The sequence below is a fragment of the Streptomyces sp. NBC_00158 genome (assembly GCF_045160885.1).
Lineage (GTDB): Bacteria > Actinomycetota > Actinomycetes > Streptomycetales > Streptomycetaceae > Streptomyces.
Map to the genome: position 1 here is coordinate 4,909,813 of NZ_CP108161.1, position 56,843 is coordinate 4,966,655.

Here is a 56,843-nt window from a genome sequence, read left to right on the forward strand (position 1 = left end):
ACGCCCAGGTGCTGGCCGCCGCCGAGGGGAGCAAGGTCACCGCCGTCCCCGCCACCGACGAGGACTGGGCCGCCGAGTACCTGTCGTACGACATCGCCGCCGGCGTCGTGGACTCCCTCGACGACGCCGTCGCCCACATCCGCCGCTGGACCTCCGGCCACACCGAGGCGATCGTCACCACCTCGCAGGCCGCCGCCCGCCGCTTCACCCAGCTGGTCGACTCGACCACAGTCGCCGTGAACGCGTCCACCCGGTTCACGGACGGTGGCCAGTTCGGCTTCGGTGCCGAGATCGGCATCTCCACCCAGAAGCTGCACGCCCGGGGCCCGATGGGCCTTCCCGAGCTCACCTCCACCAAGTACATCGTCACCGGCGACGGTCACATTCGGTAACCATCGCGCGGACACGGTGTGGCCGGAATCAGGCTTACACCCTGCCCAAAGCGGCCCCCCAGGTCTACGCTGGTCCCGTGCCGGACGACGTGGGGGGCAAGCCGTTCCCGGACGACGGGGAGCCCGACGACGACCGCGGAGGCGCGGATTTCGACTTCGCCTCCGTGGTGCTCGACGAGGACTTCGTCCGGAACGCCGAGATCCATGAACCGAGCGCGGCCGAGCGCCAGCGCGCCGCCGACCGGGCGCGCGCCGAGGCCGAGGCCGCCCGCGTCGCCGGTGGCTGGGCCGCCGACGAGGACTACGGCCACCCGGACGGGTACGGCCTCGACGACCCCGGATGGGAGCCCGGCCAGTACGGCCACGGCTACGCCGAAGGCCCGTACGGCGCCTACGGCGGAGCCATGCGCCCCTACCGCGGCCGGGCCGCCTGGCTGCGGCCCGTCGCGTGGGTGCTCGCCGTCGTGATGGGGCTCGGCATGGTCGCGCTCGCCTTCAGCGCCGTCTACCGCAGCGCGGCCGGCGACCAGGACCCCGCACCCGCCCCGGCCAGTACTCCGCTCAGGGAAGTCACGGGCGTCGGCGCGTTTACGTACCCCGTCGGCCGCCAACCCTGAAGGTACGACCCCACTCGTTCGCTCCGGAGCTGGGGGCTTCTCTGAAGCGGGGACAGCGGGAGAAGCGATGGCCGTACCAGGAGATCCGCCCAACGGCACCCCCGAAGGCATCGGCGGGGGTGACGAAGAACCACGCCCGGACGAATACCGCTCGGTGGTGTTCGACGAGGACTTCGTCCGCGCTGCCCGGCTCCAGGAGTTCTCCGCCCAGGAACGCATGGGCGAGCACGCCCGGGCCGTGCGCAGCCGTTCCATCTGGTCCGGCGCAGGCTCCGTCGGCCCCCGCACCGGCAGCCCGGGACGGGGCGCCCGTCAGGGCATGCTGCTCGTGCTGCTCATCGCGTCGGCCTTCGCGATCGCCGTGTACATGGGCCTGCGCAACCCGTACGTACCCGCGCCCGGCGGCAACGCCGAGCCGCTGAGCAGCACCGTCGTGCCCCTGGCGCCGGCCGTCCCGGTGCCCGGCGGCCGCCCGGCCGACCTCTACGCGAACAGTCCGGCGGCCGAGTACCGGGTCGGGGCGGCCGGCATCACCCTCCCGGCCGTGCGCCGCACGCACCACTTCACCGAAAGCCAGGTCGTCGCCGCGCTGTCCATCGCCAAGGACTACCTGGTGCAGTCCTCCCTGGACCCGGACGTCCTCTCCGGCAGCGCCTCCCGGCCCGTCCGGGTGCTCCTGGACCCCGGGCAGCTGGCGCAGTTCGACGAGAGCGTGGTCTCGCCCTCCGGCGACGGCCGGCACGCCGCCACCGGCTGGCTGGTCCGCTTCGACCCCGCCACCGCCGTCGTCGCCGACAGCCGCGTCCGGGTGAGCGGGACCCTCGCCTTCCAGGAGCTCGACCCCGAGGTGCTGGAGGTGAGCACCGACCACACTTTCGTGTACGCCGTCCGGCCGGCGGCCGGCCCGCCCGCCGCCGCCGACGGGGCCTCGCTGTTCACCGTCCGCCGCGAGCTGCGCCTGCGCTTCGACCGGGAGGACCTCACGGCCCGCCGGGCGGAGATCTCCTCGGCCTACGTGATGGCCGGGCCGCAGGACTGCGCCAACGAGCCCGCCGAGGGCTTCCGCCCCCTCCTGGCCGGCGCCGGGCCCACCACCGTGGGGCCGCCCGCGAGCGACCCGTACGCCGGCGGCCACCCCCGGCGCACGGCCGGGCTGTGCGGCGTACTGGCACCGGCCGGGGCGCCGACCGGCCCGCCGGCGCAGCCCCAGCCCCAGGTCCAGTCCCAGCCGCCCGCTCCGGCCTCCGTCAGTCCCGTCCGCCCGAGTCCGAGCCCGTAGCACCGGCGGGGCCCGGGGAGTCCGGGGAGCCCTTGGCGCCGCCGGACTCCCGGCCCGCGCCGCCGCCCGAACCGGTGAACCTGTCGCGCAGCTTCCCGCCCAGGTCGCCCGCACCGCCCGCGATGTCGCCGACCAGCTTCATCAACGGATCCTTGCTCGTGCGCACGGAATCCGCGTAGTGCGAGGCGGACTGGCGGAAGGAGCCGGTCACCGAGGTGTCCTTGTCCTCGTCCCGGCTCGGGTAGTGCCCGTCCATGATCCGCTGGTACTCCCGGCTCAGGGACCACTTCTTCAGCTCGGCCGCCCGCACCGTGGTGAAGGGGTGGGTGCGCGGCAGCACGTTGAGGATCTTCAGGACGGAGTCCCGCAGGTCGCCGCTCTCCTCGTACTCCTCGGCCTGGGCGAGGAAGGCGTCGACGTTCATCTCGTGGAGGTGGTTGCCGCCCGCGATCTTCATCAGGCCGCGCATCGAGGCGTTCACGTCCTGCCCGACCAGCAGTCCCGCCCGGTCCGCCGACAGCTCCGACTTGCGGAACCACTCGCGCAGCGCGGTGACGATCGCCATGATCGCCACATTGCCCAGCGGGATCCACGCCACCTTCAGCGCCAGGTTCGTCAGGAACAGCAGCACCGTGCGGTACACGGCGTGACCGGACAGCGCGTGGCCCACCTCGTGGCCCACGACCGCCCGCATCTCCTCCTCGTCGAGCAGCTCGACCAGCGCCGTGGTCACCACGATGATCGGCTCGTCCAGCCCGATGCACATCGCGTTGGGCTTCGGGTCCTGCTGCACGTACATCTGGGGGACCTTCTCCAGGTCCAGGACGTAACAGGCGTCGCGCAGCATTCCGTGCAGGTGGGGGAACTGGGTCTCGCCCACCCGTACCGAGTCCGACAGGAACAGCAGCCGCAGGCTGCGCTCCGGGAGCAGCCCGCTGAGGGCCTTGAACACCGTGTCGAAACCGGCGAGTTTGCGCAGCGCGACCAGAGCGGAGCGGTCCGCCGGGTGCTCGTAGGCCCGCGAGGAAATCCCCTGGAACCTCCTGCGACTGCGTGCCGGTGACGTCTCGGAACCGGTGTCCGTCATGGCGCCCTCCCCCTGGATCGGCTGTGGTGACGTGCGTCCATCCTCTCCAACGCCTGAGTCGGCGTGAGCGTGCCCAGGGCCCCCGCATACGATGTGAGGGAAGTCTCCGCTCGCTCCCCGACTCGATAGGTACCTGCCTGATGAGCCTCTCCACCACCGCCCACGACCTGGTCCTCCTCGCCGCGGAGGAAGCCGGTGGGCACGGCGGCAACCACGACAGCCTGAACCCGTACCTGACCGGTGGCGGTGCGTTCGTCATCCTGCTGCTCATGCTCTGGGTGACCACCCGCCTGAACCGCGACCGCTAGGCCGGGCTCCCCGTACGGACCGGGCCGCCGCGCGCGTGCCACCGGGCCAGTAGGCTCTGCGCTCATGGGAGAGCAGGAAATGCCTACGGGCCCGGTCAAGCGCCGGCTCGGAGTGATGGGCGGGACGTTCGACCCGATCCACCACGGACACCTGGTGGCCGCCAGTGAGGTGGCCGCCCTTTTCCACCTCGACGAGGTGGTCTTCGTACCCACGGGCGAACCGTGGCAGAAGTCGCAGCGGGCCGTGTCCCCCGCGGAGGACCGCTACCTCATGACGGTCATCGCGACCGCCTCCAACCCGCAGTTCTCCGTCAGCCGCATCGACATCGACCGCGGCGGCCCGACGTACACCATCGACACCCTGCGGGACCTGAGCGCGCTCAACGCCGACGCCGACCTGTTCTTCATCACCGGTGCCGACGCCCTCGCCCAGATCCTGACCTGGCGCAACGCGGACGAGCTGTTCTCCCTCGCCCACTTCATCGGAGTGACCCGGCCCGGCCACGTCCTCACCGACGACGGACTGCCCGAGGGCGGCGTCTCGCTGGTCGAGGTCCCCGCGCTCGCCATCTCCTCCACGGACTGCCGCACGCGGGTCGCCCAGGGCGACCCGGTCTGGTATCTCGTTCCCGACGGTGTGGTGCGCTACATCGACAAGCGCGAGCTGTACCGGGGAGCCTGAGCTTCCGGAGAGAGGGGCCCCGCGGTGAACGACCCACAGGATCCGTACGGACCGTACGACCCGTACGCCGCCCAGCAGCAGCTCATCGGCTACGACGCCTACGGCAGACCCGTGTACGGCCGGGTGGCCGCGCAGCCCGTACAGCCCGCCCCGCCCCCGTACGAGCAGCAGTACGCGCAGTACCCGCAGTACCCCCAGTACGAGCAGCCGTACCCGGAGCCGCAGGTCCACGATCCGTACCCGGTGCAGCAGGACCCCCCGCAGTGGATCCCGCAGCAGGCCGCCGCTCCCCACCAGCAGCCGGCCCAGGCTCCGGCCCCCGCGCCCGCCCAGGTGCCGGAGCCGCGCCGGGAGGCGCCCGCGGAGCCCCCTGCCGGGATCACGGACGCCCCCGGCGGCCGTGACTACCGCACCGAGCAGTTCTCCTTCATCGACCAGCCGGACGAGGACTCCGAGGACGTCATCGACTGGCTCGCCTTCACCGAGAGCCGCACCGAACGCCGCGAGGAGGCCCGCCGCCGCGGCCGGAACCGGATCGTCGCGCTGGTCGTCGTCCTCGCCCTGACCGCCGTCGGCACGCTGGGCTGGCTCTGGTACACGGACCGGCTGCCGTTCCTCGACGGCCCCGGGCAGGAGAAGGGCGCCGCGGCCGCCGCGGGCGCGCAGAAGCGCGACATGATCGTCGTCCACCTGCTCGACACCAAGCGGGGCGGCAGCTCCACCGCCCTCCTCGTGGACAACGTCACGACGAAGCAGGGCGCCACCGTCCTGATCCCCAACACCCTGGGCGTCCCCAAGCAGGACGGCACCGGCACCTCCCTCGGCAAGGCCGTCGAGGAGGGCGGCCTCGGCGCCCGCGAGTCCCTCGACACCGTCCTCGGTACCCGCATCGGCGGCACCTGGCGCCTGGACACGCCCTTCCTGGAGCGCCTCGTCGAGCTGGTCGGCGGCATCGAGGTCGACACCGACACCGCCGTCCCGGCCGACGAGCAGGCCAAGACCCCGGCCGTGGCGCAGGGGCCGAAGCAGAGCCTGACCGGGGCGATGGCCGTCGCCTACGCCACCCACCGCGGCCGGGGCGAACCGGAGGCGAGGCAGCTGGAGCGCACCGGCAAGGTGCTCTACGCCGTCCTCCGCAAGATCCCGGGCGACCCCGGGGCGGCGGCCACCACCGTCGAGAGCATGGGCCAGATCCTCGACCCGGGGCTCGACGCGCGGAACCTCGGCGGGCTGCTGTCGCGGATCGGCGAGCACGCCAAGGTGGCGGCGTACCGCACCGAGGTGCTCACCGTGAAGCCGGACGGCGGCCTGACCGACGAGGCCAACCGGAAGGTCGTCAAGGAGGTCCTCGGCGGCTCCTCCGGCGCCACCCAGCCCGGCGCCGCCCCGCGGGTGGGCCTCAAGGACGCCACCGGGAGCGAGAAGGCGCAGGTCGCGGCGAAGGCGGCGCTGCTCAACGGCGGCTACGGCTTCGTGGACGGAGGCCGGGCCGACCGGACGGAGGCCGCCACGCGGATCACGTACCAGGACGACGCCCAGCGGGACCGGGCGGTCGACGTGGCCAAGACGCTGGGGCTGCCGGAGACGGCCGTGAAGAAGGCCGAGAGCCCGGTGAACGCGGACGTCGTGGTGGTGCTGGGCAAGGACTACAAGGCGTCCTGACGGGGCGGGCCGGGCCGGCGGGTTCCCGTTCCGGCACGGCTCCGACCTGCGGCCGTGCCCGCGCCGGACGTTCCGCGCGGGCGACGTCGGCGGTACGTGAGACCCTTGTGGGTATCTGTCCGCCAACCCGAAAGCATGGCCAGTGACCGCCACGGACCGCTCCATCGAGCTCATCACCACCGCCGCCCAGGCGGCGGCCGACCGGCTCGCGCACGACATCATCGCGTACGACGTCAGCGACGTGCTGTCGATCACCGACGCCTTCCTGCTCGCCTCGGCGCCCAACGACCGCCAGGTCAAGTCGATCGTCGACGAGATCGAGGAGCGCCTCCTCAAGGAGCTCGGCGCCAAGCCGGTGCGCCGCGAGGGCGACCGCGACGCCCGCTGGATCCTGCTCGACTACGTCGACATCGTCGTCCACGTCCAGCACAGCGAGGAGCGTGTCTTCTACGCGCTGGAGCGCCTGTGGAAGGACTGCCCCGAGATCGAGCTCCCCGAGGACGCCAAGCTCACCATCGGCAAGGCCGAGGAGCACGCCAAGCTGCGCGAGGCGCAGGGCGACGACGAGATGGACGGTGATCTGTTCTGAGCACGACCACGAGGCCTGCCGGCAAGCCCGGCAGGAAGATCGTCCTCTGGCGGCACGGCCAGACCTCGTGGAACCTTGAGCGCCGCTTCCAGGGTTCGACGGACATCGAGCTGACCGAGACGGGCGTGGCGCAGGCGCGCCGCTCCGCCCGGCTGCTCGCCTCGCTGAAGCCGGACGCCATCGTGGCCTCCGACCTGCGGCGGGCCGCTGACACGGCGGCCGAGCTGGCCGGCGTCACGGGCCTGTCCGTGGTGCACGACGAGGCGCTGCGCGAGACGTACGCGGGCGAGTGGCAGGGCCTCACCCACGAGGAGATCCTCGACAAGTACGGCGAGCAGTACGCGGCGTGGAAGCGCGGCGAGCCGGTGCGCCGCGGTGGCGGCGAGCTGGAGACCGAGGTCGCCGACCGGGCGGCTCCGGTGGTGCTCGACCACGCGGACCGGCTGCCCGAGGGCGGCACGCTCGTCGTCGTCAGCCACGGCGGCACCATCCGTACGACCATCGGCCGGCTGCTGGGTCTGGAGCCGCGCCACTGGGAGGGCCTGGGCGGGCTCTCCAACTGCTGCTGGTCCGTCCTCGGCGAGGGCGCGCGCGGCTGGCGCCTGCTGGAGCACAACGCCGGCACGCTGCCGGAGCCGGTGCTCGGCGACGACGACTGAGGTCGGCCGGGGCTTCCGCCGGGGCCCTCCGCGCGGCCCGGAGGGCCGCTCGGGCCCGGATTTCACTTTCCGGCTGGTCACAGGCTAGAGTTCTTCTTGTTCGCAGCGAAGAACACCGGAAACGGGGGGAACGCGGCGGAGAGCGGGGCTATAGCTCAGTTGGTAGAGCGCCTGCATGGCATGCAGGAGGTCAGGAGTTCAATTCTCCTTAGCTCCACAATCAGGATCCCGTCCCCAACAGGGGGCGGGATCCTTGCGTTTGTTCCCCTTTGTGTGCTTGCTGACCCGTCCGCTGCCGACGTGGCAGAATCGGACGGCCGGAGGGGGACACGACGGCCCGACGCGGGAGGGAGTCGCTGACGGATGGGTGCACACCGGCGGCGGTGCGACTGGTGCAACAACGGCACGCCGATCGTGCGGGACATGGACCCGGTCAATCCCGACTACCAGTACTGGTGCGAGGAATGCGCACGGGCGCTGATCATAAAAGGCGACCCGATCGAAACGTATCGGGAGCTGGAGGGCGAGCCGATCTACGGCCGCCTGCTCGACGAGCACTGCACGCTGAAGCGCTTCTACCAGTTCGCCCGCGCGTGAGCGGGTGGCCGGGACGGGGCGCTCGACGGTCACGGGCGGCCGGTGCAACGGCGGCCGAATCGGGCATAACGGGCCACCGGAAACCGATTTTTGGTCTGGGGCCATGACCGTGTAATGTTCTCGATGTCGCCAGGGGGAACCGGCAAGGGAAACCGAGAAGGGGCCCGGCGGCAGAGAGAAACAAGGGGCTATAGCTCAGTTGGTAGAGCGCCTGCATGGCATGCAGGAGGTCAGGAGTTCAATTCTCCTTAGCTCCACAGTGAAGAAGCGGGCCACCCGGATCGGGTGGCCCGCTTCTCGTTGTGCCCGACCGGTGGAACGTCCGAGCGCCCGTGGGGGCCGCTGCGGTACCCTGACGCCATGCGTGCCGTACGCCTTCTGCTTACCGAGCCGCGCTGATCAGTACCGACCCTTCGAGAAGGTCGGCATCGGCGCGGCGTCCCCTCCTGTGCGAGGGGCTTTTTCGTTTGGGCGGGCAGAGACGGCAGAGACGATCGATGGAGCTTCAGAAATCATGAGCGAGACGAACACCCCGGCCCCCGAGGCGGCCGAGGGGCACCGTTACACGGCTGCCATGGCCGCCGACATCGAGGCACGCTGGCAGGACGTATGGGACGCGGAGGGCACCTACGAGGCGCCGAACCCGACCGGTGACCTGGCCGGCGACCCGGCGGTCGTCGCCCGGCCCAAGAAGTTCATCATGGACATGTTCCCGTACCCCTCCGGTGCGGGCCTGCACGTCGGCCACCCGCTGGGCTACATCGCCACCGACGTCTTCGCGCGCCACCAGAGGATGTCCGGCCACAACGTCCTGCACACCCTGGGCTTCGACGCCTTCGGCCTGCCGGCGGAGCAGTACGCCGTGCAGACCGGCACGCACCCGCGCGTGTCGACCGAGGCGAACATCGAGAACATGAAGGTCCAGCTGCGCCGCCTGGGCCTGGGCCACGACAAGCGCCGGTCCTTCGCGACGATCGACCCCGAGTACTACAAGTGGACGCAGTGGATCTTCCTGCAGATCTACAACTCCTGGTACGACGCCGACGCGAAGAAGGCCCGCCCGGTCTCCGAGCTGGTCGCCGCCTTCGAGAACGGCACCCGTGAGGTCCCCGGGGGCCGCGCCTGGGCGGACCTGACCGCCGGCGAGCGCGCCGACGTGCTGAACGGCTTCCGCCTGGCCTACGCCTCCGACGCGCCCGTGAACTGGTGTCCCGGGCTGGGCACCGTACTGGCCAACGAGGAGGTCACCGCCGACGGCCGGTCCGAGCGCGGCAACTTCCCCGTCTTCAAGTCCCGCCTGAGCCAGTGGAACATGCGGATCACCGCCTACGCGGACCGCCTGATCGACGACCTGGACGCGCTGGACTGGCCCGAGGCCATCAAGCTGCAGCAGCGCAACTGGATCGGCCGCAGCGAGGGCGCCCGCGTCGACTTCGCGCTGGGCGACGAGGCCATCACCGTCTTCACCACCCGTCCGGACACGCTGTTCGGCGCCACCTACATGGTCCTGGCGCCCGAGCACCCGCTGGTCGAGAAGTTCGTCCCGGCCGCGTGGCCCGAGGGCACCCACGACGTGTGGACCGGCGGCTACGCCACCCCCGCCGAGGCCGTGGCCGCGTACCGCAAGCAGGCCGCCTCCAAGTCGGACGTCGAGCGGCAGGCCGAGGCCAAGGACAAGACCGGTGTCTTCACCGGCGAGTACGCGGTCAACCCGGTCAGCGGCGACAAGGTCCCCGTCTTCATCGCCGACTACGTGCTGATGGGCTACGGCACCGGCGCGATCATGGCCGTCCCGGCGCACGACGCCCGCGACTTCGAGTTCGCCCGCGCCTTCGAGCTGCCGGTCCGCTGCGTCGTCGAGCCGACGGACGGCCGCGGCACCGACACCGCCGACTGGGAGGACGCCTTCGTCTCCTACGACGCGAAGCTGGTCAACTCCGCCGGCGAGGGCATCTCGCTGGACGGCCTGGGCGTCGTCGAGGCCAAGGCCGCCATCACCGAATGGCTGACCGGGCGCGGCATCGGCGAGGGCACCGTCAACTTCCGCCTGCGCGACTGGCTGTTCAGCCGCCAGCGGTACTGGGGCGAGCCCTTCCCGATCGTCTACGACGCGGACGGCGTCGCCCACTCGCTGCCCGAGTCGATGCTGCCGCTGGAGCTGCCGGAGGTCGAGGACTACTCGCCGCGCACCTTCGAGCCCGACGACGCCGCCTCCAAGCCGGAGACCCCGCTGTCGCGCAACGAGGCGTGGGTCAACGTGGAGCTGGACCTGGGCGACGGCGTGAAGTCCTACCGCCGCGAGACCAACACCATGCCCAACTGGGCCGGTTCCTGCTGGTACGAGCTGCGCTACCTGGACCCGAACAACGCGTCCGCCCTGGTGGACCCGGAGATCGAGCAGTACTGGATGGGCCCGCGCGAGGGCGCGCCGCACGGCGGCGTCGACCTGTACGTGGGCGGCGCCGAGCACGCGGTGCTGCACCTGCTGTACGCCCGCTTCTGGTCCAAGGTCCTGTTCGACCTGGGCCACGTCTCGTCGGCCGAGCCGTTCCACAAGCTGTTCAACCAGGGCATGATCCAGGCGTACGCCTACACCGACGCGCGCGGTGTGTACGTCCCGGCGGCCGAGGTCGAGGAGCGCGACGGCGGGTACTTCTACCAGGGCGAGCCCGTCAAGCGCGAGCACGGCAAGATGGGCAAGTCCCTGAAGAACGCCGTCACGCCCGACGAGATCTGCGAGGAGTACGGCGCGGACACCCTGCGCCTGTACGAGATGGCGATGGGCCCGCTGGACGTCTCGCGTCCGTGGGACACCCGCGCCGTCGTCGGCCAGTACCGCCTGCTGCAGCGCCTGTGGCGCAACATCGTGGACGAGGAGACCGGCGAGGTCACCGTCGTCGACGGCGAGCCCGACGAGGCCACCCTGCGCGCCCTGCACAAGGCCATCGACGGGGCCGGCGCCGACATGGCGGGCCTGCGCTTCAACACGGCGATCGCGAAGATCACCGAGCTGAACAACGCCCTGACGAAGGCGGGCCGCCCGCTGGAGCGGTCCGTGGCCGAGCGCCTGGTGCTGCTGGTCGCCCCGCTGGCGCCGCACATCGCGGAGGAGCTGTGGCACCGCCTGGGCCACACCGACTCGGTCGTCCACCAGGACTTCCCGGTCGCGGACCCGGCGTACGTCGTGGACGAGACGGTCACCTGCGTGGTCCAGGTCAAGGGCAAGGTCAAGGCCCGCCTGGAGGTGTCGCCGAGCATCTCGGAGGCCGACCTGGAGCAGCTGGCCGTCACCGACGCGGGCGTCGTCGCGGCCCTGGGCGGCGCGGAGATCCGCAAGGTGATCGTGCGCGCGCCGAAGCTGGTGAACATCGTCATCTGACGGCCGCGGGCACAGGCCGCCGGCTTCTCGGGGTGATCCCGTACGGGCAGGTTGGGGGTTCGATTGGAACCCCTGGCCTGCCCGCGGCGTTTACGGTGGGAGGGACGGGAACAAGCCGGGGAAGGGAACCTCATGGAGGTAGGCGCGTTGATCATCATCTTTGCCCTGGTGGTGCTGTTCGCCTTCCTGGGGCTGGGCGCCTGGGCCACGGTCAAGGCGGTCGGCGCGGCCAAGCGCGGCGTGGACCGGACGATCACGCAGGCCCGCCGGACGGTGGAGGACACCACCCTGAAGGCCAGGAGCATCGGCCAGACCGGGGTCTCCGGCTCGCTGGCCCAGCTCCGGCTCGACCTGCGCAACTCCATGCGCGCCACCCAGGCCGCCCTGTACCAGGGAGTGCGGTCGGACGGCTCGCTGGCGGAGTCCGTCGCCCTCTTCGAGCGGCTGAGCCGGCACGGGCACGAGCTGGACGACGAGCTGAAGCGGCTGGAGCAGGAGCCCGACCGGAAGCGGATCGCGGAGCGGCTGCCCGAGCTGCGGGAGCGCACCCTCAAGATCACGAAGTCGGCCGATTCGCTGCGGTGGGCGGCCCGCGACCGCGCCCGCCGGTTCGCGGACGACGAGCTGGCGCTGCTCTCGGAGCAGATCGAGGTCGAGTCGGACGCGCTGCGGGACTGGTCCCGGGAGTCCGTCGACGACCTGGCGGCCGCCGCGGCGGCCTGGGACGCGCGCCAGGAGGCCGCGGGCGGCCCGGGCGCGGCTCCGGACGCCGGGCGGGGCGCCGGGCAGGCCCAGCCGTCGCAGCGGGCCGGGGAAGCGGCGCGGCCGGCGGACCCCGGGCGGCCGGCGCTGGACCCCGCCGCTCCGGCGGCGGCGTACCCCTGGCAGAAGGCCCCCAGGCCCGAAGCCACCACCTGAGCGGAGGAGGGGCCGGGGCGGCGCGGGGGTCGAGCGGCGGCGGTTCCGGGTGAGGGGGCGGCCCGGGCTGCCGGAAGGCCCCCGCTGCCGGTAACCTCCGGCTCATGTCCCGCCATGTCGCGATCGTCACCGATTCCACGGCCTACCTGCCCCCGCAGGCGATGGCGCGGCACGGGATCACCTCCGTCCCCCTGACCGTGGTCCTGGGAGACGAGGCCCTGGAGGACGGGACCGAGATCTCGGCCCGCAGCCTCGCCGCGGCCCTGCAGAAGCGCCGCCCGGTCACCACCTCGCGCCCCGGCCCGGAACGGTTCGTACGGGCCTACCAGGAGGCCGCGGAGGCCGGAGCCACCGGCATCGTGAGCCTGCACCTGTCCGCCGAGTTCTCCGGCACCTACGACGCCGCCGTGGTCGCGGCCCGGACCGCCCCCGTGCCGGTCCGCGTCGTCGACACCGGCATGGTCGCCATGGCCCTCGGCTTCTGCGCACTCGCCGCCGCCGAGACCGCCGAGGCCGGCGGGTCCGCCGACGAGGCCGTGGCCGCCGCCGAGAAGCGGGCCGCGGAGATGTCGGCCTACTTCTACGTGGACACCCTCGACTACCTGCGGCGCGGCGGCCGGATCGGGGCCGCGCAGGCCCTCCTCGGCTCGGCGCTGGCGGTCAAACCGCTGCTGACCCTGGACGGCGGGCGGATCGAGATGCTGGAGAAGGTGCGCACGGCCTCCAAGGCCATCGCCCGGCTGGAGGAGCTGGCCGTCGAACGGGCCGGGGCGCGGAGCGTCGACGTCGCCGTCCACCACCTGGCGGCCCCGGAGCGGGCCGAGAAGCTCGCCGAACGGCTGCGCGAGCGCATCCCCGGCCTGGTCGAGCTGCACGTCAGCGAGGTGGGCGCGGTGATCGGCGCGCACACCGGACCGGGGCTGCTGGCGGCGGTCGTCTCGCCCCGCTGATCACCCGGAAGGGTGGCCGGGTTGTCCACAACGGGCCGGTCATCCACCGGAATTGAGGGCTCCGAGCGGTGGTGCCGGGGTCGGCCCTAGCTTCGGGGCATGACTCTTCGAACGCGTACTCCAGGTCGGTCCACGGTCCCTTCCACGGGTCTCCTCCCTGCTTCCACCGGTGTCCCCGCGGCTTCCCCCTCCGCCGGTGGCGGTGGCGGTGGCGGTGGTGGTGGCGGTGGCGGTGGCAGCGGGCCCGGGCGGGGGCGCCGGTCCGACGGCAGGCTCCGCGACCGGCGCCGCACCCGTGCCCGGTCCCGGCCCGATCCCGCCCGGGTGCGGCGCAGGGCCGAGGCACTGCTGGCGGGCGGGGCGGATCCGCCGGGGGTGGCCGAGCCCGCCGGGGTGGTGGAGCCCGCCGGGGCGGCTGGGTCGGCCTTGGGGGATGGGGAGGCGCGGAGGCTGGCGCTGCGGGAGCGGCTGCCGGTGTGGGTGCAGGTCCGGTGCGGGGTGGAGCCGAGGACGGTCGCCGCCGTCGCGGTGGTGCTGGTGGTGGCGGTCGGCTTCGCCGGGCTGCGGTACTGGCCGGGCCGGCCGCAGCCGGTGACGGCCCCGGCCGTGCTCGGGCCCGGCCCCGTCGCCTCCGCCCCGGTGGCGTCGGCGGGACCGGCCGGCGGGAGCGCCCGCATCGTGGTGGACGTGAGCGGCAAGGTCCGCGATCCCGGGGTGCGGAGGCTGCCCACCGGCTCGCGGGTGGAGGACGCGCTGGCCGCCGCCGGGGGCGTGCGGCCGGGCACGGACACCACCGGGCTCAACCGGGCCCGGGTCCTGGTGGACGGCGAACAGGTGCTGGTGGGTGCCACCGCGCAGCCGGCGGCGGGCAGCGCCGGCCCCGGAGCGGGTGCGGGCGGCGGGGCCGGTCCGCTGAGCCTCGGCAGCGCGACGGTGGAGCAGCTGGACGGGCTGCCCGGGGTGGGCCCCGTGCTCGCCAGGAAGATCGTCGACTTCCGGACCGCCCGGGGCGGGTTCCGGGCCGTGGAGGAGCTCCGGCAGGTCGACGGGATCGGCGAGCGGAGGTTCGCCGAGCTGCGAAGGCTGGTGCGGCCGTGAGCGCCGCCGGGGAGCCGGCCGGGCGGGAGCCGGCAGAGGGGGAGTCGGTCGAGCGGGAGCGGGCCGGGCGGGAGCGGGCCGGGCGGGGGCCGGCCGAGGGGGAGTCGGCCGGGCCGGTGGATCTGCGGCTGGTGGTGCCCGCCGTGGCGGCCTGGGGCGCGGCCGCCCTGGCGCTCGGGGTGCCGGGCGGGTGGAGCGCCGCCGGGGCGGGGCTCGCGGCGGCCGCGGCCGGGGCGCTGCTGCTCGCCGGCCGCCGCGGGTCGCAGCCGCCGTGGGGCGTCGGACCGGCCGTGGCCGCCGCGCTGCTCTGCGCCGCCGCCGGGGCGGGGGTGGCCGGGCTGGAGCGGGCCGAGGCGCGGGCGGGGCCGGTGGCCCGGCTGGCCGGGGAGCACGCCCGGGTGCGTGCGGAGCTCACCGTCGGCTCGGACCCCCGGGCGGCCCGGGGCGGGGCCGGGCCGCCGGTGGTGGTGCTGGACGCGGTGCTGACCGGGGTGAGCGGGCCCGACGGGACGCGGAGCCGGGTGGAGGCCCCGGTGCGGGTGCTGGCCGGGCATCCGGGGTGGGCCCGGCTGGAACCCTCGACCCGGGTCACGGTGGTGGCCCGGCTGGCGCCGGTCCGGGACGGGGAGCGGGCCGTGGCCCTGCTCCGCCCGGCCGGGGACACCCCGCCCGGGGTGACGGGCGGCCCCGACCGGGTGCAGCGGCTCGCGGGGGCGCTGCGGGCCGGGCTGCGGGAGGCCACGGAGGGGCTCCCCGGGGACGCCAGGGCCCTGCTGCCGGGGCTGGTGGTCGGGGACACCTCCCGGGTCCCGCCCGAGCTGCACGAGGCGTTCAGGGCCACCGACCTGCTGCACCTGCTGGCCGTCTCGGGCTCCAACCTGAACGTGGTCCTGTACCTGCTGATCGGCTCCCCGGCCCGCGCGCAGCGCGCCGAGCGGAGCGGGCTCGCGCCCCGGCTGGGGCTCTCGCTGCGGGCCACCGCGCTGGGCGGGGCGGCGCTGACGCTGGCCTTCGTGGTGGTCTGCCGGCCCGACCCGAGCGTGTTGCGGGCGGCCGCCTGCGGGGCGGTCACCCTGCTGGCCCTCGCCACCGGGCGGCGCCGGTCCCTCGTCCCCGCCCTGGCCGGGGCCGTGCTGCTGCTCGTGCTGTACGACCCGTGGCTCGCCCGCAGCGCCGGGTTCCTCCTCTCGGTGCTGGCCACCGGGGCGCTGCTCACCCTCGGGCCGCGCTGGAGCGGGGCCCTGCGGCGGCGGGGGACGCCGGCGCGCCTCGCCGACGCCCTGGGGGCGGCCCTCGCGGCGCAGGCCGTGTGCGCTCCGGTGGTGGCGGTGCTCTCCGCCCGGGTGAGCCTGGTCGCCGTTCCGTGCAACCTCCTGGCGGAGCTGGCGGCGGGCCCCGCGACCGTGCTCGGCTTCGCGGTCCTCGCCGCGGCCCCGCTGTCCATGCCCGTCGCGGAGCTGCTGGCCCGTTGCGCGGGGGTGCCCGCCGGGTGGATCGCCGCCGTGGCGCGGGGCGGGGCCGGGCTGCCGGGGGCGGAGCTGCCCTGGCCCGGCGGGCTCGCCGGCGGACTGCTGCTGGCCGCGGCCACGGCGGCCGTGGTGGGCTTCGGGGTCAGGCTCGGGCGGCGGCGCGGGGTCTGCGCCGCCGTTGCCGTGGTGCTGCTGGTCGCGGTGCTGCGGCCACCGCAGCTGGTGCGTACCGTCACCGGCTGGCCGCCGCCGGACTGGAGCTACGTCCAGTGCGCCGTGGGCCAGGGCGACGCCGGTGTGCTCGCCGCCGGTCCCGGGACGGCCGTCGTGGTCGACACCGGGCCCGAACCGGGGCCGGTCGACGACTGCCTTCGCGACCTGGGCGTGAGCCGGATCCCGCTGCTCCTGCTGACGCACTTCCACGCCGACCACGTGGGAGGGGTTTCCGGGGTGCTGCGGGGGCGGTCCGTGGGTGTGATCGAAACCACCGCGCTGGAGGATCCGCCCGCGCAGGCGGCCTCGGTCCGGCGGGCGGCGGCGCGGGCCGGGGTGCCCGTCGTGCCGGCGGCGGCGGGGGAGCGGCGGCGGACCGGCCCGCTGGAGTGGCAGGTGCTGTGGCCCTCGGCGACGGCTCCGCCGCCGGAGGGGCCCAACGACGCGAGCGTCGCCCTGCTGGTGCGCACCTCGGGTCTGACGCTCCTGCTGCTCGGTGACCTCGAACCGCCGTCCCAGGAAGCACTTCTGAGGGAGCATCCGGAACTGGGGCCGGTGGACGTGCTCAAGGTCGCCCACCACGGCTCGGCGCACCAGGACCCCGGCCTCCATGACCGGATCCGGCCACGCCTGGCGATCGTCCCCGTCGGCGCCGGCAACCGCTACGGCCACCCCGCACCGGGCACGATCGCGCAGCTCAGGGCCCATGGGGCGGCCGTGTTGCGCACCGATGAGGACGGTTCCGTGGCGGTCTCCGGAAGTGGAGCGCGGATGCGTGCGTTTCCGGCCGGACGGCGTCCGAAAGCGCGTGGTCATACCGGGCGCGACCACTCTGTTTGCCCACAACCCGACAGCATGATCGAATGCCTCTTCGCCAGACCGGTCCAAGTCCACACAGCACGGGGGTGCACTAGCCATGTTCGGTCGCCGACGGGGGATGGAGACGACCAGTGGTGCCGCTTCGACCACATCCGCGACTCTCACACTGCCGCACACGGCGCGGCTGTTGAGCTGTCGGGTGCTCGACACGGTCCACCAGCCCATCCGCCAGGCCAAGTTCGAGGTAACCGATCCGATCGGCCGACGGGTCGTCAGCGGGGAGACGGATCCCTACGGAGGGTTCACGGCGGCGATGCCGGAGGGCGAGTACCGGCTCTCCGTCACCGCCGAGGGCTACGCGCCCTTCCACGGGGCGACGCTGGTGGGGGACCCGGCGCAGCCCGGCACGGCGGAGATCATCCTGGACTCGGTGGAACCGCCGCTGCTGCCGCAGCCCGGCCACTGGGAGCTCGACCCGACGCACTCGTCGATCGCCTTCACCGCCCGCCACATGGGCTTCGCCCGGATCCACGGACGGTTCACGACCTTCGCCGGCGCGGTGCGGATAGCCGAGCGCATGGAGGACTCCTCCATGCACGTGATCATCGACACGACGAGCATCGACACCGGGATGCGCAGGCGGGACGACCACCTGCGGTCCGCCGACTTCCTGGACGCCGCCCGGCACCCGCGGGTGGAGTTCTACAGCGAGCGGTTCATCCACCGCAGCGGCAGCCGCTGGGCCGTCGCCGGCGCCCTCACCCTCCACGGGGTCAGCCGTTCGGTCACCCTCGACACCCAGTACCTGGGCCACGGCACGGGCCTGGAGGGCGAGCCTCGGGCCGCCTGCCGGGCCACGGCCGAGCTGAACCGCGGGGACTTCGCGCTGAACTGGCAGTCGGTGCTGGCACAGGGGATAGCGGCGATCGGGCCGAGCGTGGAAGTGGAGCTGGACGTGCAGATCGTGCACAAGGCCTAGGCGCAGGCGCGGGCGAGTCCCTACGGGGCTTCCAGCCAGCCCTCGTACTCGGCGGCGAGCTCGTCCAGAGAGGTGGCGTCGAGGCGCTCCTGGGGGTCCTCGACGACCACCAGCCACTGGGCGTCCTCGGCGTCGTCCTCGCCGGCGAGCGCGTCGCGCACCAGCTGGGGTTCCTCCGGGAGGCCGAAGCGGTCCACGGCCTCCTGGGCCACCTCCTCGGCGGCGTCGCGGTCGGGCAGGACCAGTACATGTCGCACGTTCACCCGACCATTCTCGGGCACCGGGCGCGGGGCGCTGTCAGTGCGGCGTGGGATGCTGGGGCCGATGGCCACCAGGAAGAACCCCACCGACGATCCGCTCGCCCCGATCACCCTCGCGGTGGGGCAGGAGGACCTGCTGCTCGACCGCGCCGTACGGGACGTGGTGACGGCCGCCCGCGCGGCCGACGCCGACACCGACGTACGGGACCTCACCTCCGACCAGCTCCAGCCCGGCACGCTGGCGGAGCTGACCAGCCCCTCGCTGTTCTCCGAGCGCAAGGTCCTGGTCGTGCGGAACTCGCAGGACCTGGGCGCGGACACGGTGAAGGAGCTCAAGGCCTACCTCGCCGACCCGTACGAGGAGATCGCCTTGGTCCTGCTGCACGCGGGCGGGGTCAAGGGCAAGGGCGTGCTGGACGCGGCGCGCAAGGCGGGCGCCCGCGAGGTCGCCTGCCCGAAGATGACGAAGGCGGCGGACCGGCTGTCGTTCGTACGCGGGGAGTTCCGGACCCTGGGGCGTTCGGCCACCCCCGAGGCGTGCCAGACGCTGGTGGACGCGATCGGCAGCGACCTGCGCGAGCTGGCGAGCGCGGCGGCGCAGCTGTGCGCGGACGTCGAGGGCACCATCGACGAGGCCGTGGTCGGCCGCTACTACACGGGCCGCGCGGAAGCCTCCAGCTTCACGGTCGCCGACCGGGCGGTCGAGGGCCGGGCCGCGGAGGCCCTCGAAGCCCTCCGCTGGTCCCTCGCGACCGGTGTGGCACCCGTGCTGATCACCAGCGCCCTGGCGCAGGCCGTACGGGCCATCGGCAAGCTCGCCTCCGCCCCGCGCGGGGCCCGTCCGGGCGACCTCGCCCGGGACCTCGGCATGCCGCCGTGGAAGATCGACCGGGTCCGGCAGCAGATGCGGGGCTGGTCGGCGGACGGGGTCGCGGACGCGCTGCGCGCGGTGGCGCTGGCCGACGCGGGGGTCAAGGGCGGCGGGGACGACCCGGAGTACGCGCTGGAGAAGGCGGTCGTGGCGGTGGCGCGCGCCGCCAGGGCCTCGCGGGGGCGGTAGCCGGTACCGGGGTGCTCGGGGGCTCCGCCCCCAGACCCCCGGCCGCCCCCAGACCCCCGGCCGGGGATGCGCGAAGGCCCCGGTTCCTCCCTGGGGAAGGGGGGAACCGGGGCCTTCGGTCACTGCTGTGTGCGCCGCACCCGCGTGGCGAACGCAGGCCGCGTGCGGCGCGGGGTGCCGGTCAGGAGCGGATGAGAGGGCCCGCTTGGTCCGTCCCGGCGATCACATCGAGTGCGGAACTCAGATGGCGGCAACCTTGGTGGCCAGCGCCGACTTCTTGTTGGCGGCGGCGTTCTTGTGGATGACACCCTTCGAGACGGCCTTGTCCAGCTTCTTGGAAGCCAGGCGGGCCGCAGCGGTGGCCTTCTCCGCGTCGCCCGCGAGGATCGCCTCGTTGGCCTTGCGGATGAAGGTGCGCAGCTCGGACTTGACCGACTTGTTGCGAAGGCGAGCCTTCTCGTTGGTCTTGTTCCGCTTGATCTGGGACTTGATGTTCGCCACGAAAGAGCCTTTTCAGGTTCAGAGTTTTTTCGGATTCGTGTCACGTCTGCTGAGAGGGCATGCGAGACACAGCCACCCAGACTACCAGGCGCGCTTCGACCGGCCCAAACCGAGCGCATCCCCCCGTCCATGGGACCATGGGAGTCTGCGTACAAGTCTGCCTACCGATCCGACAGCAGATCCGACAGCGACCGAGAATCAGGACACTGCGTGCCCGCCATCCCCAGCCACGTGCCCGAGCCGAGCCGTACCGACCCGGCGCTGATCCGTAATTTCTGCATCATCGCGCACATCGACCACGGCAAGTCGACCCTCGCCGACCGGATGCTCCAGCTCACCGGCGTCGTCGACCAGCGGCAGATGCGCGCCCAGTACCTCGACCGCATGGACATCGAGCGTGAGCGCGGCATCACGATCAAGTCGCAGGCGGTCCGCCTGCCCTGGAGCCCCACCGAGGGCTCGGGCACGGGCACCACGCACATCCTGAACATGATCGACACCCCCGGGCACGTCGACTTCACCTACGAGGTCTCCCGCTCCCTCGCCGCGTGCGAGGGCACGATCCTGCTGGTGGACGCCGCCCAGGGCATCGAGGCCCAGACCCTCGCCAACCTGTACCTGGCGATGGAGAACGACCTCGCGATCGTCCCGGTCCTGAACAAGATCGACCTGCCGGCCGCCCAGCCGGAGAAGTTCGCCGAGGAGCTGGCGAACCTGGTCGGCTGCCAGCCCGAGGACGTCCTGCGGGTCTCCGCGAAGACCGGCCTCGGCGTGGACGCCCTGCTCAACAAGGTCGTCGAGACCGTCCCGGCCCCGGTCGGCGTCAAGGACGCCCCCGCCCGCGCGATGATCTTCGACTCGGTCTACGACTCCTACCGGGGCGTGGTCACGTACGTCCGTGTGGTCGACGGCACGCTCAACAAGCGCGAGCGCATCCGGATGATGTCCACCAACGCCACGCACGAGCTGCTGGAGATCGGCACCAACTCGCCCGAGATGCTGCCGGCCGACGGCCTCTCCGTCGGCGAGGTGGGCTACCTGATCACCGGTGTGAAGGACGTCCGCCAGTCCAAGGTCGGCGACACCATCACCCAGATGACGGGCGGCGCCACCGAGTCCCTCGGCGGCTACAAGGACCCGAAGCCGATGGTCTTCTCGGGCCTGTACCCGCTCGACGGCTCGGACTACCCGGAGCTGCGCGAGGCCCTGGACAAGCTCCAGCTCAACGACGCCGCGCTCGTCTACGAGCCCGAGACCTCGGCGGCGCTGGGCTTCGGCTTCCGCGTCGGCTTCCTCGGCCTGCTGCACCTGGACGTGGTCCGCGAGCGCCTGGAGCGAGAGTTCGGCCTCGACCTGATCGCCACCGCGCCCAACGTGGTCTACCGGGTCGTGATGGAGGACCGCACGGAGGTCACCGTCACCAACCCGAGCGAGTTCCCCGAAGGCAAGATCAAGGACGTCTTCGAGCCGGTCGTACGGGCCACCGTCCTCGCGCCGACCGAGTTCATCGGCGCGATCATGGAGCTCTGCCAGACCCGCCGCGGCACCCTGCTCGGCATGGACTACCTCTCCGAGGACCGCGTCGAGATCCGCTACACGCTCCCCCTCGCGGAGATCGTGTTCGACTTCTTCGACCAGCTGAAGTCCAAGACGCGCGGCTACGCCTCCCTCGACTACGAGCCCACCGGCGAGCAGGCCTCCAGCCTGGTCAAGGTCGACATCCTGCTGCACGGCGACAAGGTCGACGCCTTCTCCGCCGTCTGCCACAAGGACGCCGCCTACGCCTATGGCGTGCGCCTGGTGGCCAAGCTGCGCGAGCTCATCCCGCGGCAGGCCTTCGAGGTGCCGATCCAGGCCGCCGTGGGCTCCCGCGTCATCGCCCGCGAGACCATCCGCGCCATCCGCAAGGACGTCCTCGCCAAGTGCTACGGCGGTGACATCTCCCGCAAGCGGAAGCTGCTGGAGAAGCAGAAGGAAGGCAAGAAGCGGATGAAGATGGTCGGCTCCGTGGAGGTCCCGCAGGAGGCCTTCATCGCGGTCCTGTCCAGCGACGAGTCCGGCGGCAAGAAGAAGTAGCGCCGTATGCGAAAGAGGCCCCCGAGCGTACGCTCGGGGGCCTCTTTCGTTATGAATCGGCCGCCGGTTGGCTCTTACGCGCCAGCCTGAGGCCCCCTACTCTGAGCATTGGTTACTCGCCAGTTACAAGCCCGTAGTCATGCCCGTAGTCATGCCCGAACAGGCCCTGCCGCGTGGTCCGGAGGACGTCCGTGAGCGACACACAGACCTTGATCGAGAACCGTCCGCCCACCGTGGCGGCCCTCTTCCTTGACCGCGTCGCCGCCACGCCGAACGCGGAGGCCTACCGCTTCCCGGTGGCCGCGGCCGGCCGCGAGGGCGGTCCCGACGACTGGAAGTCGCTCAGCTGGGGGCAGGCCGCCGACAAGGTCTTCGCCATCGCCGCCGGACTCATCGCCCTCGGCCTGCGCCCCGAGCAGCGGGTCGCGCTCGCCTCCAACACCCGCGTCGAGTGGATCCTCTCGGACCTCGGCGTGATGTGCGCGGGCGGCGCGGTGACCACCATCTACCCCAGCACCAACGCCGAGGAGTCCTCCTTCATCCTCTCGGACTCCGAGAGCCGGGTGCTGATCGCCGAGGACGGCAAGCAGCTGGCCAAGGCCCGCGAGCGCCGCGCCGACCTGCCCGACCTCGCCCACGTGGTGGTCCTGGAGGCGGCCGACGCCGTGCCCGCCGAGGGCGACCCGGAGGGCTGGGTGCTCTCCCTCGCCGAGCTGGAGGAACGCGGCAAGGAGCACCTCGCCGAGCACCCCGCGGCGGTCAAGGAGCGGATCGCGGCCATCACCCCCGACCAGCTCGCCACCCTGATCTACACCTCCGGCACCACCGGCCGCCCCAAGGGCGTCCGCCTGCCGCACGACAACTGGTCGTACATGGCCAAGGCCACCGTGGCCACCGGCATGATCAACTCGGACGACGTCCAGTACCTGTGGCTGCCGCTCGCCCACGTCTTCGGCAAGGTGCTCACCTCCGGCCAGATCGAGGTCGGCCACGTCACCGCCGTCGACGGCCGCATCGACAAGATCATCGAGAATCTGCCGGTCGTCCAGCCCACCTACATGGCGGCCGTCCCGCGCATCTTCGAGAAGGTCTACAACGGCGTGGCCGCCAAGGCCCGGGCCGGCGGCGGTGCCAAGTACAAGATCTTCCAGTGGTCGGTGGGCGTGGCCCGCGAGTACGCCAAGGTCACCCAGGACAACTACCGCCGCACCGGCCGGGCCACCGCCCCCTTCGCGCTCTCCGCCAAGCACAAGGTCGCCGACACCCTCGTCTACTCCAAGCTCCGCGAGGCCTTCGGCGGCCGCCTGCGCGCCGCCGTCTCCGGCGCCTCCGCCCTGGCCCCCGAGATCGGCTACTTCTTCTCCGGCGCCGGCATCCACATCCTGGAGGGCTACGGCCTCACCGAGTCCAGCGCGGCCTCCTTCGTCAACCCCGGCGAGGCCTACCGCACCGGCACGGTCGGCAAGCCGCTCCCCGGCACCGAGGTCCGCATCGCCGACGACGGCGAGGTCATGCTGCGCGGCCCCGGCATCATGCAGGGCTACCACGGCCAGCCCGAGAAGACCGCCGAGGTCCTCGAAAGCGACGGCTGGCTGCACACCGGCGACATCGGCGAGCTCTCCCCGGACGGCTACCTGCGCATCACCGACCGCAAGAAGGACCTGATCAAGACCTCCGGCGGCAAGTACGTCGCCCCGGCCGAGATCGAGGGCCAGTTCAAGGCGATCTGCCCGTACGTGTCGACCATCGTCGTCCACGGCGCCGACCGGAACTTCTGCTCCGCCCTGATCGCCCTCGACGAGCCCGCCATCGTCGGCTGGGCCGCCGAGAACGGCCTGGAGGGCAAGACGTACGGCGAGGTCCTCGCCGCGCCGGAGACCAGCCGGCTGATCGAGACCTACGTACAGACCCTCAACGAGAACCTCCAGCGCTGGCAGACGATCAAGAAGTTCCGCATCCTGCCGCGCGACCTCGACGTCGAGCACGGCGACCTCACCCCCAGCCTCAAGCTGAAGCGGCCGGTCGTCGAGCGTGAGTTCAAGCACCTCATCGAGGAGATGTACGAGGGCTCCCGGGAAGCCTGACGCCTCGCGGCGAGCCGGACGGGGCGGGGTGGCGGACCGCCCCGCCGACCTCCCGCACCCCGCGTGCGTCGGCCCGGCGGGCGGCCCCCGCGCCGCCTCGCGCCCGTGGGCCCGGCGAGGGCGTAAACGACCATGGGGCGGTGCGGGACAATGGGCGCATGCCTTCCGCACTGCCCGATGGTGACCCCATGCCCGAAGACGGCTCGCTGCCGTCGCACGCCCTGGAGGGCGCCGGGGAGCGGCCGCTCGGGTTCTACCTGCACGTCCCGTACTGCGCCACCCGCTGCGGGTACTGCGACTTCAACACCTACACCGCCACCGAGCTGCGCGGCACCGGCGGCGTGCTCGCCTCCCGGGAGAACTACGCCGACACCCTGATCGACGAGGTCCGCCTCGCCCGCAAGGTGCTCGGCGACGACCCGCGCGCCGTGCGGACCGTCTTCGTCGGCGGCGGCACGCCCACGCTGCTGCCCGCCGGGGACCTCGTACGCATGCTCGCGGCGATCCGCGACGAGTTCGGCCTCGCCGAGGACGCCGAGGTCACCACCGAGGCCAACCCGGAGTCCGTGAACCCCGAGTACCTGGCCGAGCTGCGGGCCGGCGGCTTCAACCGGATCTCCTTCGGCATGCAGAGCGCGAAGCAGCACGTACTGAAGGTCCTCGACCGCACCCACACCCCCGGCCGCCCCGAGGCCTGCGTGGCCGAGGCGCGCGCGGCGGGCTTCGAGCACGTCAACCTCGACCTGATCTACGGCACCCCCGGCGAGTCCGACGACGACTGGCGGGCCTCCCTGGAGGCCGCGCTGGGCGCCGGCCCCGACCACGTCAGCGCGTACGCCCTGATCGTCGAGGAGGGCACCCAGCTGGCCCGCCGGATCCGCCGCGGCGAGGTCCCGATGACCGACGACGACGTGCACGCCGACCGCTACCTGATCGCCGACGAGGTCATGGAGCGCGCCGGGTACTCCTGGTACGAGGTGTCGAACTGGGCCACCTCCGAGGCCGGCCGCTGCCTGCACAACGAGCTGTACTGGCGCGGCGCCGACTGGTGGGGCGCGGGCCCCGGCGCGCACTCGCACGTGGGCGGGGTGCGCTGGTGGAACGTGAAGCACCCCGGCGCCTACGCGGCCGCCCTCGCGGAGGGCCGCTCCCCGGGCGCGGGGCGCGAGCTCCTCTCGGCGGAGGACCGCCGCGTGGAGCGGATCCTGCTGGAGCTCCGCCTGGTGGACGGCGTCCCCCTGTCCCTGCTGGCCCCCGCGGGCCTGGCGGCCTCCCGGCGCGCCCTGGAGGACGGCCTGCTGGAAGCGGCCCCGTACGGGGCCGGACGGGCCGTCCTGACCCTGCGCGGGCGGCTGCTGGCGGACGCGGTGGTGCGGGACCTGGTGGACTGATCCCTCGGTGGAGTGAATAGCCACGGAACTCGGGTGCCGCTGCTTACGCTGGACCTAGGCTCGCCGGCGTAAGCGACGGCGGCGAACGCGAAGGACCACGGAGATGACTGCTGTGGATGACCGGCTGATCACGGATGTCGCCAAGCTCTTCGAGGACCTCGTTGTCCCGGAGGGCTTCAAGGCTGAGCTCCTCAGGGGGGACATCGTGATGATGGCCGGGCCCGACTGGGTCCACAATCTGATCGTCCTGCACGTCATGAAGCAGATCCCCCTTGACAGGTGGTATCCGGTTCAGACCCAGGACATCGCCATTCCCGGCGAGACGTCAGAGCCGCAGCCTGACCTCGTGGTGGTCGAGCACGGAGCGTTCGACGGGCCCGGAAGGCTCGTTCCCGCTCCGGCGACCACGCTGCTGGTCGAGGTCGTGTCGAAGAACAGCGTCCACAACGACTACGAGCTCAAGCGGTCGATGTATGCAGCCGGCCGGGTTCCGGCATACCTGATCATCGACCCCTTCGAGGCCGTGTGTGTTCTGCTGACCAACCCGACGGGTCGGGGCGAGGAAGCGGACTACGACATGGAACTCAGCACTGCCTTCGGGCTGCCGGTTCCCCTGGATGTCCTGGGGATCAAGCTGGACACCAGCGAGTTCCGCACGCTCCCCAAGTTCAAGCGCTACCGCCGGCCGTGACGAAGTCGATCAGCTCCTCCACCCGCCCCAGCAGCGTCGGCTCCAGGTCCCTGTAAGAAGTCACGCGGGACAGGATGTGCTGCCAGGCGGCTCCCGTGTTCTGCGGCCAGCCCAGGGCCCGGCAGACGCCCGTCTTCCAGTCCTGGCCGCGCGGTACCTCCGGCCAGGCCCCGATGCCCAGCGCCGACGGCTTCACCGCCTGCCAGACGTCCACGTACGGGTGGCCCACCACCAGCACGTCCGGCCCCGTCACCGACGCCGCGATCCGGGACTCCTTCGAGCCCGGTACGAGGTGGTCGACCAGGACCCCCAGACGGGCGTCCGGGCCGGGGGAGAAGTCCGCGACCACCGCCGCCAGGTCGTCGACGCCCTCCAGGTACTCCACCACCACGCCCTCGATGCGCAGGTCGTCGCCCCAGACCCGCTCCACGAGCTCGGCGTCGTGCCGCCCCTCCACGTAGATCCGCCCGGCCCGCGCCACCCGCGCCCGCGCCCCCGGGACGGCGATCGAGCCCGAAGCCGTACGGGCGGGCGCGGCGGGCCCCCGCGGGGGGCGGGTCAGGGTCACCACCGCGCCGTCCAGCAGGAAGCCGCTCGGCTCCAGCGGGAACACCCGGCGCTTGCCGAAGCGGTCCTCCAGCGTCACCGTGCCCGCCTCGCAGGCCACCACCGCGCCGCAGAAGTCCGTACCCGCCACCTCGACCACCAGGTCCGGGTCCGCCGGCACCTCCGGCACCGGCTTCGAACGCTTCCACTGCGGGGTCAGGTCGGGGGAGTACTCGCGCATCCGGCCGACACTAGGAGAGCCCGCGCCCTCAGGCCCCCGACACGCCGAACCTCGCCGCCAGTGTGTCGCGTTGCGCACGCACGAAGTCCGCGTCCACCAGCGCTCCGTGACCCGGCACGTACACCGCGTCGTCACCGCCCAGCGACAGCAGCCGGTCCAGGGCGGCCGGCCACTGGCCCGGCACCGCGTCCGAACCGGCCTGCGGTTCGCCCGACTCCTCGACCAGGTCCCCGCAGAACACCGCCTCCCGCTCGCCCGGCACGAAGACCGCCAGGTCGTGCTCGGAGTGCGCGGGACCCACGTTCGCCAGCAGCACCTGGACCCCGCCCAGCTCCAGGGTCCACTCGCCGGACACCAGGTGCCGGGGCGCCTGGAGCAGGTCCGCGGCCTCCGTGGCCTCCGCCTCCGCCAGACCCATCCGGACCGCGCTCATCCGTACGTCCTCGCGGCCCGTCGGCGCCGACAGCATCCGCTCCAGGCCGACCGCACCGAAGAACTCGGCCCCCGCGAACGCCGCACCGCCCAACACATGGTCGAAATGTCCGTGCGTGAATGCGATATGGGTCACGCGGCGGCCCGTCAGCCGCTCCGCCTCGGCCCGCACCTGCGCGCCCTCGCGCACGGACGACCCGGGGTCGATCAGCAGCACCGACTCGTCCCCCACCACCAGTCCCACGGTGCAGTCCCACACCGGCAGCCGTCGCCGGCCGACCCGTCCGGTGACCCTTTCCCAACCCGACTCTTCCCAACGCACGTCCATGCGGTGACGCTACCCTGGCGGGCCGCCCTTGCCTGCGGCGTACTACCCGGCCGTACACTGACCGGGGGATCTCTGGCACTCACACGCGCAGAGTGCCAACAGGCCAGGACCGGCCCCGACGGCCAGGCAGACGACCGACCGCATCCGGAGGTGTGCGCGATGCTCAGCGAACGCAGACTCGAGGTGCTGCGCGCCATCGTCCAGGACTACGTCGGGACGGAGGAGCCGGTCGGCTCCAAGGCCCTCACCGAGCGGCACAAGCTGGGCGTCTCGCCCGCCACCGTGCGCAACGACATGGCCGTGCTGGAGGAGGAGGGCTACATCGCCCAGCCCCACACCAGCGCCGGCCGGATCCCCACGGACAAGGGCTACCGCCTCTTCGTCGACAAGCTGGCGGGCGTCAAGCCGCTGTCGACCCCCGAGCGACGGGCCATCCAGAACTTCCTCGACGGAGCCGTCGACCTCGACGACGTCGTCGGCCGCACGGTACGGCTGCTCGCGCAGCTCACCCGGCAGGTCGCCGTCGTCCAGTACCCGTCGCTGACCCGCTCCACCGTCCGGCACGTCGAGCTGCTGTCGCTGGCCCCGGCCCGGCTGATGCTCGTACTGATCACCGACACGGGCCGGGTCGAGCAGCGTCTCGTCGACACCCAGACCCCCTTCGGCGAGAACTCCCTCGCCGACCTGCGGGCACGGCTCAACAGCCGGGTCGTCGGCCGTCGCTTCACCGACGTGCCGAACCTGGTGCAGGACCTTCCGGAGTCGTTCGAGATCGACGACCGGGCGACCGTCAAGGCCGTCCTCGCGACCCTTCTCGAAACGCTGGCCGAGGAGGCGGAGGAGCGGCTGATGATCGGCGGCACCGCCAACCTCACCCGCTTCGGACACGACTTCCCCCTGACGATCCGGCCCGTGCTCGAAGCACTTGAGGAGCACGTCGTGCTCCTCAAGCTGCTCGGCGAGGCCGGAGAGTCGGGAATGGCCGTACGCATCGGTCACGAGAACGCCTACGAGGGACTCAACTCCACGTCGGTCGTGTCCGTCGGCTACGGTTCGGGCGGCGAAGCAGTCGCCAAACTCGGCGTGGTCGGACCGACCCGCATGGACTACCCCGGAACGATGGGAGCGGTACGCGCAGTGGCACGTTACGTCGGACAGATCCTGGCGGAGTCGTAAGTGGCCACGGACTACTACGCCGTACTCGGCGTGCGCCGCGACGCATCGCAGGACGAGATCAAGAAGGCCTTCCGCCGGCTCGCCCGTGAGCTCCACCCGGACGTGAACCCGGACCCGAAGACGCAGGAGCGCTTCAAGGAGATCAACGCGGCCTACGAGGTCCTCTCGGACCCGCAGAAGAAGCAGGTCTACGACCTCGGCGGCGACCCGCTGTCCTCCTCGGGCGGCGGTGGCGGCGCGGGCGGCTTCGGAGCGGGCGGCTTCGGCAACTTCTCCGACATCATGGACGCCTTCTTCGGCCAGGCCTCGCAGCGCGGCCCGCGCTCGCGGACCCGCCGCGGCCAGGACGCCATGATCCGCCTGGACCTGGAACTGGACGAAGCCGCCTTCGGCACGACCAAGGACATCCAGGTCGACACGGCCGTCGTCTGCGGCACCTGCTCCGGCGAGGGCGCCGCCCCCGGCACCTCGGCGCAGACCTGTGACATGTGCCGCGGCCGCGGTGAGGTCTCCCAGGTCACCCGGTCCTTCCTGGGCCAGGTCATGACCTCGCGCCCCTGCCCGCAGTGCCAGGGCTTCGGCACCGTGGTCCCGACCCCGTGCCCCGAGTGCGCGGGCGACGGCCGGGTCCGCTCCCGCCGCAGCCTGACGGTCAAGATCCCCGCCGGTGTCGAGAACGGCACCCGGATCCAGCTCGCGGGCGAGGGCGAGGTCGGCCCCGGCGGCGGCCCCGCCGGCGACCTCTACGTGGAGATCCACGAGCTGCCGCACCCGACCTTCCAGCGGCGCGGGGACGACCTGCACTGCACGGTCACCATCCCCATGACGGCCGCGGCCCTGGGCACCAAGTGCCCGCTGGAGACGCTGGACGGCATGGAGGAGATCGACATCCGCCCCGGCACCCAGTCCGGGCAGGCCATCCCGCTGCACGGGCGGGGCGTCACGCACCTGCGCGGCGGCGGGCGCGGCGACCTGATCGTCCACGTCGAGGTCACCACCCCCGGCAAGCTGGACGCCCAGCAGGAGGAGCTGCTGCGCCAGCTCGCGAAGCTGCGCGGCGAGGAGCGGCCGATGGGCCAGTTCGCCCCCGGCCAGCAGGGCCTGTTCAGCCGCCTGAAGGACGCGTTCAACGGGCGCTGAGGCAGCCTCGGGCCAGGCCTGAGCCAGGCCTGGGGAACTCGTACGAGCCCGGTCCGGGGACGCCCCGGACCGGGCTCCGCGCATTCCGGGACACCGTGCGCGGCGATTCCCGGACACGCCGGGGAAGCGGACTATGCCAGGCGAACGCGACGGTTCGGCGCCGTGCCCGGGACGTGGCACGATGCAGTCCATGTCCTCCGCACCGAACGGTCTCCCCCAGTACCCGATCGTGCAGGCTCCCATGGCGGGCGGCGCCTCCTGCCCGCCGCTCGTCGCCGCCGTCGGCGAGGCCGGCGGGCTCGGCTACCTGGCCGGCGGTTACAAGACCGCCGACGGCATGTACCAGGAGATCAAGCAGACGCGCGGCCTCACCCGGCGGCCCTTCGGCGTGAACCTCCTCATGCCGCAGACCGGCTACGTCGACCCGGCCGCGGTCGAGACCTACCGCGGGCAGCTGGCCGGCGAGGCGGGCTGGTACGAGGTCTCGCTCGCCCCCGAGGACACCGTCGGCAACTCCGACGACGGCTACGAGGCCAAGCTGGCCATCCTGCTGGAGGACCCCGTCCCGGTGGTCTCCTTCACCTTCGGCACGCCGGCGCCCGAGGTGCTCGCCCGCCTGCGCGGCGCGGGCACCCGTACCGTCGTCACCGTCACCTCGGTCGACGAGGCCCGCTCCGCGCAGGCGGCGGGCGCCGACGCCGTCTGCGTCCAGGGCGTGGAGGCGGGCGGCCACCAGGGCACCCACCGCGACGACCCGGAGGCCGACGGCACGGCGGGCGTCGGCCTGCTCGCGCTGGTCGCGCAGGTCCGGGAGGCCGTGGCCCTGCCCATCACCGCGGCGGGCGGGCTGATGCGCGGGGCGCAGATCGCGGCGCTGCTGGCGGCGGGAGCGGACTCGGCGCAGCTCGGCACGGCCTTCCTGGCGTGTCCGGAGTCGGGGGCGCACCCGCTGCACAAGAAGGCCCTGACCGACCCGATGTTCCCGCACACCGAACTGACCCGGGCCTTTTCGGGCCGGCCCGCGCGGGGCCTGGTCAACCGCTTCATGCGGGAGCACGGCCCCTACGCCCCGGCCGCCTACCCCCAGCTCCACCACATGACCTCGGGGCTGCGCAAGGCGGCCGCGGCGGCCGGGGACCCGCAGGGCATGTCCCTGTGGGCGGGCCAGGGGCACCGGCTGGCGCGGGCGCTGCCCGCCGGGGAGCTGGTGGAGGTGCTGGCGGCCGAACTGGCCGAGGCGCAGAACGTGTTCAACGCATTGCAGACGAGGAGAACGTCATGACGGCCCCCGTGTTCGTGGTCGAAGAGGTTCCGGCGGGGCCGGAGTTCGTGCTGGAGGGCCCCGAGGGGCGGCACGCGGTGTCCGTGAAGCGGCTGGGTCCGGGCGAGGACGTGGTCCTCACGGACGGGCGCGGCCGCTGGGTGGAGGGCGTCGTCAAGGCGGCCGAGGGCAAGGACCGCCTGGTCGTCATGGACCTGGAGAGCGTGCTGGAGGAGCCGGAGCCCGACGTCCGGATCACGGTGGTGCAGGCGCTGCCGAAGGGCGACCGGGGCGAGGTGGCGGTCGAGACGATGACGGAGACCGGCGTCGACGCGATCGTGCCGTGGCAGGCCTCGCGGTGCATCACGCAGTGGCGCGGTGACCGGGGGGCGAAGTCCCTGGCCAAGTGGCGTTCCACGGCCCGGGAGTCGGGCAAGCAGTCGCGCCGGGTGCGGTTCCCGGAGGTGGCCGGGGTGATGTCCACGAAGCAGGTGGCCGCGCTGCTGGCGCAGGCCGACCTGGCGGTGGTGCTGCACGAGGACCGGGACACTCCGTCGGAGGCGCTGGCGACGGCGCCGCTGCCGGAGAAGGGGTCGGTGGTGCTGGTGGTCGGGCCCGAGGGCGGGGTCTCGCCGGAGGAACTGGCCGCCTTCGCCTCGGCCGGGGCCGCGCCGTACCGGCTGGGGCGGTCGGTGCTGCGTACGTCGACGGCCGGGACGGCGGCCGCGGCCGTACTGCTGGCGCGGACGGGGCGCTGGTCGTAGCCCTTGCCCTGGCCGGGCGGTTGCCGGTGCGGGGCGTTGCCCTGCGGGGCGGACCGGGGGCGCGGGGGTGCCGCTGCGCGGGGCGGAGTCCCCTACCCTCCCTTCGCCCGTTCCCCGGGGCTGCGCCCGGACCCCTTGCGGGGGCTCCGCCCCCGCACCCCCGCGCCTCGAACTCCCCCAGCTACCGCTGGGAGGTGCCCCCAGGAGGGGCTGGATTTGCCGCTGCGCGGCAATATCCAGCCCGCGCGGCGTTTGAGCGCACCGGGCGCGGAGCGTCCGGTACCGGGGTCAGGGGCGGAGCCCCTGGGAACGGTGGAAGTGGGGGTCCCCCCGGACGGAGTCTGGGGGAGGGTAGGGGAACCGGCGCCGCGCAGCGGCACACGGGGCGACGGCCGTAATAGGCGGCGGCAGCCCCCGGCGCCGGGCCGATAGCATGCGCAGCGACCGATCAACGTCACGGGAGGCGGCAGCGAATGGCCGGGGAACCTCAGGCGGACTGCCTGTTCTGCAAGATCGTCGACGGCAAGGTGCCGGCGACGGTGGTCCGGGAGACCGGGACCACGATCGCCTTCCGGGACATCAACCCGCAGGCGCCGACCCACGTGCTGGTCATCCCCAAGGTGCACTACCCCGACGCGGCTTCCCTCGCCGCCGCCGAGCCGACCGTGATCGCCGACATACTGCGTGAGGCCGGGGAGATCGCCGCGGAGGAGAAGATCGCCGACCAGGGCTACCGGGTCGTGTTCAACACCGGGGCCGGCGCGGGCCAGACCGTCTTCCACGCCCACCTGCACGTACTGGGTGGCCGCGGCCTCCAGTGGCCGCCCGGATAAGTCGTGTCCGTACGCGAGTTCGTGGTCCTCGGCACCGCCAGCCAGGTCCCCACCCGGCACCGCAACCACAACGGCTACCTGCTGCGCTGGGACGGCGAGGGCATCCTCTTCGACCCGGGCGAGGGCACGCAGCGGCAGATGCTGCGGGCCGGGGTCGCCGCGCACGACATCAACCGGATCTGCGTCACGCACTTCCACGGCGACCACAGCCTCGGCCTGGCCGGGGTGATCCAGCGGATCAACCTCGACCAGGTCCCGCACCCCGTGACGGCGCACTACCCGGCCTCGGGGCAGAAGTTCTTCGACCGGCTGCGGTACGCCACCGCCTACCGGGAGACCGTGTCGCTGCGTGAGGAGCCGGTCGCCGCGGACGGGGTGCTCGCGAGCGGGCCCTCGTACGTCCTGGAGGCGCGGCGGCTCTCGCACCCGGTGGAGTCCTTCGGCTACCGGGTGACCGAGCCGGACGGGCGCCGGATGGTCCCCGCGCTGCTCGCGCGGTACGGGATCAAGGGCCCGGACGTGGGCCGGATCCAGCGCGAGGGGCGGCTGGAGCGGCCGGAGGGCGAGGTCACGCTGGAGGCCGTCAGCGAGCACCGGGCGGGGCAGCGGTTCGCCTTCGTCATGGACACCCGGCTCTGCGAGGGCGTGGACGCGCTCGCGGAGGGCTGCGACATGCTGGTCATCGAGTCGACCTTCCTCGACGCGGACGTCCGGCTGGCCGAGGACCACGGCCACCTCACCGCCGGACAGGCGGCGCGCGTGGCGCGGGACGCCGGTGTGCGGCACCTGGTGCTGACGCACTTCTCGCAGCGGTACCCGGACCCTTCGGAGTTCGAACGCGAGGCCCGCGCGGCGGGGTTCGAGGGCGAGCTGACGGTGGCGGCGGACCTGGGGCGGGTGGCACTGCCGAGGCGCTAGCGGCGCTTGGGGTGAAGCAGAGCGTGGCTCCGGTGACGTGCGTCACACTGGGGTTTGGTCCGGCAGGGCCCGGGCAGGGCTGGCAGCTTTCCAGCCCGCACGCAGAAACGACACTTCAACGGGGAGCACACCGTGACCAGTCGGGACAGCCGCATCCACCTCGACCCGCTCGGACCGGTGCGCGACCCCCACGAGCCGGGCTGCGACGTCTTCCTGACCGGCACGGTCTTCCTCGACATCATCTTCACCGGCCTCGACTCCGCCCCCGTGCGCGGTACGGAGTCCTGGGCGCGCGGGATGGGCTCCAGCCCCGGCGGCGTCGCCAACATGGCCACCGCCCTCGCCCGGCTCGGCCTGCGCACCTCGCTGGCCGCCGCCTTCGGTGACGACCACTACGGGGAGTACTGCTGGGACGCCCTGGAGCAGGGCGAGGGCATCGACCTGTCGATGTCCCGCACCATCCCCGGCTGGCACAGCCCCGTCACCGTCTCCATGGCGTACGAGGGCGAGCGCACGATGGTCTCCCACGGCCACGAGGCGCCGCCCCCGGCCGGCCCCGGCCCCTTCCCCTGGTGTCCCCCGAAGGCGCGGGCGGCCGTGGCCTCGCTCGGCGCCGGGCAGGGCGAGGACTGGATCTCCGAGGCGGCCCGCCGGGGCTCGCGGATCTTCGCGGACGTCGGCTGGGACGAGACCGGGCGCTGGGACCTGGGCGCCCTGGCCGACCTCCAGCACTGCGAGGCCTTCCTGCCCAACGCGGGAGAGGCGATGCGCTACACGCGGACCGAGTGTCCGCGCGCCGCGGCCCGGGCCCTCGCGGAGAAGGTCCCGGTCGCGGTGGTGACCATGGGCTCGGAGGGCTCGTACGCGGTCGACGGCCGCACCGGGGAGACCGCCGAGGTCCCCGCGATCACGGTGGACGCCCTGGACCCGACGGGCGCGGGGGACGTCTTCGTGGCCGGGTTCGTCACCGGCAGCCTCGCGGGCTGGCCCCTCGCCGACCGGCTGGCCTTCGCCGGGCTGACCGCCGCCCTGTCGGTGCAGGAGTTCGGCGGCTCCCTCTCCGCCCCGGGCTGGCCCGAGGTGGCCCACTGGTGGCGCACGGCCCCCGACGCCCTGCGGGACCGCTACGCCTTCCTGGACGCCCTCGTCCCGCCGGGCGCCACCGCCTCCCCGCGCCGCCGTGCCGTCCCGACCATCGGCTTCCGGCACCCCGTCTAGGCCGTCCCGCGGTCCGCCCGGAAAACCCCTCGGGCCCGCCCCGGCGTGGACGTACCCTTGGTACTCCGGAGGCCGGCGCTCGGATCGGCCCCTCAGTGGGAGGTATGCGCAGGCCACAGTGCCGGCCCATGACTCAGACACCGACAGCCCACACCCCGGCGCAGGGCCAGGCGAGAGCCCATTTCACGGTCCCGGCGACGCACCCGATGGTGACCGTGCTCGGCTCGGGCGACGCCCTGCTGCGCGTGATCGAAAAGGCTTTCCCGAAGGCCGACATCCATGTTCGGGGCAATCAGGTCAGCGCGATCGGAGCGGCGGCGGAAGTCGCCCTGATCCAGCGCCTGTTCGACGAGATGATGCTGGTGCTCCGCACCGGGCAGCCGATGACGGAGGACGCAGTGGAACGCTCGATCGCCATGCTCAAGGCGAACGGGAACGGTGGCGGTGACACGGAGACCCCGGCCGAGGTGCTCACCCAGAACATCCTCTCCAGCCGCGGCCGCACCATCCGCCCCAAGACCCTCAACCAGAAGCGGTACGTCGACGCGATCGACAAGAACACGATCGTCTTCGGCATCGGCCCCGCCGGTACCGGCAAGACCTACCTCGCCATGGCGAAGGCGGTCCAGGCGCTGCAGTCCAAGCAGGTCAGCCGGATCATCCTGACCCGCCCCGCCGTCGAGGCCGGCGAGCGGCTCGGCTTCCTGCCGGGCACCCTCTTCGACAAGATCGACCCGTACCTGCGGCCGCTCTACGACGCGCTGCACGACATGATCGACCCCGACTCGATCCCGCGCCTGATGGCGGCGGGCACGATCGAGGTCGCGCCGCTGGCGTACATGCGCGGCCGGACGCTCAACGACGCCTTCGTCGTCCTGGACGAGGCGCAGAACACCACCGTCGAGCAGATGAAGATGTTCCTGACGAGGCTCGGCTTCGACTCGAAGATCGTCATCACCGGTGACGTCACCCAGGTCGACCTCCCGGGCGGCGCCAAGAGCGGTCTGCGCCAGGTCCAGGAGATCCTCGACGGGGTGCCGGACATCCACTTCTCGCGGCTCACGTCCGAGGATGTCGTCCGGCACAAGCTGGTCGGCCGTATCGTCGACGCGTACGCCAAGTACGACGATGCCCACCCGGCCCCGAACGGCCACCAGCGGAAGTAGAACCCAGCGCACCATGTCGATCGACGTCAACAACGAGTCCGGAACCGAGGTCGACGAGCAGGCGATCCTCGACATCGCCCGCTACGCGCTCACCCGGATGAGGATCCACCCGCTGTCCGAGCTCTCCGTCATCGTCATCGACGAGGACGCCATGGAGCAGCTCCACATCCAGTGGATGGACCTCCCCGGACCGACCGACGTCATGTCCTTCCCGATGGACGAGCTCCGGCCGCCGTCGAAGGACGACGAGGAGCCCCCGCAGGGGCTCCTCGGTGACATCGTGCTGTGCCCCGAGGTCGCGAAGAAGCAGGGCGACGAGGCGCCGACGCAGCACTCCATGGACGAGGAGCTCCAGCTCCTGACCGTCCACGGGGTGCTGCACCTGCTCGGCTACGACCACGAGGAGCCGGACGAGAAGGCCGAGATGTTCGGCCTCCAGGCGGCCATCGTCGACGGCTGGCGCGCCGAGCGCGGCATGACCGGTCCCTCCCCGGCCCCGACCGTCTCGTGACCGGCGCCGCCCAGCTGATCACCGGGGCGGTACTGCTGACCGTGGTGGCCTGGTTCGCGGCCTGTGCCGAGTCCGGGATCGCCCGCGTCTCCAGCTTCCGCGCCGAGCAGGCCGTACGGGAGGGCCGGCGCGGCAGCGCGAAGCTCGCCCAGGTCGCCGCCGACCCCACCCGCTACGTCAACGTGGCCCTGCTGGTGCGGGTGACCTGCGAGATGGCGGCCGGCGTGCTCGTCACGTACGTCTGCCTCGACGCGTTCGGCGAGAACTGGACGGCGCTGCTCGTCGCCATCGGCGTGATGGTGCTGGTGTCCTTCGTCGCGGTGGGCGTGTCCCCCCGCACGATCGGCCGCCAGCACCCGCTGAACACCGCGACGGCGGCCGCGTACGTCCTCGTGCCGCTGGCCCGGGTGATGGGGCCGATCCCGCAGTTGCTGATCCTCATCGGCAACGCGCTCACCCCCGGGAAGGGCTTCCGCAAGGGGCCCTTCGCCTCCGAGGCCGAGCTGCGCGCGATGGTCGACCTCGCCGAGAAGGAATCGCTGATCGAGGACGACGAGCGCCGGATGGTGCACCAGGTCTTCGAGCTGGGCGACACCCTCGTGCGCGAGGTGATGGTGCCGCGCACCGACCTGGTCTGCATCGAGCGCTACAAGACGATCCGGCAGGCGACGACGCTCGCGCTGCGGTCCGGCTTCTCGCGGATCCCGGTCACCGGGGAGAACGAGGACGACATCGTCGGGATGGTGTACCTGAAGGACCTCGTCCGTCGTACGCACATCAACCGGGAGGCGGAGGCCGACCTGGTCTCGACGGTGATGCGGCCGGCGGTCTTCGTGCCCGACACCAAGAACGCCGGCGACCTGCTGCGCGAGATGCAGTCGGTGCGCAACCACGTGGCCGTCGTCATCGACGAGTACGGCGGCACGGCCGGCATCGTCACCATCGAGGACATCCTGGAGGAGATCGTCGGCGAGATCACCGACGAGTACGACCGGGAGATCCCGCCGGTGGAGGAGCTGGGCGGGGACCGCTACCGGGTCACCGCACGGCTCGACATCACCGACCTCGGCGAGCTGTTCGGGGTGGAGGCCTTCGACGACGAGGACGTGGAGACGGTCGGCGGGCTGCTGGCCAAGGCGCTGGGCCGGGTGCCGATCGCGGGCGCCTCCGCGGTGGTGGACCTGCCGGACGGGCGTCCGCTGCGGCTGACGGCCGAGTCCCCGGCGGGACGCCGGAACAAGATCGTGACGGTGCTGGTGGAGCCGGTGGCCGCGGCGGCGGCCGAAGGGGAGGAGGGGGAATGACCCCCGCGGAGCTGCGCGCGTTCTGCCTGGGCTTCAACGCGGCGGTGGAGGAGTTCCCCTTCACCCCGGAGACCTCGGTGTTCAAGGTGCTGGGCAAGGTGTTCGCCCTGTCGGCGCTGGACGCCGAGCCGCTGAAGGTCAACCTCAAGTGCGAGCCGGAGGCGGCCGTGCGGCTGCGGGCCGAGCACGCGGCGATCGTGCCCGGCTGGCACATGAACAAGCGGCACTGGAACACCGTGACGGTGGGCGGGCTGCCGGACGCGATGGTCCGGGAGGTCGTGGAGGACTCGTACGACCTGGTCGTGGCGGGGCTGCCGAGGGCGGAGCGGCTGAAGCTCGACCGGCCCTGATTCCACGTCCGCCGCGGACGGACCCGCACGGATGAGGGTCGAAGGTCATATGGGGACGGGACCTTTGGATCCCAGGAGCCCCCTTACCTTTCGCTTAGGTTTGTCCTGCTCCACGGGGGAACGGCGGGGGGCGGGGAGCGAGAGAGGGCGCCCCGGCGGGGTCGTTGCACGGCCGCGCCGGGGCGCTCCCTATGCTTTCGCCTATGAGCGAGAGCACCGTGGGCAACGGGATCGACCCCGAGGACAGCAAGATCATCACGCTGGCGCGCAGCGCGCGGGCCCGCAACGGAGTCCCGGAAGGGGCGGCCGTACGCGACGAGACCGGCCGCACGTACGTCGCCGGCACCGTGGAGCTCGACTCCCTCAAGCTGAGCGCCCTGCAGACGGCCGTCGCCATGGCCGTCGCCAGCGGCGCGAACTCCCTGGAGGCCGCCGCCGTCGTCAGCGCGGCCGACGCCCCCGCCGACGCCGACCGCGCTGCCGTCCGCGACCTGGGCGGCCCCGACACCCCGGTCCTCCTCGCCGCCCCCGACGGCACCCTGAAGTCCACCACTCCCGCCGGGGCCTGAGCCGAGGCCTCCGGCGGTCCGCGGAGGGGCGGTTGCGGAGGGCGGCGGCCCGGCGCGCCGCCCCACGGCCCGGCCGGGGCGACACCCCCCTCCGGCCCCCGGCAGCCCGAGCGGCGCCCTCCGGCGCCCGGCCGGGCGCGGTGCAATCCGATGGCGGCGCCCGCCGTCCCGGTGGTGTGATGGGCCGATGCGGCGCGACGCGAGCGAGACGGTGGACCGCGGGGACTTCCCCGGCGAGGTGACGCCCTGGGACCGGCCCGACTGGCGCGCGGAAGCGCTCGACTGGGCCGGCGCCGCCCTGGCCGCGCACGGCCTGGACGAGAGCGGCCCCCGGGAGGTCCGGCTGCGGCCGTGGTCCGTGCTGGTGCGGTTCTCCGTCGGCGCCGCCGGCCCCGTCTGGTTCAAGGCGAACCCGCCCGCCAGCGCCTTCGAGGCCGGACTGACCCGGGCCCTGGCCGACTGGGTCCCCGGCAGCACCCTGCGGCCCCTGGCCGTCGACGCGGCCCGCGGCCGGGCCCTGCTGCCGGACGGCGGCCCGCTCTTCCGGCAGGTCCTGGACGAGGACCGCGGGGGTGACGGCCCGCGCGCCTGGGAGACGGTGCTGGGCCGGTACGCCGATCTCCAGCGCTCCCTGCTCCCGCACACCCCCGAGATCGAGGAGCTCGGCGTCCCCGGCGCCCGTACCGCGGAACTGCCCGGCATCCTCGACCGGATGCTCGCCGAGAACACCGCCCTGGACGACACCGACCGCCGCGCCCTGCACGCGCTGCGGCCCCGATTCGCCGACTGGTGCGCGGAACTCGCCGGAACCGGCATCGGCGACACCCTCGACCACTCCGACCTCCACGAGGCGCAGCTCTTCGCCCCCGGGCCCGGCCGGTTCACCTTCTTCGACTGGGGCGACGCCTCCGTCACCCACCCCTTCTGCAGCCTGCTGGTCCCGGCCCGGGCCGCCGCCCGGCGGTACGGGCCCGAGGTGCTGCCCCGGCTGCGCGACGCCTACCTCGAACCGTGGACCGGCGACGGACTCACCCCGGAGGAGCTGCGCCGAGCGGCCGGGCTCGCCTGGCGGCTCGCGGCCATCGGCCGGGTCTCCGCCTGGGGCCGCTTCTTCCCCGCGGCCCCCTCCGGCACGGACGGCGGCACGGACGGCGGCGGCGTCCCCGGGGAGACCGGTGACGCCGACCGCGCCCGCTGGCTGCGCGAACTGCTCACGCGGCCGCCGCTGTAGCGGCCTGCGCCGCCGCCGGCCCCGCCGTCCGGCGCCGGATCACCATCGCCATCAGCGCCGCCACCGCGCACAGGCCGCCCGCCGCGTACCAGACCAGGTCGTACGAGCCGAGGGCGTCGCGGGCGACCCCGCCGAGGAAGGCCACCAGGGCCGCGCCCACCTGGTGCGAGGCCAGCACCCAGCCGAAGACGACCGCGCCGTCCTGCCCGTAGTGCTCCCGGCACAGGGCGATGGTCGGCGGGACGGTGGCGACCCAGTCCAGGCCGTAGAAGACGATGAAGAACACCATCGGCGGGTGCACGCTCGGCGCGAGCAGCATCGGCAGGAACAGCAGGGACACCCCGCGCAGGGCGTAGTACACGGCCAGCAGCCGGCGCGCCTCGAAGCGGTCGGTGAACCAGCCGGAGGCGATGGTGCCGAGCACGTCGAACACGCCGATCACCGCGAGCAGTCCGGCGGCGGCCGTCACCGGCATGCCGTGGTCGTGCGCGGCGGGGGTGAAGTGCGTGCGCACCAGCCCGTTGGTCGAGGCCCCGCAGATCGCGAAGGTGCCCGCCAGCAGCCAGAACGGGCCGGTGCGGGCCGCCCGGAAGAGCACGGTCAGGGCCCGGCGGGCGGCCCCCGTCACGGGCGCGGGCTTGGGCTCGTACGTGCCGCCGTACGGGGCGAGGCCCACGTCCGCCGGATGGTCGCGCAGCAGCAGCCACACGAACGGGACGACGGCGAGGGCCGCCAGCGCCACCGTGACCGAGGCCGGGCGCCAGCCGTGGTGCTCCACCAGCCACGACAGCAGCGGCAGGAAGACCAGCTGCCCGGAGGCGCCCGCCGCGGTCAGGATGCCGGTGACCAGCCCGCGCCGCGCGGTGAACCAGCGGTTGGTCACCGTCGCCGCGAAGGCCAGCGCCATCGAGCCGCTGCCCAGGCCCACCAGCACGCCCCAGAACAGCACCAGCTGCCAGGCGGCCGTCATCCACACCGTGGCCAGCGAGCCGCCCGCGATCACGGTCAGGGCCACCGCGACGACCTTGCGGATGCCGAAGCGGTCCATCAGCGCGGCGGCGAAGGGCGCGGTGAGCCCGTAGAGCGCCAGGTTCACGGAGACCGCGAAGCCGATCGTGCCGCGCGACCAGTCGAACTCGGCGTGCAGCGGCTCGATGAGCAGTCCGGGGAGGGAGGCGGAGGCGGCCGCGCCGATGATCGTCACGAAGCCCACGGCGGCGGCGAACCAGGCGCGGTGGACGCGGCCGGGCTCGCGCGGAGCGGGCGTGCCGGCCGGCGGGGAGGCGGGGGAGGCGGGGGAAGTGGGGGCTGTCTGGGTCACGCCGACAGCTTCCGGCCCGCGGGCCTCCGTACGACAGTGGCCTGACTGTCATGCTTCGATATGATCGGGCCATGGCCACCGTCGAGAACCCGCACCGCGTCGTCGTCCTCGCCCTCGCCGGGCTGCTGCCGTTCGAGCTCGGCATCCCGCACCGGATCTTCGGCCGGGCCAAGGACCCCGCCGGGCGGCACCTCTACGAGATCCTCACCTGCGGGCTCGCCCCCGGCCCGGTCCCCACCGACGCCGACTTCACGGTGTACGTCGAGCACGGGCCCGAGCTGCTCGCGACGGCCGACACCGTCGTGGTGCCCGCCTCGTACGAGCTGGGTCCGGTGCACGCCGAGGGCCGGCTGACCGAGGGACTGGCGGCGGCCCTCGCCCACGTCCGGCCCGGCACCCGGATGGTGTCCATCTGCACGGGCGGCTACGTCCTGGCCGCCGCCGGGTACCTGGACGGCCGCCCGGCCACCACCCACTGGGCCCACGCCGAGCACTTCCAGCGGATGTTCCCGGCCGTCCGCGTCGACGCCGACGTGCTCTACACCGACGACGGGGACGTGCTGACCTCCGCCGGGGTCGCCGCCGGCATCGACCTGTGCCTGCACATCGTGCGCCGCGACCACGGCGCCGCCGTCGCCAACGACACCGCCCGGCGGACCGTCGTACCGCCGCACCGCGAGGGCGGGCAGGCCCAGTTCGTCCAGCGACCCGTGCCCGGGCCGCAGCAGGCCAGCACCACGGCCGCGCGGGCCTGGGTGCTGGACCGGCTGCACGAGCCGCTGCGGCTGAGCGACCTCGCCCGGCAGGAGGCCATGTCCGTGCGGACCTTCACGCGCCGGTTCCGCGAGGAGTGCGGGGTGAGCCCCGGGGAGTGGATCACCGCGCAGCGGGTGGAGCGGGCCCGGCAGCTGCTGGAGCGGACGGAGCTGCCGGTGGAGGCGGTGGCGCGGGAGGCGGGCTTCGGGACGGCGCAGTCGCTGCGCAAGCACGTGCAGGCGGCGCTGGGGGTCAGCCCGACGACCTACCGGCGCACCTTCCGGGAGACCGCGCCATCTTCTGATGGGCCATCAGTCGGTGCGGGATCCGAGCATTGACTTCTTCCGCCGCCCGCTCGTGAATGGCCCCCTGTCGGGGGGAGGGGGCGGGCAGGTGCGGACACGGGCGCGCGGCGGGGGCAGGAGCAGGCGATGGCCGGCGGTCGCCGGTGCGGCGGTGCTCGCTGCGGCCGCGCTGGGCACACCGGCGGCGGCCGACGAGGAGCCGCGGCCGGGGCCGTGCGCGTCGTCGGCCTCCTCCGCCGGGGCCGTGGCGGACGGGGCGGACGGGGCGGACGGGGCGGGTGCGTGCGGGCCCACCGCCACCGCTGCCCCGCCGCCACCTCTGATGAACCTGCGCCACGTCACCCTCGGCGCGGCCGGAGGCAGGCCGGGCGCCCGGGTCAGGGTCACCGCCGTCGGCTTCACCCCGGGTGCGGCCGTGACCGTGGAGGGCCGCGCGGGCACCGCCCGGACCGCCGACCGGGTGCGGGCCACCGCGGACCGGTACGGGGCGCTCGGCGTGGAGCTGCCCGTCGCGGACCGGGCCACGACGGGCGTGGTGGCGTACGAGGGCCCGTCCTGGACGGCGCCACGCGGCGCGGGCCCGGCACCGTACGCGGTCTCCGCCCCCGATCCGGGCGCGCTGACGATGACCCAGGCGGGGGCGGCCGTGACCCTGGGGACGGTCGCGTACGGGGGCGGCGGCGCGGCCCCCGGGCGGATCGGCACGGTCACGGTCAAGGACACCCGAGTCGGGGGCGGGGGGTGGAAGCTGACGGCGAAGCTCACCGGGTTCACGGGCCGGGACGCGGCCGACGCACCTGACGCGCCCGGGGCGGTGCCGTCCTGGACCGCGTCCTGCCGGGGCGGCTGCACGCCGGGTGCCGGCGGGGCGGCGGGGCCGGACGGGGCGGTCCTGGCCACCGGCGGGGGTGGCACCGCCACCGTCGACGCCGCGCTCACCCTCACCCTCCCGGCGTACACCCCACCGGGCGCGTACCGAGCCGTCCTGACCTTGACGCTGGTTCCTTCCTGACGCGTGCCCCTCTTTGACGCGCCGCTCGCGCCGCTCGGCCCTGGCGGGCCTCCCGGGCTTCGCGCCGCTGCGCCGGACTCCGTCCGCCGGCCCGCCAGGCGGGGCCGGTTTGCGTGGCTGGTGCCGGTGGGTGTCCGCTGCGCGGGGCGAGGTCCCCTACCCGCCCTTCGCCCGTTCCCAGGGGCTCCGCCCCTGACCCCGGTACGGGCGCTTCGCGCCCGTCGCCTCAAACGCCGGCGGGGCTATCTATAGCCCCGCCGGCGTTTGAGGCGCGGGGGTCTGGGGGCGGAGCCCCCAGGGGGTCCGGGGCGCCAGCCCCGGGGAACGGGCGAAGGGCGGGGCGGGGAGAGAAACCCTCCGGGACGGCCGGCTTCGAAGGCTCCGGCGGGAGCCTGGTCGGCGCGGGGGGCCGCATCGGGGAGAATGGCCCGTATGAGCGATCGTTCCCCCGAGCCCACCGCCCCGCACCGCGCGGGCTTCGCCTGCTTCGTCGGCCGCCCCAACGCGGGCAAGTCGACCCTGACCAACGCGCTGGTGGGCACCAAGGTCGCGATCACCTCCAACCGGCCGCAGACCACCCGCCACACCGTCCGCGGCATCGTGCACCGCCCCGACGCGCAGCTGGTGCTGGTCGACACCCCGGGTCTGCACAAGCCGCGCACCCTGCTCGGCGAGCGCCTCAACGACGTCGTGCGCACCACCTGGGCCGAGGTCGACGTCATCGGCTTCTGCCTGCCCGCCGACCAGAAGCTCGGCCCCGGCGACAAGTTCATCGCCAAGGAGCTGGCGGGGATCAAGAAGACCCCCAAGATCGCCATCATCACCAAGACCGACCTGGTCGACTCCAAGCTGGTGGGCGAGCAGCTCATCGCCGTCCACCAGCTCGCCGAGGAGCTGGGCTTCGAGTGGGCCGAGATCGTCCCCGTCTCGGCGGTGGGCGACAGCCAGGTGCAGCTGCTGGCCGACCTGATCGCGCCGCTGCTGCCCGAGAGCCCCCCGCTGTACCCGGAGGGCGACCTCACCGACGAGCCCGAGATGGTGATGGTCGCGGAGCTGATCCGCGAGGCCGCGCTGGAGGGCGTGCGCGACGAGCTGCCGCACTCCATCGCCGTCGTGGTCGAGGAGATGATCCCGCGCGAGAACCGGCCCGCGGACCGGCCGCTGCTGGACATCCACGCCAACGTCTACATCGAGCGCCCCAGCCAGAAGGGCATCATCATCGGCCCGAAGGGCTCGCGCCTGAAGGAGGTCGGCATGAAGTCCCGCAAGCACATCGAGGCGCTGCTGGGCACGCCGGTCTTCCTCGACCTGCACGTGAAGGTCGCCAAGGACTGGCAGCGGGACCCGAAGCAGCTCCGCAAGCTCGGCTTCTAGTCCCGGCCGGCCGCCGCTAGGCCACGCGGCGGAGCTTCAGGGCGTTGTCCTTGCGGGTCCCCGGTCGGCCGTCGGGGGCCGTCAGGGTCTGCTCGTGCTCGGCCGCCAGCAGTACCTCCCAGGCGCCCTCCGGCAGCCCCAGCTCCGCCAGCACCTCGTCCGGGGTAGGGAAGTGGACGTCGGCGTGCGCGCCCGGGTCCCAGGACGGCCCGCCCGCGTGGCCGGCGACGAGCAGGATCCCGCCGGGGGCCACGGCGGCCGCCGCCGTGCGCAGGATCCGCTCGCGCGGGAAGTCCCCGTACGAGTGCAGGAAGCACGCGGAGACCAGGTCGAACTCCCCGTCGGGGAAGGACTCGGCCAGGTCGTGCCGCTGCCAGTCGACGCGGTCCCCGAGCCCCGCATCGGCGGCGTGCCCGGCCGCCCGCGCGAGGGCCACCCCGGAGATGTCGGTCCCGGTGACCCGCCAGCCCTGCCGGGCCAGCCACACGGCGTCGGCGCCCTCGCCGCAGCCGAGGTCGAGGGCGCGGCCGGGGGTGAGGCCGGAGGCCTCGCGGACCAGGACCTCGTTGGCCCTGCCGCTCCAGATGCGGTCGCTCTCGCGGTAGCGGGCGTCCCACCAGTCCGCGCTCGCGCCGTCGGGGTGCTGCTCCTGGTGCTGGTGGTGCTGGTGCCGGGACATGCGGGGCCTCTTCCTGCTGGGGGTCTGCCGGTACGGCCGATGCTGCGCCGCGGCCACCGGCCGGGCAACTTCCGTTGCCGAACCGGCAAACCCTCCCGTCGGATCAGCCCGCCGCGGGCTCCGCGATCAGGGCCGTGCCCACCCGCCGGAACCCGGCGCGGGCGTAGATCCGGGCCACGTCCTCGTCCCCGGCCGACAGGAAGACCGTACGGGCGCCCCGGGCGCGGGCCTCGGCGACCAGGGCCGCCGTCACACCGAGTGCCAGCCCCTGGCGGCGGGCGGTGGGCAGGGTGCCGACGCCGACGATCTCGGCGACGTCGCCGACCGGGTTGTACTGGCCGGAGCACAGCACGAGCCCGTCGCGCACGGCGGCGGCCATCGTGGTGCGGCCGTCCGCGAGCATCGTCGAGACGCGGGCCCGGCGCTCCTCGGACCCCGGGTCCGCCACGGCCGCCGCCAGCTCCGCCGGGCCGGCCGTGCCCAGGGCCGTGCCCGGCTCGCCGAAGGCCAGCGCCGGTACGGTCACGGCGGCCCGCAGCAGCGGGTCGTCGGCGCCGAGCAGCCGGACCTCGGGATGCGGCGCCACCGGCTCGGCACCGGCGTCCAGTGCCATCAGCGGGTGGGCGTGGACGTGCAGCCCGGCGGCCTCCACCGCGGCCCGCAGCGAGGGGGTGGTTTCGGCCACCCATTCGAAGGACTCCGGTACCTCCAGCTCCCGCTGCCTCTCCAGCACCTTGAGCACGTCGGCGGCGGTCGCGTCGGCGCCGCCGAGCGCGGGCCGCGCGTAGTACTGCCAGCCCTGCCCCTCCTGCACGAACAGGGTCAGCGGTCCGAAGTCCTCGCCCCGCGCACCGCCCCGGCGGGGGACGGCGTCGTAGTAGCGCTCCAGGGCGGCCAAGATCGTTTCAGTCATCCCGCCATCCAAGCAGGACCGCCACGACCGGAGCACCTCCTTTCCGGGCCCGCCTACGCACCTTCCTTGAGCACCCGGGAGACCAGGCTGCGCTGCGCGTCCGACAGGTGCGGGTCCTGGCAGGAGACCGTCCGGCCGTCCACCGTGATCCGGTACGAGAACCCGTCCCGCACCCCGCCCGGGCCCAGGTCGGCCCGGGGGTCCGGGCGCAGCGCCAGCAGGGCCAGCGCCTGCCATTCCTCCTCGTCGTGCCGGCCCGAGGTGTCCACCTCGGCCCGGCGCTCGATCCCCGCGAAGCCGCCCGTCCGCACCACTTCGATCCGCATGGTGCCCCTTCTACCGGAGCGGGACGGCCTAGGCCAGGCCGACGGCCGACCAGGCCTTCTGGAGGGCCTGGTGCTCGGCGCCGCCCTCGCCGTACCGGGTGACGGCCGCAGCCGTCGACAGCCGGGCGAAGTCCTTGAAGGAGGCCTTCTCGCCCAGCTGCCCGCCGGTCAGCGTGTCGTACCAGATCCGCCCGGCCCGCTCCCAGGCCTTGCCGCCCAGTTCGGTGGCTGCGATGTAGAAGGCGTGGTTGGGGATCCCGGAATTGATGTGGACGCCGCCGTTGTCACGGGTGGTCACGACGTAGTCGTCCATGGTCGCGGGCTGCGGGTCCTTGCCGAGCTCGTCGTCGTCGTACGCGGTGCCGGGCGCCTTCATGGAGCGCAGGGCGACCCCGGTGACGTTCGGCCCCAGCAGCCCGGCGCCGATCAGCCAGTCCGCCCGGTCGGCGGTCTGGTCCAGGGAGTACTGCTTGATGAGCGAGCCGAACACGTCCGACATGGACTCGTTGAGGGCTCCGGACTGGCCGTGGTAGTCGAGGTTGGCGGTGTACTGGGTGACGCCGTGGGCCAGCTCGTGCCCGATGACGTCCACCGAGACGGTGAAGTCGAGGAACAGGTCCCCGTCGCCGTCGCCGAAGACCATCTGCCGGCCGTCCCAGAAGGCGTTGTTGTACTCCTGGCCGTAGTGGACGGTCGCGTCCAGCGGCAGCCCGGAGCCGTCGATGGAGTGCCGTCCGAAGGCCTTGAGGAAGAGCTCGTAGGTCGCGCCGAGCCCGGCGTAGGCGCGGTTGACGGTGGCGTCCTTGGCCGGTTCGGAGCCCTCCGCCCGGACCTTCTTCCCGGGCAGCCGGGTGCGGTGCTGGGCGTCGTAGATCGTGCGGGCGGGTCCCTCGGCGGGCGCGTCGGCGAGGGACGGGGCGATTCCCCTGAGGGCGTTGACCTGCCGCCGCTCGCGCAGGCCGCTGTCGTGTTCGAGGGTGCGCAGGGCGGCGTCGGCCCGCGTGCTGTCCGCGGACTGGGCCGCCTTGCGGAGCAGGTGCGGCGGCACGACGGTGCAGAAGACGGGGTGGTGGGGGGTGTGGACAGGGGAAAGGGAGGCATCCATGCACGGCAATGTGGCAGTGGGTCATGACGCTGTCACTACCGGCGACCATGATTCATTCGGTTGTCTCAAACCTGACGCGCCGTGTTGACGGATCACCCTGACCTGGACGCATGGAAAGAGCCATAGCTCACAAAGGGTGTAAATCGGGCACCCGGGTCTTGCATACTGAAACAGGTCCTCGCGATACGGCGCGGCTCGGTTAGGCTCGGCCCATCATGCGTTTCGGGCTGCTTCTCCTTAGCTGCCGCGGCGAGGGTCTGTAGTCGTAGGCCGGCCCCCTCCCCGCGGAGTTTGGTGTTGCGGTTTTTACGACCGCCGTCGGCCGTTCAGCGAACTACACGCGGACACGCGAGGAGCCCAACGCCATGAGCCAGCACACTTTTGTCGGTCGCCCCACGCCCATCACGAACGCGACCCACACCCAGAAGCCCTCCGGGATGCCGATCCACAAGTACGGCCAGTACGAGCAGGTGGACATCCCGGACCGCACCTGGCCGGACGCCCGCGTCACCAAGGCTCCCCGCTGGCTCTCCACCGACCTGCGCGACGGCAACCAGTCGCTGATCGACCCGATGACCCCCGCCCGCAAGCGCGAGATGTTCGACCTGCTGGTGCGCATGGGCTACAAGGAGATCGAGGTCGGCTTCCCCTCCTCCGGCGAGACCGACTTCGCCTTCGTGCGCTCCATCATCGAAGAGGGCGCGATCCCGGACGACGTCACCATCTCCGTACTGACCCAGGCCCGCGAGGACCTGATCGAGCGGACGGTCGAGTCGCTGATCGGCGCCAAGCGCGCCACCGTGCACCTGTACAACGCGACCGCCCCGACCTTCCGCCGGGTCGTCTTCCGCGGCTCCAAGGAGCAGATCAAGCAGATCGCCGTCGACGGCACCCGCCTGGTCATGGAGTACGCCGAGAAGCTGCTGGGCCCCGAGACCACCTTCGGCTACCAGTACAGCCCGGAGATCTTCACCGACACCGAGCTGGACTTCGCCCTGGAGGTCTGCGAGGCCGTCTGTGACGTGTGGCAGCCGGGCGAGGGCCGCGAGATCATCCTGAACCTGCCCGCCACCGTGGAGCGCTCGACGCCGTCCACCCACGCGGACCGCTTCGAGTGGATGGCCCGCAACCTGACCCGCCGCGAGTCCGTCTGCATCTCCGTGCACCCGCACAACGACCGCGGCACCGCCGTCGCCGCCGCCGAGCTGGCGCTGATGGCAGGCGCCGACCGCATCGAGGGCTGCCTGTTCGGGCAGGGCGAGCGCACCGGCAACGTCGACCTGATCACGCTGGGCATGAACCTGTTCTCGCAGGGCATCGACCCGCAGATCGACTTCTCCCAGATCGACGAGATCCGCCGCACCAGCGAGTACTGCAACCAGATGGAGGTCCACCCGCGCCACCCCTACGCGGGCGACCTGGTCTACACCGCCTTCTCCGGCTCCCACCAGGACGCCATCAAGAAGGGCTTCGACGCCATGGAGGCCGACGCGGCCGCTCAGGGCAAGACCGTCGACGACATCGAGTGGGCGGTCCCGTACCTGCCCATCGACCCGAAGGACGTCGGCCGCTCCTACGAGGCGGTCATCCGGGTCAACTCGCAGTCCGGCAAGGGCGGCATCGCGTACGTCCTGAAGAACGACCACAAGCTGGACCTGCCGCGCCGCATGCAGATCGAGTTCTCGCGGATCATCCAGGCCAAGACCGACGCCGAGGGCGGCGAGGTCACGCCGAAGGCGATCTGGGACGTCTTCTCGGACGAGTACCTGCCCAACCCCGAGAACCCGTGGGGCCGCATCCAGCTGCGCTCCGGCTCCACCGCCACCGACAAGGACGGCACCGACACGCTGACCGTCGAGGCGGTCGTGGACGGCGTGGAGACGATCCTGAACGGCACCGGCAACGGTCCGATCTCGGCCTTCTTCGACGCGCTGGCCGGCATCGGCGTCGACGCCCGCCTGCTGGACTACACCGAGCACACCATGAGCGAGGGCGCCTCCGCCGTGGCCGCCTCGTACATCGAGTGCGCGATCGACGGCCGCGTCCTGTGGGGCATCGGCATCGACGCCAACACCACCCGCGCCTCCCTGAAGGCGGTCATCTCCGCCGTCAACCGCGCGGGCCGCTAGTTCACCCGTACGCTGCCCCGCCCCTCCCGCCGGAGGGGCGGGGCAGCGGCGTTCCCGGGGCCGCTCAGCGGGCCAGGTAGCCGCCGTCCACCGGCAGGACCACGCCGGTCACGAAGGAGGCCGCGTCGGAGGCCAGGAAGGCGATGACGCGGGCCACCTCCTCCGGCTCGCCCAGCCGGCCCATCGGGTGGGCCGCCCTGACCTCCGCGAGGTACTCCGGGCCGCCCGGCTCGTCGTCCAGCGCCAGTACCCGCTCCGTGCGGATGGTTCCGGGGGCCACCGCGTTGACGCGGATCCCGTGCGCGGCCCACTCCACCGCCAGGTGCTTGGTCAGCCCCGAGGCCACGAACTTCGCCGGCCCGTAGGCGGCCTGGCGGGCCTGTCCGGCCACCCCCGAGATCGAGGACACGCAGACCAGCGCCCCTCCCGCGGGCCGCTGAGCGGTCATCGCCTCGATGGCGTACTTGCAGGTCAGGAACATGCCGCGGCCGTCGACGGCCATGACGTGGTCCCAGTCCTGCGGGGTGGTCTCGCGCACGTCCGAAAGGGGGAGCACCCCGGCGTTCGCCACGGCGACGTCGAGCCGCCCGTACGCGGCGACGGCGGCCGCGACCATCGCGTGGTTGGCCTCGGGATCGGACACGTCACCGGTCACGGTCGTGATCCCGTGGCCTTCCCCGGCGAGCAGCGCGCGCAGGGACTCCAGGCCGGGGCCGTTGACGTCGGACGCGGTCACCCGGGCCCCGGATCGGGCCAGCAGCAGGGCCGTGGCCCGGCCGATGCCGCTCGCGGCTCCGGTCACCAGGCAGGACTTCTCGTTCATGCCGCAGAGGGTAGGGAAAGCGGGACGGCGGCGGGGGCGCACTTCGGCCAACTCCAGGCATCGGGGGATGTTGTCTTGTCGCACGACTGACGCAGCCTCACCGATGTGGCTAACATCACGCCAACCCGGCGGTGCCGCCGGAAGGTTATGGAGGTGCGACGTGCTGCCAGTTCGGGGTGGGGACGGCCGGAAGCTGACCGTCTGGGGCATCCGCACCACCTGGAGCACCGTGGGAGACGGGGAGTTCTTCTGCCCCGGCTGCGGCGGTGACCGCAACTACCGCAGGCGCACCGGGCGTCGGCGCTTCACCGTGCTCGGCGTGCCGCTGCTGCCGCGCGGCCAGGCCGGGCCGGTCGTCGAGTGCCAGGGCTGCCGGCAGCGCTTCGACACCGAGGTGCTGGACCACCTGACCACCACCCGCTTCTCGGCCCTGCTGCGCGACGCCCAGCACACCGTGGCGCTGGCCGTGCTCGCGGCGGGCGGGACCGCCTCGCGCAGCGCGCTGGAGGCCGCCGTGTCGGCCGTACGGGCCGCCGGGTTCCAGGACTGCACCGAGGAGCAGCTGGAGTCCCTCGTGGAGGCGCTCGCCACCGACGAGGGCCGGCTCGGGCTGTACGACGGGCCCGAGTGCTGCGGGGCCGCGCTGTCGATCGAGCTCCACGAGGCGCTGGAGCCGCTCGCCCCGCACCTGGCGGGGCCGGGACGCGAGTCGATCCTGCTCCAGGGCGCCCGCATCGCGCTCGCGGACGGGCCCTACATCCCCGCCGAGCGCGAGGTGCTGGCCACCGTCGGCGCGGCGCTGCGGATGGGCGCGGACGAGGTGGCCGGGCTGCTCTCGGCGGTCAGAGCCCCGTAGCGGAGCGCGTACGAGGGTCCGGGCCCGGCGGGTTTTCCGCCGGGCCCGGCCGCGTTCCGGGGTGGAATTCCGGGATGCGGAGTTCCGGGAGGTAACGATCCGGCCTCACGGGCGCGAACTGGCCGGTAGTTTGTTCCGAGGAAGAGGTGGATTCCCTACTTCCGTACAAGAATTCCGCATTCCGGACGGCCGGAATTAGGCCCTCTGATTTGCGTGACCGAATACTTGCGAACCCGGTAATCGCCTGTCAGGACTGGGAACTTCGCAGGTGTGCAGCAGGAGCGGGGCGATCGGGAGCCTCCGTCCCATACTCCTGCGGGCGGGTGTCCGCCACTGGAGGAACCTCCAGATCGAACGTCCCGAAACGTCAACACTTTGTCGAAGTCGACGATATCTGTGAGCACTTCCACAGGCGTTCAATTCCGGTCACACGACGACGAGATTCGCGTGTTCCCCCTGACGACCCCGGCGGATCAACGGGTTAGCGACCCACTCCGTCCAGGGACAACCAGATTCCTCTCAGTTACCTACCTTGAAGGGCAAGGCAGAGATGGCACGTGTCGCCGCCCGGCTTTCCGCAAGCGGAGAGCAGAGCACGCACCCGGTCGACGAGGTGCTCCCCCTCCCCAAGCTCGCGCTGTACGGCTTCCAGCACGTACTCGCCTTCTACGCCGGCGCGGTGATCGTCCCGATCATCGTGGGCAGCGCACTCAAGCTGAGCCCTGAACAGCTGGTCTACCTGATCAACGCGGACCTCTTCACCTGCGGTATCGCCTCGATCATCCAGGCCTTCGGCATCGGCAGGATCGGCGCCAGGCTGCCGCTCATCCAGGGCGTCACCTTCACCGCCGTGTCCCCGATGATCGCCATCGGCCTCGGCGCCGGCGGCGGCACCGCCGCGCTGCTGGTCATCTACGGCGCGGTCATCACCGCCGGTATCGCCACCTTCGCCTTCGCCTGGCTGCCCGCCAACGCGTTCCGGGCGGTCATGCGGCTCTTCCCGCCGGTGGTCACCGGCACCGTGATCACGGTGCTCGGCATCGTCCTGATCCCGGTCGGCCTCAACGACGCGGCCGGCGGCCTCGGCACCCCGGACTTCGGCGACCCCGAGAACTTCGCCTACGCCGGCGGCACGATGCTCTTCATCCTCGTCCTGATGAAGCTCGGCAAGCCGTTCCTCTCCAGCATCGCCATCCTCCTCGGCCTGGTCGTCGGCACCGCCGTCGCCTTCGTCCTCGGGGACGCGAAGTTCGGCGACGTCGGCAACGCCGGCTGGATCGGCGTCAGCACCCCCTTCCACTTCGGCGTCCCGAAGTTCGAGTGGTTCCCGATCGTCCTGATGCTGATCGTCATGCTGATCACCATGGTCGAGACCACCGGCGACACCTACGCGGTCGGCGACATCGTCGGCAAGGAGGTCGACAGCGAGACCGTGGCCCGCGCCCTGCGCGCCGACGGTGCCGCGACCGCCCTCGGCGGCATCCTGAACTCCTTCCCGTACGTCGCCTTCGCCGAGAACGTCGGCCTGGTGCGGATGACCAAGGTCAAGAGCCGCTTCGTGGTCGTCGCCGCGGGTGTCTTCATGATCATCCTCGGTCTGCTGCCCAAGGCCGCCGCGATCGTCGCCGCCGTCCCGCACGGCGTCCTCGGCGGCGCAGCCACCGTCATGTTCGCCATGGTCGCCCTGGCCGGTATCCAGACCCTGGCCAAGGTGGACCTCAAGGAGGAGAAGAACGCGCTGGTCGTCGGCGTCTCCCTCGCCTTCGCCCTGCTCCCGGCCACCGTCCCGGTCCTCTTCTCCAAGCACATGGACCCGGACCTGTCCTCGCTCCTCAACAGCGGTGTCACCCTCGGTGCCACGGCCGCCATCGTCCTCAACCTGATCTTCAACGGCCTGGCCAAGGACGACGCCCAGACCGCCGTCCACGCCCCGGCCGCCCCGGCCGCGGCCGAGGCCCCGGCCGCGGCCGAGGCCCAGGCCACGCTGCCCGCCCAGCCCGTGGCGGCCCCGGCCGGCGCGGAGAAGGCCGCGGCCCCGGAGAAGACGGCCGAGAAGGCCGACGACGCGGGTGCGCCCGCCTCCTGATCCTCCCAAGGGGTGCCGACCCCCGCCCGGACACGGTCCGGGCGGGGGTCAGCGCTGTCCGCGCCCGGGGGACAATGGGGCCATGAGTCTGTTCCGCGACGACGGCATCGTGCTGCGCACCCAGAAGCTGGGTGAGGCGGACCGCATCATCACGCTCCTCACCCGCGGCCACGGCCGCGTCCGGGCCGTCGCCCGCGGCGTACGGCGCACCAAGTCCAAGTTCGGCGCCGGGCTGGAACCTTTCTCCCACGCCGACGTGCAGTTCTTCGCCCGCGGCAGCGAGCTGATCGGCCGCAGCCTGCCGTTGTGCACCCAGACCGAGATCATCGCCCCCTACGGCAACGGCATCGCCACCGACTACGCCCGCTACACCGCCGGCACGGCCATGCTGGAGACCGCCGAGCGCTTCACCGAGAACGAGGGCGAGCCCGCCGTGCAGCAGTACCTGCTGCTGGTCGGAGCCCTGCGCACGCTCTCGCGCGGCGAGCACGAACCGCACCTGATCCTCGACGCCTTCCTGCTGCGCTCCCTCGCCGTCAACGGCTACGCCCCCAGCTTCGAGGACTGCGCGAAGTGCGGGATCCACGGCCCCAACCGGCACTTCTCCGTCGCCGCCGGCGGGGTCATATGCGGGGACTGCCGGGTGCCCGGCTCCGTCGTACCCTCGTCGGAGGCCGTCGCCCTGCTCAGCGCCCTGCTGACGGGCGACTGGAAGCACGCGGACGCCTGCGAGCCCCGCCACGCGCGGGAGGGCAGCGGGCTGGTCTCGGCCTATTTGCACTGGCATCTGGAGCGCGGGCTACGCTCCCTCCGATACGTCGAGAAATAGGAGCTGGGCACATGGCACGACGCGGGATTCTGGGACGCTCTCGCCGCGAGTACAAGGTTCCCGAGCCGCACCCGTCCGGAGCACGCCCGCCGAAGATCCCCGGCGAGCTGGTCCCGAACCACGTCGCCGTCGTCATGGACGGCAACGGCCGCTGGGCCAAGGAGCGCGGCCTGCCGCGCACCGAGGGCCACAAGGTCGGCGAGGGCGTCGTCCTCGACGTGCTCAAGGGCTGCCTGGAGATGGGCGTCAAGAACCTCTCCCTCTACGCCTTCTCGACGGAGAACTGGAAGCGCACGCCCGACGAGGTCCGCTTCCTCATGAACTTCAACCGCGACGTCATCCGGCGCCGCCGCGACGAGATGAACGAGCTCGGCATCCGGATCCGCTGGGTCGGCCGCATGCCCAAGATGTGGAAGTCCGTCGTCCAGGAGCTCCAGATCGCGCAGGAGCAGACCGTCGACAACGACGCCATGACCCTGTACTTCTGCGTCAACTACGGCGGCCGCGCCGAGATCGCGGACGCGGCGCAGGCGATCGCCCGCGACGTCGCCGCCGGCAAGCTGGACCCGTCGAAGGTCAACGAGAAGACCTTCGCCAAGTACATCTACTACCCGGACATGCCGGACGTGGACCTGTTCCTGCGCCCCAGCGGCGAGCAGCGCACCTCCAACTACCTGATCTGGCAGAGCGCGTACGCCGAGATGGTCTTCCAGGACGTGCTGTGGCCGGACTTCGACCGCCGCAACCTCTGGGACGCCTGCCTGGAGTACGCGCAGCGCGACCGCCGCTTCGGCGGCGCCCTCCCGAACCAGCCGGAGGGCTCCGGGAGCTGAGGCCTCCGCTAGGCTCCGCCGTCATGGACATGGCTGACCAGGCGGTGGAGCTGCGCTACCGCGCCGCCCGCCACGACGCGTGGGCGGTGCTGCGGTGGCGCGCCCTGCGGACGCCCGCGGGCCGCGGGGAACTGCTGCTGTGGCTGGTGGGGATCCCGGCGGTGCCGATCGCGCTGATCACGGCGCAGCACGGCAGTGCGGTGGACCCCGCCGGCCTGGCCCTCGCGGGCGGTGTGGGCCTGGTCCCGGCCGCCGTCTGGCTCTGGCTGGACATGGTGCGCCGGGCGCGCCGGATGCACCGCTGGGCCGCGGAGCACCCCGAGTACAGGTTCGTGGTCACCGGGCTGGGCACGCAGAACCACCGCCCCGACGGGACGGCGGTGGCCTACAAGTGGGACAAGTACAGGGGCTGGGCCGAGACCCGGAGCCTGTTCGTCCTCGTGTTCTCCAACGGGGACCTGGGCTGGCTGCCGAAGCGCGCCGCGACCCCCGGGGACCTCGACCGGATCCGATCGTTCTTCGACCGGAATCTGACCCGGCTGGGCTAGACCGTGCCTTTCGGATCAGGCCGGACAGCCCTGGACTAGCCGGCGGCCGCGCAGTCCGCGCAGGTGCCGAAGATCTCCACGGTGTGCGCCACGTTCACGAAGCCGTGCTCCGCCGCGATCGACTCCGCCCACTTCTCCACGGCCGGACCCTCCACCTCGACGGCCTTGCCGCACTTGCGGCAGACCAGGTGGTGGTGGTGCTCGCCGGTGGAGCAGCGCCGGTACACGGACTCGCCGTCGCTGGTGCGCAGCACGTCGACCTCGCCGGCGTCCGCGAGGGACTGCAGGGTCCGGTACACGGTGGTCAGGCCCACGGAGTCGCCGCGGTGCTTGAGCATGTCGTGCAGCTCCTGGGCGCTGCGGAACTCGTCCACCTCGTCCAGCGCCGCCGCCACGGCTGCCCGCTGCCGGGTGGATCGCCCTCGTACTGGCGCGGTACCCGTCTCGCCAGGCGCAGTCGCCACCGGTTCCTCCTCGTTTCGGCCTGCCGCCATTGTGCCAGGCGGCCGCGCGGCCCCTAGACCTTCACGTCGTCCTGGACGCAGACCTCCTGGGCGGCGCGGGTGGCCTTGGCGCGGCGCCTGGCCATGGGAGTGGACAGGGCCGTCGTGACGACGAAGACCGCGATCGCGAGCAGCACGATCGTGGCGCCGGACGGCGCGTCGATGTAGTAGGTGGCGGCGGTGCCGCTCAGGGAGACCACCACGCCGATCGCCATCGCCAGCGACAGGGTCGCGGCGAAGCCGCGGGTGACCCGCTGGGCGGCGGCGACGGGGATCACCATCATGGCGCTGACCAGCAGCAGGCCGACGATGCGCATGGCCACGGTGACGGTGACGGCGGCGGTGACGGCCATCAGCAGGTTCAGCGCGCGCACCGGCAGGCCGGTCACGCGGGCGAACTCCTCGTCCTGGCTGATCGCGAAGAGCTGGCGGCGCAGGCCGAGGGTGACGGCGACGACGAACGCGGCCAGGACCACCACGGCGGTGATGTCCTCGGCCGAGACGGTGGTGATCGAGCCGAAGAGGTAGCTGCTGAGGTTGGCGGTGGAGCCGCCCGGCGCCAGGTTGATGATCATGACGCCGCCGGCCAGGCCGCCGTAGAAGAGCATGGCGAGGGCGATGTCGCCGCTGGTCTTGCCCCGGGAGCGGATCAGCTCCATGCCGACCGCGCCGGCGACGGCGACCAGGGTGGCCATCC

At 72.8% G+C, this 56,843-nt stretch carries 54 protein-coding genes, 2 tRNA genes and 1 pseudogene (2 of these 57 only partly in view); 44 read left to right on the forward strand and 13 right to left on the reverse strand.

The genetic code is table 11. The features are described 5' to 3' along the window. The 3 genes from OG553_RS22555 to OG553_RS22565 all read left to right on the forward strand — a co-directional run. Window positions 1-392, forward strand: partial view of a glutamate-5-semialdehyde dehydrogenase gene (locus OG553_RS22555; protein ID WP_405980718.1) — the final stretch only. It extends 892 nt beyond the left edge of the window; the window shows 392 of its 1,284 coding nt (coding positions 893-1,284); the start codon falls outside the window, past its left edge; its stop codon occupies window positions 390-392. A 77-nt stretch (window positions 393-469) separates the two neighbouring features. Further along, complete coding sequence (locus OG553_RS22560; RefSeq protein ID WP_405980719.1) at window positions 470-1,009, forward strand: hypothetical protein; 540 nt, start codon at window positions 470-472, stop codon at window positions 1,007-1,009. 67 nt (window positions 1,010-1,076) lie between these two features. Next, a complete protein-coding gene (locus OG553_RS22565) occupies window positions 1,077-2,288 on the forward strand; it encodes a hypothetical protein (protein ID WP_405980720.1) in 1,212 nt (403 codons plus the stop codon). Here OG553_RS22565 and OG553_RS22570 read toward each other — a convergent pair. Continuing rightward, window positions 2,257-3,375: a M48 family metallopeptidase gene (locus tag OG553_RS22570; protein WP_405980721.1), complete on the reverse strand. Its 1,119-nt coding sequence runs from the start codon at window positions 3,373-3,375 to the stop codon at window positions 2,257-2,259. The genes OG553_RS22565 and OG553_RS22570 overlap by 32 nt on opposite strands. Before the next feature lie 140 nt (window positions 3,376-3,515). On the opposite strand from OG553_RS22570, the gene OG553_RS22575 reads away from it, so the two are divergent. The 14 genes and pseudogenes from OG553_RS22575 to OG553_RS22640 all read left to right on the forward strand — a co-directional run bounded on the left by OG553_RS22575 (window position 3,516) and on the right by OG553_RS22640 (window position 17,697). After that, window positions 3,516-3,683 (forward strand): hypothetical protein, encoded by a 168-nt coding sequence (locus OG553_RS22575; RefSeq protein ID WP_405980722.1) that lies wholly within the window; start codon window positions 3,516-3,518, stop codon window positions 3,681-3,683. A gap of 64 nt (window positions 3,684-3,747) precedes the next feature. Further along, window positions 3,748-4,365, forward strand: coding sequence for a nicotinate-nucleotide adenylyltransferase (gene nadD, locus OG553_RS22580; RefSeq protein WP_007264023.1), 618 nt, complete (start codon window positions 3,748-3,750; stop codon window positions 4,363-4,365). A 24-nt stretch (window positions 4,366-4,389) separates the two neighbouring features. Beyond that, window positions 4,390-6,027, forward strand: a complete 1,638-nt coding sequence (locus OG553_RS22585; RefSeq protein WP_405980723.1) for an LCP family protein — start codon at window positions 4,390-4,392, stop codon at window positions 6,025-6,027. Window positions 6,028-6,169: 142 nt separating this feature from the next. Next, window positions 6,170-6,616, forward strand: a complete 447-nt coding sequence (gene rsfS / locus OG553_RS22590; protein ID WP_125602767.1) for a ribosome silencing factor — start codon at window positions 6,170-6,172, stop codon at window positions 6,614-6,616. Then, window positions 6,613-7,275 (forward strand): histidine phosphatase family protein, encoded by a 663-nt coding sequence (locus OG553_RS22595; protein WP_405983109.1) that lies wholly within the window; start codon window positions 6,613-6,615, stop codon window positions 7,273-7,275. Before rsfS ends, OG553_RS22595 begins: the two co-directional genes overlap by 4 nt. Window positions 7,276-7,419: 144 nt before the next feature. Beyond that, a tRNA-Ala gene (locus tag OG553_RS22600) sits at window positions 7,420-7,492 on the forward strand. A gap of 146 nt (window positions 7,493-7,638) precedes the next feature. Then, on the forward strand, window positions 7,639-7,872 hold the full coding sequence (locus OG553_RS22605; RefSeq protein WP_008738908.1) for a hypothetical protein: 234 nt from the start codon (window positions 7,639-7,641) through the stop codon (window positions 7,870-7,872). A 184-nt stretch (window positions 7,873-8,056) separates the two neighbouring features. Next, window positions 8,057-8,129: transfer RNA gene (locus OG553_RS22610), tRNA-Ala, on the forward strand. A 257-nt stretch (window positions 8,130-8,386) separates the two neighbouring features. Further along, window positions 8,387-11,251 (forward strand): leucine--tRNA ligase, encoded by a 2,865-nt coding sequence (gene leuS, locus OG553_RS22615; protein WP_405980724.1) that lies wholly within the window; start codon window positions 8,387-8,389, stop codon window positions 11,249-11,251. Between the two features lie 132 nt (window positions 11,252-11,383). Next, a complete protein-coding gene (locus OG553_RS22620) occupies window positions 11,384-12,169 on the forward strand; it encodes a hypothetical protein (RefSeq protein WP_405980725.1) in 786 nt (261 codons plus the stop codon). A gap of 104 nt (window positions 12,170-12,273) precedes the next feature. Next, a complete protein-coding gene (locus OG553_RS22625; RefSeq protein WP_405980726.1) occupies window positions 12,274-13,119 on the forward strand; it encodes a DegV family protein in 846 nt (281 codons plus the stop codon). A 324-nt stretch (window positions 13,120-13,443) separates the two neighbouring features. Continuing rightward, the gene (locus OG553_RS22630; RefSeq protein ID WP_405980727.1) at window positions 13,444-14,217 is read left to right on the forward strand and encodes a helix-hairpin-helix domain-containing protein; all 774 of its coding nucleotides are present in this window, start codon (window positions 13,444-13,446) and stop codon (window positions 14,215-14,217) included. Next, window positions 14,214-16,691, forward strand: a pseudogene (locus OG553_RS22635) (ComEC/Rec2 family competence protein); the annotation flags it as partial. The gene OG553_RS22630 and the pseudogene OG553_RS22635, both read left to right, overlap by 4 nt. Before the next feature lie 124 nt (window positions 16,692-16,815). After that, window positions 16,816-17,697 carry a YceI family protein gene (locus tag OG553_RS22640; protein WP_385771611.1) on the forward strand — a complete coding sequence of 294 codons (882 nt, stop codon included), beginning with the start codon at window positions 16,816-16,818 and terminating at the stop codon, window positions 17,695-17,697. Between the two features lie 20 nt (window positions 17,698-17,717). Here OG553_RS22640 and OG553_RS22645 read toward each other — a convergent pair whose 3' ends face one another. After that, entirely contained in the window at window positions 17,718-17,960 is a 243-nt protein-coding gene (locus tag OG553_RS22645; protein WP_362472410.1) for a hypothetical protein, read from the reverse strand. Window positions 17,961-18,021: 61 nt separating this feature from the next. Between OG553_RS22645 and holA the strand changes: the two genes are divergently transcribed. Next, entirely contained in the window at window positions 18,022-19,017 is a 996-nt protein-coding gene (holA, locus tag OG553_RS22650; protein ID WP_405980728.1) for a DNA polymerase III subunit delta, read from the forward strand. Between the two features lie 240 nt (window positions 19,018-19,257). Here the strand turns inward: holA and rpsT are convergent, their stop codons facing one another. Continuing rightward, a complete protein-coding gene (gene rpsT, locus OG553_RS22655; RefSeq protein ID WP_007264006.1) occupies window positions 19,258-19,518 on the reverse strand; it encodes a 30S ribosomal protein S20 in 261 nt (86 codons plus the stop codon). Window positions 19,519-19,728: 210 nt separating this feature from the next. Here rpsT and lepA point away from each other — a divergent pair, with 210 nt between their 5' ends. The 4 genes from lepA (at window position 19,729) to OG553_RS22675 (ending at window position 25,760) form a co-directional block, all read left to right on the forward strand. Further along, on the forward strand, window positions 19,729-21,594 hold the full coding sequence (lepA, locus tag OG553_RS22660; protein WP_405980729.1) for a translation elongation factor 4: 1,866 nt from the start codon (window positions 19,729-19,731) through the stop codon (window positions 21,592-21,594). A gap of 191 nt (window positions 21,595-21,785) precedes the next feature. Beyond that, window positions 21,786-23,678 (forward strand): AMP-dependent synthetase/ligase, encoded by a 1,893-nt coding sequence (locus OG553_RS22665; RefSeq protein ID WP_405980730.1) that lies wholly within the window; start codon window positions 21,786-21,788, stop codon window positions 23,676-23,678. 158 nt (window positions 23,679-23,836) lie between these two features. Beyond that, window positions 23,837-25,069 (forward strand): radical SAM family heme chaperone HemW, encoded by a 1,233-nt coding sequence (hemW, locus tag OG553_RS22670; protein ID WP_405980731.1) that lies wholly within the window; start codon window positions 23,837-23,839, stop codon window positions 25,067-25,069. Between the two features lie 103 nt (window positions 25,070-25,172). Continuing rightward, window positions 25,173-25,760 carry a Uma2 family endonuclease gene (locus OG553_RS22675; protein ID WP_405980732.1) on the forward strand — a complete coding sequence of 196 codons (588 nt, stop codon included), beginning with the start codon at window positions 25,173-25,175 and terminating at the stop codon, window positions 25,758-25,760. On the opposite strand, the gene OG553_RS22680 is transcribed toward OG553_RS22675, so the two are convergent. Next, window positions 25,738-26,547, reverse strand: coding sequence for a DUF3097 domain-containing protein (locus OG553_RS22680; RefSeq protein WP_405980733.1), 810 nt, complete (start codon window positions 26,545-26,547; stop codon window positions 25,738-25,740). The genes OG553_RS22675 and OG553_RS22680 overlap by 23 nt on opposite strands. A gap of 28 nt (window positions 26,548-26,575) precedes the next feature. Further along, the gene (locus tag OG553_RS22685) at window positions 26,576-27,307 is read right to left on the reverse strand and encodes an MBL fold metallo-hydrolase (protein ID WP_405980734.1); all 732 of its coding nucleotides are present in this window, start codon (window positions 27,305-27,307) and stop codon (window positions 26,576-26,578) included. Between the two features lie 159 nt (window positions 27,308-27,466). Here OG553_RS22685 and hrcA point away from each other — a divergent pair, with 159 nt between their 5' ends. The 13 genes from hrcA to OG553_RS22750 all read left to right on the forward strand — a co-directional run bounded on the left by hrcA (window position 27,467) and on the right by OG553_RS22750 (window position 39,748). Beyond that, the gene (hrcA, locus tag OG553_RS22690) at window positions 27,467-28,483 is read left to right on the forward strand and encodes a heat-inducible transcriptional repressor HrcA (RefSeq protein WP_405980735.1); all 1,017 of its coding nucleotides are present in this window, start codon (window positions 27,467-27,469) and stop codon (window positions 28,481-28,483) included. After that, entirely contained in the window at window positions 28,484-29,623 is a 1,140-nt protein-coding gene (dnaJ, locus tag OG553_RS22695) for a molecular chaperone DnaJ (protein WP_007263998.1), read from the forward strand. 190 nt (window positions 29,624-29,813) lie between these two features. Then, a complete protein-coding gene (locus tag OG553_RS22700) occupies window positions 29,814-30,905 on the forward strand; it encodes a nitronate monooxygenase (RefSeq protein WP_405980736.1) in 1,092 nt (363 codons plus the stop codon). Further along, the gene (locus OG553_RS22705) at window positions 30,902-31,648 is read left to right on the forward strand and encodes a 16S rRNA (uracil(1498)-N(3))-methyltransferase (RefSeq protein WP_405980737.1); all 747 of its coding nucleotides are present in this window, start codon (window positions 30,902-30,904) and stop codon (window positions 31,646-31,648) included. Before OG553_RS22700 ends, OG553_RS22705 begins: the two co-directional genes overlap by 4 nt. A gap of 473 nt (window positions 31,649-32,121) precedes the next feature. Further along, window positions 32,122-32,481, forward strand: a complete 360-nt coding sequence (locus OG553_RS22710) for a histidine triad nucleotide-binding protein (protein ID WP_405980738.1) — start codon at window positions 32,122-32,124, stop codon at window positions 32,479-32,481. A gap of 3 nt (window positions 32,482-32,484) precedes the next feature. Next, on the forward strand, window positions 32,485-33,399 hold the full coding sequence (locus OG553_RS22715) for a ribonuclease Z (RefSeq protein ID WP_405980739.1): 915 nt from the start codon (window positions 32,485-32,487) through the stop codon (window positions 33,397-33,399). Between the two features lie 132 nt (window positions 33,400-33,531). Next, on the forward strand, window positions 33,532-34,617 hold the full coding sequence (locus OG553_RS22720; RefSeq protein ID WP_405980740.1) for a carbohydrate kinase family protein: 1,086 nt from the start codon (window positions 33,532-33,534) through the stop codon (window positions 34,615-34,617). 128 nt (window positions 34,618-34,745) lie between these two features. After that, on the forward strand, window positions 34,746-35,783 hold the full coding sequence (locus OG553_RS22725; RefSeq protein WP_405980741.1) for a PhoH family protein: 1,038 nt from the start codon (window positions 34,746-34,748) through the stop codon (window positions 35,781-35,783). 13 nt (window positions 35,784-35,796) lie between these two features. Next, complete coding sequence (gene ybeY / locus OG553_RS22730; protein ID WP_401243834.1) at window positions 35,797-36,294, forward strand: rRNA maturation RNase YbeY; 498 nt, start codon at window positions 35,797-35,799, stop codon at window positions 36,292-36,294. After that, a complete protein-coding gene (locus OG553_RS22735; protein WP_405980742.1) occupies window positions 36,291-37,598 on the forward strand; it encodes a hemolysin family protein in 1,308 nt (435 codons plus the stop codon). The genes ybeY and OG553_RS22735 overlap by 4 nt, the downstream gene beginning before the upstream one ends. Continuing rightward, entirely contained in the window at window positions 37,595-37,948 is a 354-nt protein-coding gene (locus OG553_RS22740; RefSeq protein ID WP_405980743.1) for an MmcQ/YjbR family DNA-binding protein, read from the forward strand. Before OG553_RS22735 ends, OG553_RS22740 begins: the two co-directional genes overlap by 4 nt. A 191-nt stretch (window positions 37,949-38,139) precedes the next feature. Further along, window positions 38,140-38,517 carry a hypothetical protein gene (locus OG553_RS22745; protein WP_007263988.1) on the forward strand — a complete coding sequence of 126 codons (378 nt, stop codon included), beginning with the start codon at window positions 38,140-38,142 and terminating at the stop codon, window positions 38,515-38,517. A 187-nt stretch (window positions 38,518-38,704) separates the two neighbouring features. Next, window positions 38,705-39,748: an aminoglycoside phosphotransferase family protein gene (locus tag OG553_RS22750; protein WP_405980744.1), complete on the forward strand. Its 1,044-nt coding sequence runs from the start codon at window positions 38,705-38,707 to the stop codon at window positions 39,746-39,748. On the opposite strand, the gene OG553_RS22755 is transcribed toward OG553_RS22750, so the two are convergent. Beyond that, a complete protein-coding gene (locus OG553_RS22755; RefSeq protein ID WP_405980745.1) occupies window positions 39,729-41,069 on the reverse strand; it encodes an MFS transporter in 1,341 nt (446 codons plus the stop codon). The genes OG553_RS22750 and OG553_RS22755 overlap by 20 nt on opposite strands. Before the next feature lie 71 nt (window positions 41,070-41,140). Here OG553_RS22755 and OG553_RS22760 point away from each other — a divergent pair, with 71 nt between their 5' ends. The 3 genes from OG553_RS22760 to era all read left to right on the forward strand — a co-directional run bounded on the left by OG553_RS22760 (window position 41,141) and on the right by era (window position 44,516). Then, window positions 41,141-42,163 carry a GlxA family transcriptional regulator gene (locus tag OG553_RS22760; RefSeq protein ID WP_405980746.1) on the forward strand — a complete coding sequence of 341 codons (1,023 nt, stop codon included), beginning with the start codon at window positions 41,141-41,143 and terminating at the stop codon, window positions 42,161-42,163. Window positions 42,164-42,281: 118 nt separating this feature from the next. Then, the gene (locus OG553_RS22765; RefSeq protein ID WP_405980747.1) at window positions 42,282-43,142 is read left to right on the forward strand and encodes a hypothetical protein; all 861 of its coding nucleotides are present in this window, start codon (window positions 42,282-42,284) and stop codon (window positions 43,140-43,142) included. Window positions 43,143-43,565: 423 nt separating this feature from the next. Next, window positions 43,566-44,516, forward strand: a complete 951-nt coding sequence (gene era, locus OG553_RS22770) for a GTPase Era (protein ID WP_405980748.1) — start codon at window positions 43,566-43,568, stop codon at window positions 44,514-44,516. A 16-nt stretch (window positions 44,517-44,532) separates the two neighbouring features. Here era and OG553_RS22775 read toward each other — a convergent pair whose 3' ends face one another. The 4 genes from OG553_RS22775 to OG553_RS22790 form a co-directional block, all read right to left on the reverse strand. Then, entirely contained in the window at window positions 44,533-45,195 is a 663-nt protein-coding gene (locus OG553_RS22775; RefSeq protein WP_405980749.1) for a class I SAM-dependent methyltransferase, read from the reverse strand. A gap of 103 nt (window positions 45,196-45,298) precedes the next feature. Continuing rightward, complete coding sequence (locus OG553_RS22780) at window positions 45,299-46,108, reverse strand: GNAT family N-acetyltransferase (RefSeq protein ID WP_405980750.1); 810 nt, start codon at window positions 46,106-46,108, stop codon at window positions 45,299-45,301. Between the two features lie 53 nt (window positions 46,109-46,161). After that, a complete protein-coding gene (locus OG553_RS22785) occupies window positions 46,162-46,434 on the reverse strand; it encodes a protealysin inhibitor emfourin (RefSeq protein ID WP_405980751.1) in 273 nt (90 codons plus the stop codon). A 28-nt stretch (window positions 46,435-46,462) separates the two neighbouring features. Further along, complete coding sequence (locus OG553_RS22790) at window positions 46,463-47,539, reverse strand: M4 family metallopeptidase (protein WP_405980752.1); 1,077 nt, start codon at window positions 47,537-47,539, stop codon at window positions 46,463-46,465. Between the two features lie 365 nt (window positions 47,540-47,904). On the opposite strand from OG553_RS22790, the gene leuA reads away from it, so the two are divergent. Then, complete coding sequence (gene leuA, locus OG553_RS22795; protein ID WP_405980753.1) at window positions 47,905-49,668, forward strand: 2-isopropylmalate synthase; 1,764 nt, start codon at window positions 47,905-47,907, stop codon at window positions 49,666-49,668. Between the two features lie 64 nt (window positions 49,669-49,732). On the opposite strand, the gene OG553_RS22800 is transcribed toward leuA, so the two are convergent. After that, window positions 49,733-50,491: an SDR family NAD(P)-dependent oxidoreductase gene (locus OG553_RS22800; RefSeq protein WP_007263977.1), complete on the reverse strand. Its 759-nt coding sequence runs from the start codon at window positions 50,489-50,491 to the stop codon at window positions 49,733-49,735. Between the two features lie 160 nt (window positions 50,492-50,651). On the opposite strand from OG553_RS22800, the gene OG553_RS22805 reads away from it, so the two are divergent. From OG553_RS22805 to OG553_RS22825, 5 genes are all read left to right on the forward strand, one after another. After that, window positions 50,652-51,347: a TerB family tellurite resistance protein gene (locus tag OG553_RS22805; RefSeq protein WP_405980754.1), complete on the forward strand. Its 696-nt coding sequence runs from the start codon at window positions 50,652-50,654 to the stop codon at window positions 51,345-51,347. 550 nt (window positions 51,348-51,897) lie between these two features. Beyond that, window positions 51,898-53,433 carry a nucleobase:cation symporter-2 family protein gene (locus tag OG553_RS22810; protein ID WP_405980755.1) on the forward strand — a complete coding sequence of 512 codons (1,536 nt, stop codon included), beginning with the start codon at window positions 51,898-51,900 and terminating at the stop codon, window positions 53,431-53,433. A gap of 82 nt (window positions 53,434-53,515) precedes the next feature. Continuing rightward, a complete protein-coding gene (gene recO, locus OG553_RS22815; protein ID WP_405980756.1) occupies window positions 53,516-54,262 on the forward strand; it encodes a DNA repair protein RecO in 747 nt (248 codons plus the stop codon). Window positions 54,263-54,273: 11 nt separating this feature from the next. Beyond that, window positions 54,274-55,095 (forward strand): isoprenyl transferase, encoded by an 822-nt coding sequence (locus OG553_RS22820; RefSeq protein WP_405980757.1) that lies wholly within the window; start codon window positions 54,274-54,276, stop codon window positions 55,093-55,095. Between the two features lie 23 nt (window positions 55,096-55,118). Then, the gene (locus tag OG553_RS22825; protein WP_405980758.1) at window positions 55,119-55,643 is read left to right on the forward strand and encodes a YcxB family protein; all 525 of its coding nucleotides are present in this window, start codon (window positions 55,119-55,121) and stop codon (window positions 55,641-55,643) included. Between the two features lie 35 nt (window positions 55,644-55,678). Here the strand turns inward: OG553_RS22825 and OG553_RS22830 are convergent, their stop codons facing one another. Then, window positions 55,679-56,107, reverse strand: a complete 429-nt coding sequence (locus OG553_RS22830) for a Fur family transcriptional regulator (protein ID WP_405980759.1) — start codon at window positions 56,105-56,107, stop codon at window positions 55,679-55,681. A 53-nt stretch (window positions 56,108-56,160) separates the two neighbouring features. Beyond that, window positions 56,161-56,843 carry the 3' portion of a metal ABC transporter permease gene (locus OG553_RS22835; RefSeq protein WP_405980760.1) on the reverse strand. 184 nt of this gene lie beyond the right edge of the window, so only the last 683 of its 867 coding nucleotides appear in the window; its start codon lies off the right edge, out of view — the gene reads right to left on this strand; the stop codon is at window positions 56,161-56,163.

Bases quoted from the DNA above. Each gene is read 5' to 3' on its own strand.
- OG553_RS22675 (WP_405980732.1), top strand. From the start codon at position 25,173: ATGACTGCTGTGGATGACCGGCTGATCACGGATGTCGCCAAGCTCTTC.
- OG553_RS22575 (WP_405980722.1), top strand. From the start codon at position 3,516: ATGAGCCTCTCCACCACCGCCCACGACCTGGTCCTCCTCGCCGCGGAG.
- OG553_RS22605 (WP_008738908.1), top strand. From the start codon at position 7,639: ATGGGTGCACACCGGCGGCGGTGCGACTGGTGCAACAACGGCACGCCG.
- ybeY (WP_401243834.1), top strand. From the start codon at position 35,797: ATGTCGATCGACGTCAACAACGAGTCCGGAACCGAGGTCGACGAGCAG.
- OG553_RS22825 (WP_405980758.1), top strand. From the start codon at position 55,119: ATGGACATGGCTGACCAGGCGGTGGAGCTGCGCTACCGCGCCGCCCGC.
- OG553_RS22780 (WP_405980750.1), bottom strand. From the start codon at position 46,108: ATGACTGAAACGATCTTGGCCGCCCTGGAGCGCTACTACGACGCCGTC.
- OG553_RS22700 (WP_405980736.1), top strand. From the start codon at position 29,814: ATGTCCTCCGCACCGAACGGTCTCCCCCAGTACCCGATCGTGCAGGCT.
- OG553_RS22680 (WP_405980733.1), bottom strand. From the start codon at position 26,547: ATGCGCGAGTACTCCCCCGACCTGACCCCGCAGTGGAAGCGTTCGAAG.
- OG553_RS22775 (WP_405980749.1), bottom strand. From the start codon at position 45,195: ATGTCCCGGCACCAGCACCACCAGCACCAGGAGCAGCACCCCGACGGC.
- OG553_RS22640 (WP_385771611.1), top strand. From the start codon at position 16,816: ATGTTCGGTCGCCGACGGGGGATGGAGACGACCAGTGGTGCCGCTTCG.
- leuA (WP_405980753.1), top strand. From the start codon at position 47,905: ATGAGCCAGCACACTTTTGTCGGTCGCCCCACGCCCATCACGAACGCG.
- recO (WP_405980756.1), top strand. From the start codon at position 53,516: ATGAGTCTGTTCCGCGACGACGGCATCGTGCTGCGCACCCAGAAGCTG.
- OG553_RS22705 (WP_405980737.1), top strand. From the start codon at position 30,902: ATGACGGCCCCCGTGTTCGTGGTCGAAGAGGTTCCGGCGGGGCCGGAG.
- OG553_RS22820 (WP_405980757.1), top strand. From the start codon at position 54,274: ATGGCACGACGCGGGATTCTGGGACGCTCTCGCCGCGAGTACAAGGTT.
- era (WP_405980748.1), top strand. From the start codon at position 43,566: ATGGCCCGTATGAGCGATCGTTCCCCCGAGCCCACCGCCCCGCACCGC.
- OG553_RS22710 (WP_405980738.1), top strand. From the start codon at position 32,122: ATGGCCGGGGAACCTCAGGCGGACTGCCTGTTCTGCAAGATCGTCGAC.
- OG553_RS22625 (WP_405980726.1), top strand. From the start codon at position 12,274: ATGTCCCGCCATGTCGCGATCGTCACCGATTCCACGGCCTACCTGCCC.
- leuS (WP_405980724.1), top strand. From the start codon at position 8,387: ATGAGCGAGACGAACACCCCGGCCCCCGAGGCGGCCGAGGGGCACCGT.
- OG553_RS22620 (WP_405980725.1), top strand. From the start codon at position 11,384: ATGGAGGTAGGCGCGTTGATCATCATCTTTGCCCTGGTGGTGCTGTTC.
- OG553_RS22570 (WP_405980721.1), bottom strand. From the start codon at position 3,375: ATGACGGACACCGGTTCCGAGACGTCACCGGCACGCAGTCGCAGGAGG.
- OG553_RS22760 (WP_405980746.1), top strand. From the start codon at position 41,141: ATGGCCACCGTCGAGAACCCGCACCGCGTCGTCGTCCTCGCCCTCGCC.
- OG553_RS22785 (WP_405980751.1), bottom strand. From the start codon at position 46,434: ATGCGGATCGAAGTGGTGCGGACGGGCGGCTTCGCGGGGATCGAGCGC.
- OG553_RS22565 (WP_405980720.1), top strand. From the start codon at position 1,077: ATGGCCGTACCAGGAGATCCGCCCAACGGCACCCCCGAAGGCATCGGC.
- nadD (WP_007264023.1), top strand. From the start codon at position 3,748: ATGGGAGAGCAGGAAATGCCTACGGGCCCGGTCAAGCGCCGGCTCGGA.
- OG553_RS22810 (WP_405980755.1), top strand. From the start codon at position 51,898: ATGGCACGTGTCGCCGCCCGGCTTTCCGCAAGCGGAGAGCAGAGCACG.
- OG553_RS22745 (WP_007263988.1), top strand. From the start codon at position 38,140: ATGCTTTCGCCTATGAGCGAGAGCACCGTGGGCAACGGGATCGACCCC.
- OG553_RS22800 (WP_007263977.1), bottom strand. From the start codon at position 50,491: ATGAACGAGAAGTCCTGCCTGGTGACCGGAGCCGCGAGCGGCATCGGC.
- hemW (WP_405980731.1), top strand. From the start codon at position 23,837: ATGCCTTCCGCACTGCCCGATGGTGACCCCATGCCCGAAGACGGCTCG.
- OG553_RS22725 (WP_405980741.1), top strand. From the start codon at position 34,746: ATGACTCAGACACCGACAGCCCACACCCCGGCGCAGGGCCAGGCGAGA.
- OG553_RS22790 (WP_405980752.1), bottom strand. From the start codon at position 47,539: ATGGATGCCTCCCTTTCCCCTGTCCACACCCCCCACCACCCCGTCTTC.
- OG553_RS22685 (WP_405980734.1), bottom strand. From the start codon at position 27,307: ATGGACGTGCGTTGGGAAGAGTCGGGTTGGGAAAGGGTCACCGGACGG.
- OG553_RS22750 (WP_405980744.1), top strand. From the start codon at position 38,705: ATGCGGCGCGACGCGAGCGAGACGGTGGACCGCGGGGACTTCCCCGGC.
- OG553_RS22740 (WP_405980743.1), top strand. From the start codon at position 37,595: ATGACCCCCGCGGAGCTGCGCGCGTTCTGCCTGGGCTTCAACGCGGCG.
- hrcA (WP_405980735.1), top strand. From the start codon at position 27,467: ATGCTCAGCGAACGCAGACTCGAGGTGCTGCGCGCCATCGTCCAGGAC.
- holA (WP_405980728.1), top strand. From the start codon at position 18,022: ATGGCCACCAGGAAGAACCCCACCGACGATCCGCTCGCCCCGATCACC.